Below are 57071 nucleotides of genomic sequence, written 5' to 3' on the forward strand. Positions count from 1 at the left end.
CGGGGTTTTGGTTTTTGCGGCGCGAAAACCCCCGGGTACCAACCCCCCCACCCACCCTGTCCCGCGGAGAAACCCCCCCCCCCCCCCCTCCCCCCCCCCCCCCCCCAGGGCCCCCCCCCCCCCCCCGGCCCCCGCTACGTCAGATCGAACTCGCCCGCGCGGGCGCCGTGGACGAAGGCTCCCCACTCCGCGGGTGTGAAGATCAGGGAAGGGCTCTCGGGGCGGCCGCTGTTGCGCATCGCGATGAAGCCTTCGACGAAGGCGATCTCCACGTCTCCGCGCCCCTCGCTGCTCGATCGCCAGTCCGCCGTGCTGAGGTCGAGCTGCGGCTTGTCCCAGCCCGCGAGCGGGTGTTGCTGAGTGGTGCTTTCGGCCACGTCCGTGCTCCTCCCGAGTGCGTCGTCCGGCGCCAGCCTAGCTTTCGCTCCCGGCGCCGGACAGGCCGCGACGGAAGGACCTCGTCCCCGCCGCGCGCCGAGCGGCCTCAGGTGGTGGGCGGCCGGTCCCCGACGAGCCACATCGAGAAGAACTGGGAACCGCCTCCGTAGGCGTGCCCGAGTGCTCGGCGGGCGCCGTCGACTTGGTGCTCGCCGGCCTGGCCGCGCACCTGAAGTGCCGCCTCGGCGAAGCGGATCATGCCGGAGGCGCCGATGGGGTTGGTCGACAGGACGCCGCCGGACATGTTCACCGGGAGGTCGCCGTCCAGTTCCGTCACGCCGGACTCGGTGAGCTTCCAGCCCTCGCCCTCCGCCGCGAAGCCGAGGTTCTCCAGCCACATCGGCTCGTACCAGGAGAACGGCACGTACATCTCCACGGCGTCGATCTCCCGGCGCGGGTCCGTGATCCCGGCCTGCCGGTAGACGTCGGCCGCACAGTCCTTGCCGGCCTGCGGGGAGACGAAGTCCTTGCCCGCGTGGAGCGTCGGCTCGCTGCGCATCGCGCCGCCGTGCATCCAGGCGGGTGGCCGGGGCGAACGGTCCGCGCCCGCCCGGTCGGTGAGGATCATCGCGCAGGCACCGTCGGAGGACGGGCAGGTCTCCGAGTAGCGGATCGGGTCCCAGAGCATCGGGGAGGCCTGGACCTTCTCCAGGGTGATGTCCTCCTCGTGGAGGTGGGCGTAGGGGTTCTTCAGGGCATTGCGGCGGTCCTTGTACGCGACGAGGGAGCCGACCGTGTCGGGGGCGCCGGTGCGTCGCATGTAGGCGCGCACGTGCGGGGCGAAGAATCCGCCCGCTCCCGCGAGGAGCGGCTGCTGGAAGGGGACGGGCAGGGAGAGCCCCCACATCGCGTTGGATTCCGACTGCTTTTCGAAGGCGAGGGTGAGGACGGTGCCGTGGACGCGGCCCGCGACGAGGTTGGCGGCGACGAGCGCCGTGGACCCGCCGACGGAGCCCGCGGTGTGGACGCGGAGCATGGGTTTGCCGACGGCACCGAGGGCGTCGGCGAGGTACAGCTCCGGCATCATGACGCCCTCGAAGAAGTCGGGAGCCTTGCCGATGACGACTGCGTCGATGTCGGACCAGGTCAACTCCGCGTCCGTCAGTGCGCGTTGCGCGGCCTCGCGGACCAGACCCGCGATCGACACGTCACGCCGGGCGGCCACGTGCTTGGTCTGGCCGATGCCGACGACGGCGACGGGCTCCTTGCCCACCGCCCCCTGGCGCACGGGCCCAGTGCCCACGGAAGTGCTCATCGGGCGTCTCCTTCCAGGACGGCGACCAGGTTCTGCTGCAGGCAGGGCCCGGAGGTGGCGTGGGCGACGGCCCGGTCCGAGGTGCCCCGGTGGATGCGGGCGGCTGCCTCGCCGAGCCGGATGAGTCCGGCGGCCATCACGGGGTTGGCGGCGAGCGCGCCGCCCGACGGGTTGACGGCGACGTCGTCGCCGAGGTCGAGGGCCTTGCGCAGGACGACCTCCTGCGAGGTGAAAGGCGCGTGCAACTCAGCGGTGTCGACGGGACGTTCGAAGACCCCGGCCCGCTCGGCGGCCAGCCGCGTGGACGGCGATTCGGTCAGGTCGCGCACGCCGAGGCCGTGGGCCTCGATGCGGTGGTCGATGCCCCGGATCCACGCCGGCCGCTCGCACAGGTCCCGGGCCCGTTCCCCGGCCGCGAGGATCACCGCCGCGGCCCCGTCGCCGATCGGCGGGCAGTCCCCGGTGCGCAGCGGGCGTACGACGTAGTCGCCCTGCGGGAGCGAACCGGTCAGCTGTGCGTGGGCGTTGGCGGCGCCGTCCGCACGGCTGCGGCTCGCGACCCCGGCGAGCATGGGCTCGTCGGTCTCGCCCGCGTCGATCAGCGCCTGGGCCTGGAGCGCGGCGAGGGCCACGGAGTCGGGCCAGAGCGGGGCGAGGTAGTACGGGTCGAGCTGGCGGGTCAGGACGTCGCGCACGGAGCCGGGCGAGGACTTGCCGTAGGAGTAGACGAGCGCGGTGTCGGCCTCGCCGGTCTGCAGCTTCACCCACGCCTCGTACAGCGCCCAGGCGCCGTCCATCTCGACGTGCGACTCGGAGATCGGCGGCCAGGCGCCCACGCCGTCGAGGGCCATGGTGAAGGAGAAGGCGCGGCCTGCGAGGTAGTCCGACGAGCCGGAGCAGGTGAAGCCGATGTCGCTGGTCTTCAGGCCGGTGGCGGCCAGCACTTCGTGCAGCACCGGCATGAGCATCTCGACCTCGGAGAGCTCGTCGGTGGTGCGCAGGTGGTCGCTCTGCCCGAAGGCGACGATGGCGACGTCGCGGGCGGGGCGCATCACGGACGGCTTGGGGGGCGCCATCTACACCAGCTCCTTGTACGAGTCGTAGTCGGCGTCGGGTTCGCCGGTGGGCCGGTAGTGGTCGGGGAAGCGGCCGCCCTCGGTCCAGACCGGTTCGACGCGCAGTCCCATGCGGACCTGGTCGTAGGGGATGCCCGCGATGCGTGCGTGCAGCGCGAGGTCGGCGCCGTCGAGGGCGATGTGCGCGTAGACGTAGGGGACTTCGATGTCGAGGTTCTTCGCCTTGATGTTGACGATGCAGTACGTCGTGACGGTGCCGCGCGGGCCGACCTCCACGCGCTCCGCCGTGGCGACGCCGCAGGTGGGGCAGGCACCGCGGGGCGGAACGTAGACCTTGCGGCAGGACGGGCAGCGTTCGCCGACCGTCCGCTGCTGGGAGAGGGCGTTGATGTAGGCCGACTGGGCGCGGCCCGGCGAGTAGGTGTAGTCGAGGCGCGCCGCCGCGACGATTCCGGTCACCGCGTCGGCGAACTGCCCGTTGTGCGCGACGGGTTGGGCTGCCTCGCCGTCCCCCTCGTACGCCTCGAAGCAGGCGATGTCCGTGATGGCGCCGCCGCGTTCGGCGGCCCAGCGGATGCGGACCCGCATGCCGGTGCGTACGGCGTCGGGGCCCGGTGCGTCGAGGGCGTGGAGGAGGGCGGTGTCGGCGCCGTCGAGCTTGACCAGGACCCAGGCGAAGGGGGTGTCGAGGGGCTGGCCGCGGCGGGGTTCGTGGTTCCAGGCCCAGGTGGTGACGGTGCCGGTCGCGGCGACCTCCACGAGGTCGCGGATCTCCTCGGCGGTCACGGGGTCGTACTCGACGGGCGGGACGAGGGTGCGGCCGTCGCCGGTCCTCACGCCGAGAACGGTGCGTTCGCGCAGACCGGTGAGGAAGGCGCTCTGCACGGGTCCGAGCGAGCGGGTGAAGGGGAATTCGACGACCAGAGGTGCGCGCAGCACCTCCGGGGAGGGGGCGGATGTCATTCGAGCACTCCGTTTCACGTGACGACGAGGGCGCCCCGGAAGGGGCGCGGGGACCCGTGCGACGGGCCGGGGCGGGCCAAGGGCGGGCTTCGGGCGCGAGGCGGCTACGCGCGCCGGAAGACCGGGGCCCGCTTCTCCGCGAAGGCCTTTGAGCCCTCCTTCGCGTCGGCCGTGTCGAAGACCGGCCACCCCCGCTTCAGCTCGGCCGCCAGACCGTCCGCCTCCGTCATCTCGGCGGTCTCGTACACGGAGGCCTTGACGGCCTCGACGGCGAGCGGCCCGCACGCGTTGATCTGGTCGGCGATGACCAGCGCCTCGTCCAGCGCGGTGCCGTCCGGGACGACGTGGCCCACCAGGCCGATCGCGGCGGCCTCGGACGCCGTGTAGGGGCGTCCGGTGAGGAGCATTTCGAGGGCGTGCGTACGGGGGATCTGGCGCGGCAGGCGGACCGTGGAGCCCCCGATCGGGAACAGTCCGCGCTTGACCTCGAAGAGGCCGAAGGTCGCCGATTGGCCCGCGACGCGGATGTCGGTCCCTTGCAGGATCTCCGTGCCGCCCGCCACGCAGTGACCCTCGACGGCTGCGATCACGGGCTTGCGGGGCCGGTGGTGGCGCAGCATGGCCTTCCAGTGCAGATCCGGGTCCTCCTTGAGCCGGTCCCGGTACTGCTCGCCCTCCATGCCCTTGCCCGCGAGGGCCTTGAGGTCCATGCCCGCACAGAACGAGCCGCCCGACCCGGTCAGCACGATCGAGCGGATCTCCTCGTCCTCGTCGGCCGCGAGCCATCCGTCGTAGAGGCCCACGAGCATCGCCAGCGACAGCGCGTTCTTCGCCTCGGGCCTGTTCAGCGTGAGTATCAGTGTGGCGCCTTCGCGCCGCACGGAGAGGTGTTCGGTCCCACCCATTGCCGTGCTCCCTCCATCGCCGGGCGTCCTGTCGCCGCCGGACCTGGAACAGGTTGCAGTAGCCGGGGAGTCAGTTCAATAGTTTTCTGACACTCAGTCAGTTTTCTTGCGCGGGGCCCCTTCCCACTTGTGGGTGCCTCTGCTCTGATGACCGCCAAGCGAGACGTCACTGGGGACGCCGGGGTCAGGAGGAGTGCGGTGGAGTACAACCTTGCCGACCTGTTCGAGTCGGTCGTCGACGTGGTCCCCGACCGCGAGGCACTGGTCTACATCGATCATCCCGGCACGGGGGCGGAGCAACACCTCACGTACGCCGCGCTCGACGCGGCGGCCAACCGCGTCGCCCACCACCTCATCGACAGCGGCCTGCGGCCGGGCGAGCACCTGGGCCTGCACCTGTACAACGGCGTCGAGTACCTGCAGACGGTGCTCGGCTGCCTCAAGGCGCGCCTGGTGCCCGTCAACGTCAACTACCGCTATGTGGAAGAAGAGTTGGTCTACCTCTACCGCGACGCGGACCTCGCGGCACTCGTCTTCGACGCCGAGTTCACCGAGCGCGTGGCGGCGGCACTGCCCCGCACGGAGAAGCTGCGGCACCTGATACGCGTGGGGGAACCGCCCGCCGGGGCTCCCCCGCTCGACGTGGTGGCCTTCGCCGACGCGGAGGCGGCCGGCTCACCGGAACGCGGTTTCGCGCCGCGCTCGGCCGACGACCTCTTCATCATCTACACGGGCGGCACGACGGGCATGCCCAAGGGCGTCATGTGGCGCCAGGAAGACCTGTTCTTCGCGGGCCTCTTCGGCGGCGAGCCGACGGGCGAGCCGGTCAAGCGGCCCGAGGAGCTGGCCGAGCGCGTCGCGGCGGGCGGCCCCGGCCTCACCTTCTTCCCCACTCCCCCGCTGATGCACGGCACGTCGACGCTGACGTCCTTCATCGCCTTCAACTACGGGCAGCGGGTCGCCCTGCACCGCAAGTACGTCCCCGAAGAGGTGCTGCGCACGATCGAGCGGGAGAAGGTGTCCAGCGTCTCGCTGGTCGGCGACGCGATGCTCAGGCCGCTCATCGACGCGCTGCGCGGCCCGCTCCGGGGCACCGACCTGTCGTCCCTGTTCAGCGTCTCCTCGTCCGGGGCGATCATGTCGGAGACGGTCCGCGCCCAGTTCCAGGACCTCGCCCCGAACGTGCTGCTCCTGAACAACTTCGGCTCCTCCGAGTCGGGCTCCAACGGCAAGGCGACGGACGACTCCGGCCCCGAGAAGGGCTTCCGCCTGGAGGTCAACGAACGCACCCAGGTGGTGGACCTGGCGACGCACGAGCCGGTCCCGGTGGGCGAGGTGGGCCGCCTCGCGCAGCGCGGCCACGTCCCGCTCGGCTACTACAACGACCCGGCGAAGACCGCGGAGACCTTCTTCCAGAAGGGCGGCGAGCGCTGGGTCCTGCTCGGCGACATGGCGACGGTCGACGAGGACGGCATCGTCACCGTGCTCGGACGCGGCTCGCAGTGCATCAACACGGGCGGCGAGAAGGTGTACCCGGAGGAGGTCGAGCAGGCCCTCAAGTCACACCCCGACGTGTACGACGCGCTGGTCGCGGGCGTCCCCGACGAGCGGTGGGGCAGCCGGGTCGCCGCCGTCGTCCAACTCCGCGGCGGAGCACCCGCATTGGACCTTGAGGCGGTACAGACCCACTGCCGGACGCTGCTCGCCGGCTACAAGATCCCGCGGGCCGTGGTCTTCACGGACAGCATCCAGCGCTCGCCGAGCGGGAAGGCCGACTACCGGTGGGCGAAGGCGGTGGCGGCGGGCGGCGGGACGTCCTGACCGGGACACCCTGAGCCCCGCACCCACGGCGAGTTCCGTCCCGGTGCCCCGCCGGAGGACTGTGCCCCGCCGAAGGACTGTGCCCCGCCGGAGGACCGCGCCCCGCCGGAAGGCCGGCCCAGGGCCGGTCTTCACACCCCTGCCGTCACCCGGAGGCCGGGCCCGCGGCGTCCGGTGCGTGCTCGCGTCGTGCCGGGCGGATGTCCTGCTCGACGCCGAGCACCGCGGCGGCCAGGTGGTCGCGGAACCAACGGTGCCCCGGGTCGGACGAGTTGCGGGGGTGCCAGGCCATCCCGAGCTCCGCGCGGTCCAGGTCGAGCGGGATGGGGAAGGACCGCAGCCCCAGTGCGGCGATGGTGCCCGGCAGCCAGCCGTCGGGGGCGAGGGCGACGAAATCGGTCTCGCGGGCGAGCATCATCGCGCTGGGGTGGCTGGGCACGACGACGGCGATGCGGCGCCGCAGGCCGAGCTCCGCCAGCGCGGCGTCGATGGGGCCCTGGCGCTTGCCGAGCCGGGAGATGCCGATGTGGTCGGCCGCGGCGAAGCGCCGGGCATCGATCCGCCCGTCGAAGAGGGGGTGCCCCTCACGGGCGACGCCCACCAGCCGCATCGTCGACAGCGCCCGGGTCCGGATCTCCGGGTCCAGGTGACCGAGCACACCCAACTCGACGTCCACCCAGCCCTGCCGCAGCGCGGGCCCGCCCTCCACGGCCTCGGGCAGGAAGACCACGTCCACGTGCGGGGCCTCGGCGTGGAGCCGGTCCGCCAGGGTCCCCGCGAGTCCGACCAGGAGCACGTCGGCGGCCTGCACGGTGAAGGTGCGCCGCAGGTGGACGGCGTCGAACCCCGCCCCGGGCCGCAGCACGTTGTCGCATCCTCGCAGCAGCGCGCCGACCTCCTCGCGCAGCTCCAGGGCCCGCGGCGTGGGGACCATCCCCTGCCCCGCGCGGACCAGCAGCGGATCGCCGACGGCACGGCGCAGGCGGGCCAGCGTGCGGCTCACCGCGGCGGGGGACGTGCCGAGCCGCTCGGCGGCGCGGGTCACGCTGTTGTCCTGGAGCAGCGCGTCCAGGACGCGCAGCAGGTTGAGGTCCATGGCCACGTGCGCGCTCCTGAACTGTGTTCTTACGCCTGGGTCAACGATCGGGCACTGATCCTTTCATGACTCGTGACTCGTGACTCAGGGCGCAGGGCTCAGTGCTCAGGGCGCAAGGCTCAGTGCTCAGGGATAAGGGATCAGGCCACCCAGTGCGGGCGCCAGGCGGCGGACGACGGCGCGGGCCCCTCGGCCCCGGCTGCGGCCATGCGCCGTACCGCCTCGCGCAGGGTGTCGGGCGCGAGGGTGAAAGGTATGCGGAGCCGCTGCTCGAAGACGCCCGGGTCGGTGGCGAAGCAGGAGCCGCTCTCGATCCGCACGCCGTGGCCGAGGGCCCGCTCCGCAACCGCCGAGGCGACCGGGTCCCCCAGGTCCACCCAGAGCGAGAGACCGCCGGGCGGCAGCCGCCAAGTCCACCTCGGGAAGTGCTCGGTCAGGGCGGCGGCGAGCGCGGCGCGCTGGGCGCGCAGCTGTGCGAGGCGGGGCGGCAGCAGCTCGTCCGCCCGGTCGAGGAGGTCGAGCGCGAGGAGCTGGTCGAGCACCGAGCCGCCCATGTCGGTGGCGACGCGCTGCCCGGCGAGTTCGGTCACCACGCGAGCGGGGGCCCGCAGCCAGCCGATGCGCAGGCCGGCCCAGTGGGTCTTGCTCATGGAGCCGACGGTGATGAGCTGTCCCGCGCCGCCGGGCGCCGCGTGAGAGGCGAAGGGGGGCGGCGCGGGTACGTCGAGGGCGAGTTCGGCGAGGGTCTCGTCGACGACGAGCCAGCCGCCGGACCGCTGGGCCGCGCGCAGCACCCCACCCCGGTCCGCCTCGGGCATCAGACAGCCGGTCGGATTGTGGAAGTCGGGTATCAGATAGGCGAGTTGGGGCACGGTCTGACGGAACGCCGACTCGACGATGCCGATGTCCCAGCCCTGGTCGGTCACCGGCACCGAGACCGTGCGCAGCCGGGCGCGCCGCATGGCCTCCAGGGCGTTCGGGTACGAGGGGTTCTCCGTCAGGACGCGGTCGCCGGGACCGCACAGAAGGCCCAGGACGAGGGTCAGCGCGTGCTGGGCGCCCGAGGTCACCAGGATCTGCTCGGGCACGGTGGCGAGACCGCGCCGGGTGTAGCGCTCCGCGACGGCGGCACGGAGGTCCGGCAGTCCGTAGGGGTGGTAGCCGGGGGTGTCCGCGTGCCCGGCCAGCCGCGGCGCGATCCGGACGAGGGTGTCCGACAGTTCCCGCTCAGGAAGCCCGGGTGCGGCCCTGGCCAGGTCGATCGCGGTGTCCTCGGCCGCGAGGAGCCGACGGACGCCGCTGGGGGCACGGCCCTCGGGCAGCGCCGTCCAGGTACCGGCGCCCTGACGGCTGTGGGCATATCCGCTCTCGCGCAGCAGGTCGTACACGGCGGTGACCGTGGTTCTGCTGGTGCCGAGGGCGGCGGCCAGCTCCCGTTCGGCGGGGAGCCTGACGTGCAGCGCGATGCGCCCGTCGAGGATCAGGTCGCCGATCGCCCGGGCGAGGTGGCGGTAGGCGGGCCGCCTGGCCGCCGGGTCGGGCAGCATCGCGGCGAGCTGCCGGCTGCCCAGCGTCCGCTCCGTGCGCACTGCCGCTTCGCCGACAGGACGCTCCGCTCTCGCTGCGACCACACCATTCTCCTGGGATTGGCTGTGTTTTCCGGGCCAATCACTCTACAGAGTTGCCGCAATGGCCTTGAAGGCGTGGCATCGGCCTTCAAGGAGCGCACGTTCATGAACCGCGTGTACGAGGGCGCGCACACGCATGACGCGCCCTCGTACACGCATTCGCACACCGGCACGGAGGCACCCCGACCATGCGGCAGGACATCTCGTACGTCCCTCTTCGCGAAAGCCCCTGGAGACGACTTCCCCAGCTCCTCATCGGGCTCGCCCTGTACGGCTTCAGCCTCTCCCTCCTGGTCCGGGCCGCCCTGGGCCTGAATCCGTGGAGTGCCCTGAACGAGGGCCTGGAGCGCCGCACACCGCTCAGCTTCGGCATGATCAGTGCCGTCGTCGGGGTGCTCGTCCTGCTGCTCTGGATACCTCTGAAGCAGCGGCCGGCGTTCGGCACCTTCGCCAACATCGCCGTGCTGGCCCTCTCCTGCGACCTCGGCCTGTACGTCGTTCCCGAGAACCTCGGCCTGCCCGCCCGGATCGGGCTGCTCGGCGGCGGCGTGGTGCTCAACGGCCTGTCCGTGGCCGTCTACGTCGGCGCACGCTTCGGCCCCGGCCCCCGCGACGGCCTGATGACCGGTGCGGCCGCACTGACCGGCCACTCGCTGCGAAGGGTCCGTACCGTCATCGAACTGGCCGTGCTCGCGGTCGGCTGGCTGCTCGGCGGGACGGTCGGCGCCGGCACGGTGCTGTACGCCGTGGCGGTCGGCACCGTCACCCAGCACTGCATGCCGTGGTTCGCCTGCCGCGTGCCCCGCGACCGCCCCCGGCTCTCAGCCCGCGCAGACTGACCGCAGCGCCCGGCCCAGGGCGGCGGAGTGCAGGGCGTCGAGCCGGTCCGCGTGCCGCACGCGCAGGGCCGCGGCGGTCAGCACAGGCCCGCAGTACGGCGCCGTTCGGGCGCTCGCGGACGCGGCGATGCCCCGCACCAGCGCGCCGTTGACGCGGTTGATCTCCGCACGGACCTCCGCGAGGTCGGGGCGCTCCGTGGGGGCCTGCGACGGGTCGGCGTCCCAGCGCCGGAACAGCCCGCGCTGGACGACCTTGTTGGCCTCGATCTGGTCGCGGAAGACCCGCACGGTCGCGACCGGGTCGGCGCCGGCCTCCTTCGCCTGCGTGGCCACCGCGTCGAGGACCTGTCGCTCGCGGGCCGGGTCGTCGATGGGGCTGTCGGTGCCGTACTTGGCGGCGGCGACGAGATCGGCGGTGGCCAGGCGCTGTGCGGACAGGCCGGCGAGCGGGTGGAGTTGTGCGTAGGGGCCTGCGGACGGGGTGGCCGCGGCGCGGGGAGCGGTGTCCGCGACGGCCGTGCCGCCTCCTCCCGTGAGCAGAGCGGCGCCCAGGACACCGGCGACGAGCAGGCTGCGGGCGGGAGTGGCGAAGCGCACGGCGGTTCCCCCTGGGGGTCGGTGACGGACGTCGTCGGCCGCGGGTGACGGTGATCGCTCACGGCCGACGGCCATCGTACGAGCGCCTGGCGCGCCCCGCGCCGCATGCGGGGCGGGCGGGCCCTCAGTCCTGTGCGAGGAAACCCGCGACCCGCCGCGCGAACCACTCCGGGTCGTCCAGCCACGGGAAGTGTCCGCCGCGCGGCTGCACTTGGCGTACGCCGTGCGGGAAGAGACCGGCGAACTCCTCGGCGTGCGCGGGGTTCGGGCCGCCGTCCCACTCCCCCGCGAGGACGAGGACCGGCGCGGACAGGGACCGCAGCGCGGCGCGGGTGGCGGGCGGGTCGAAGGCGCCCTCCGCGTAGAAGGCGGCCGCCGCTTCCGCGTTCTTCTCGGTGGCGCTCGCCGCGCGGTGCGCCTGGGCGGCGGCGTCCCAGCGTCCGTAGGCGAGGGGCGCGAGGGCGTCCCACACCTCGGCGGGGCTGCGTCCTGCCGCGATCTCCCGCAACGCCGCGTCGGCCGCCGGGAACCAGGGCTCGTCCGCACGCAGCGCTGCCGCCTCGCGATGGTCCTGGTCGGTGACGGTGAGGCCGACGGCGTGCGTGCCCGGGGCGACCAGGACGAGGGTGCGGATCCGCTGCGGATGGCGGGCCGCGTAGAGCGTGGCGATGTTGCCGGACGCCGAGTGGCCGAGCAAGTCGACCCGTGCGAGTCCCAGGTGTGCGCGCAGGGCCTCGACGTCGTCGACGAGCCGGTCGCAGCGGTACGTCGCCGGATCGTCCGGCACCGCGGAGTCATCGGTGCCGCGCAGGTCGAGCAGGATCAGACGGCGGTTCGCGGTGAGGCCGCCCAGGTCGCCGAGGTAGGCGGCGGCGCGCATGGGACCGCCCGGCAGACACACCAGCGGCTCGCCGTCCCCCTTCTCGTGGTAGGCGAGCTCCGTCCCGTCGTATGCGCTGAATGTCGGCATGGGGATGATCATCACATTCCGCGTCCCGCCCGGGCAACGCCGTCCGGACGCCACCGTCCCGGCCTGGCCCATGACGGTGGCCCATGCCCTCGCGCCGCAGCTCGAAGCAGCGGCGCGCGATCTCTTGACGCCCACCTCAGGGCCTGGATTACTGAGCTCACCAGAAGATCGACGACCGAATGATCGGTCGCCCGTTGACGACGGGAGCATTCCCTATGACGCGTATGCCGCCACTGCTGGACGCGGCGGAACGGCTCGGCCCCCGCGAGCTCCGGGCCCTGCAGTTGGAGCGCCTCCAGGACACCCTGCTGCACGCGTACGAGAACGTCCCGTTCTACCGGGCGGCGTTCGACAAGGCGGGCCTCCGGCCCGACGACTGCCGTTCGCTCGCCGACCTGGCACGGTTCCCGTTCACCACCAAGGACGACCTGCGGGCCAACTACCCGTTCGGGATGTTCGCGGTGGAGCAGTCCGAGGTCCGCCGCCTGCACGCCTCCAGCGGCACGACCGGACTCCCGACGGTCGTCGGCTACACGGAGCAGGACCTCTCCATGTGGGCGGACGTGGTCGCGCGATCGATCCGGGCCGCGGGCGGCCGCCCCGGCGACAAGGTCCATGTGGCGTACGGGTACGGCCTGTTCACCGGCGGCCTGGGCGCGCACTACGGCGCGGAACGGCTGGGGTGCACGGTGATCCCCGCCTCCGGCGGCATGACCGCGCGCCAGGTGCGGCTGATCCAGGACTTCCGCCCCGAGATCATCATGGTGACCCCGTCGTACATGCTCACGCTCCTGGAGGAGTTCGAGCGGCAGGGCGTGGATCCCCGTTCGACATCACTGCGGGTCGGCATCTTCGGCGCGGAGCCGTGGACGGAGGAGATGCGGCGGGAGATCGAGGAGCGCTTCGCGATCGACGCCGTCGACATCTACGGCCTCTCGGAGGTGATCGGCCCGGGAGTCGCGCAGGAGTGCGTGGAGACCAAGGACGGGCTGCACATCTGGGAGGACCACTTCTACCCCGAGGTCGTGGACCCGTTCACGGGCGAGGTCCTGCCGGACGGCGAGCGCGGCGAGCTGGTGTTCACCGGACTGACGAAGGAGGCCATGCCCGTGATCCGTTACCGGACACGGGACCTGACCCGGCTGCTGCCCGGCACGGCGCGGGTCTTCCGGCGGATGGAGAAGGTGACGGGCCGCAGCGACGACATGGTGATCCTGCGGGGCGTCAACCTCTTTCCCACCCAGGTCGAGGAGATCGTTCTGCGCACGGCGGGCGTCGCCCCGCACTTCCAGCTGCGTCTGACGCGCGAGGGCCGCATGGACGCCCTGACGGTACGGGCCGAGGCCCGCCCGGACACACCGCCGGAGCGCCGCGCCGCCGCGGCCCGGGAGATCGCGGCGGCGGTCAAGGACGGCATCGGTGTCTCGGTCGGCGTGGAGATCGTCGACCCGGAGACGCTGGAGCGGTCGGTCGGCAAGTTCAAGCGGATCGTCGACCTGCGGGGCTGAGGAGCCGATCCGCGGCGCCGAGGCGGCTGGCACGCGACGACCTTGAGCGGGAGGGCACCGTTCATGGCACGCCGTCCGGGGGCGGGCAGGGCTCGACCACGGTGGCAACGGGGCCCGGCCCCGCCCCCGGCCCGGCGGGCGCCGAGTTCGCCTTGGTGACCGCGGCCTCCAACTGCCGTCGCACGGCGTCGGGCAGGGCGCCTCCCTGGACGGCGCCCACGACGTCACCGGCCAGCAGGTGCAGCTTGGTGTTCGTGTTCTGCGAGGCGGTGACCAGCACGTCCCAGGCCGCCTCGGGGCTCAGGTTGAAGGAGGACATGAGGATGCCGCGGGCCAGGTCGATGGTCGGCCGCGTCCGCATGGCCCGTCGCAGCTGGGCGACCACGACGCGCAGCTCCTGATCGGACTCCTCCCGGGGCATCTCATGAACGACCGGGCACACTCCGATCCCGGCCGGCTCGTCCACGTCGTCCGCCGTGCCTCCCTCCTCCTCCTTGCCCTTTTCGCCGGCGGGTACGAAAAGGTGGCGGGTGCCGGTCAGTTCGAGCAGCCGGTCCACCATGGGGCTGCTGACGGTGATGACGACGGTCTTGCCCATCTTCAGGGCCTGTTCACGCAGCCTGATCAGGACGTTGAGGCCGGAGCAGTCGCAGAACTCCACATCGCGCAGGTCCAGGTCGATGCCGCCGTCCGCGTGGGTGAGGGCGAGACAGAGATCGGGCCGCAGCCGCTTGACCGTGTGCAGGTCGAGATCGCCCCGCACCATCATGACCCTCCGGACCCCGCCCGGCACGGGAGAGACAGGAGGCGTCGGCCGGGGCGCCACGACGCGGCTCCCCGGGCCATGGACCACGCCCTCGCCTGCGAGGGGATGCCGAGAGCGTGTGGGGTCCGGCATGACCTCTCCCTCTCCTCGTTCCCTGCCACCGCCATCAGGCTGCCCGCCACGGCCCACACCCGTCAACTGATACCTGAAATTGAGTACGTGTTTTTGAAAACGTGCATGCCAAGTCATAGAGTTGACTCATGGATGGAGTGCCTGAGCCACATACCGGATGGACTTTTCTCACCAACCACGCGCGCGTGCTGGCGGTCATCGCCGACGACCACAACGCCCGCATCCGTGACATCGCCGCTCACTGCCGGCTCACCGAACGCGCTGTCCAGAAGATCATCGCGGACCTGGAGCAGGACGGTTATCTCTCCCACACCAAGGAGGGGCGGAGCAACGCCTACCGGATCGACCCCAGCAGGGTGCTGCGCCACCCGGCCGAATCCGACCTCTCCGTAGCCTCCCTGCTCTCCCTGCTCGCCCGGGACGAGGCCGACCGCGCCAACTCGACCGAGGGCGGCGGACGCCACCACGCCACGACCTGACCGCGGTGGGGAACCGCCCGGGCCGGACCGGGTCAGACCTCGCCGAACCGTTCCCGCAGCTCCCTCTTGAGGATCTTCCCGCTCGCGTTGCGCGGCAGCTCGTCCACGAACAGCACCCGCTTGGGCGCCTTGAAATGGGCGAGCTTCTCGCGCGCGTGGGCGATGAGTGAGGCCTCGGTCAGCACGTTGTCGCCGTCACCGCCGTCGCCGCGTACGACGACGGCGGTGACCGCCTCGATCCACCGCTCGTCCGGCAGACCGATCACGGCCGCCTCCGCGACGCCCGGATGCTCGTACAGCGCGTCCTCGACCTGCCGCGACGCGACGAGGACTCCCCCGGAGTTGATGACGTCCTTGACCCGGTCGACGACCGTGAAGTAGCCCTCCGCGTCCCGCACCGCGAGGTCCCCCGAGTGGAACCAGCCGTCGCGGAACGCCTCCGCCGTCTCCGCCGGTCTGTCCCAGTAGCCCTCGCACAACTGCGGTGAGCGGTAGACGACTTCGCCCCGGGTGCCGTCCGGCACCTCCCTGCCGCCCTCGTCGACGACGCGCGCCTCGACGAACAGGACGGGGCGGCCGCAGGAATCCATCCGCCCCTCGTGCTCCTCGGGCCCGAGGACCGTGGCGAGCGGGCCGATCTCGCTCTGCCCGAAGCAGTTGTAGAACGCGAGTCCCGGCAGCCGGGCGCGCAGCCGCTCCAGGACGGGTACCGGCATGATCGACGCCCCGTAGTAGGCCTTGCGCAGCGCCGCGAGGTCGCGGGTGGCGAAGCCGGGGTGGCGGGAGAGACCGATCCACACGGTGGGCGGCGCGAAGAGGCTGTCGGCGCGGCCCGCCTCGACGAGGTCGAAGATCTGCTCGGCGTCGGGCCCGTCGATGACGGTGTTCTCGGCGCCGACCGCGAGGTAGGGCATGAGGAAGACGTGCATCTGCGCCGAGTGGTACAGGGGCAGCGAGTGGACGGGCCGGTCGCTCTCCCTGAGGTCGAGGGCCGTGATCGCGCTGACGTACTCGTGGACCAGGGCCCGGTGGGAGAGCATGGCGCCCTTGGGCAGCGCCGTGGTGCCGGAGGTGTAGAGCAGTTGCGCCAGGTCGTCGACGCGGGGCCCGTCCCCGCCGTACGGCGGCGCTGTGGCGAGCCGTGTGAGCAGGCAGTCGTTGGTGTCGCGCAGGGCCAGTACGGGGGTGGCGGACGGCAGGCGTCCGGCGATGTCGGGGTCGGCGAGGACCAGGGAGCTGCCGGACTGCCGGACGATGTACGCGAGGTCCTCACCGGTCAGGTTCTGGTTGACCGGCACGTGGATCAGACCCGCCCGCGCACAAGCGAGGAAGCCGATCAGATAGGCGTCGGAGTTGTGGGCGTAGGCGCCGACGCGGTCCCCGTGGCCCAGGCCGCTCTCGCGCAGGGCGCCGGCCGCGCGCGACACGGCGTCGTCGAGTTCCCCGTACGTCCAGGACCGTTCGCCGTAGCGCAGTGCCGTGCGCCGCGGTGAGCGGCGCGCGCTGCGCCTGAGGACTCCGTCGACCGTGTTGTCGCGTACACCCGTCATGGCGTGATCCTCCGGGCCGCGCGCCGCCCCGGTCAAGGTCCACCGCACGGGACGTGCCGAGGGACGCCCCACATGACCAACCGCTTGGCACGCTCAACGCTCCCGGCACTTCGGCCCCGACGCCTCTCCCGGCGCCGCGCCGTCCTCGGCGTCCACCAACCTCGGCAGCGACCTGTGCTTCCGCGGCGTGCGGGAGGCCGGGACGGTGGAGAAGCTGCTCGGCCCACCGGCGCCCGCAGGACCGAGCCGCCGGTTCAGGGAGCTCATGCGGGGCTTCGCCGCGGGCTGCCACGCCTGGCTGAAGCGGAACCGCATCACCGACACGGCCTGCGCGAAGGCCGACTGGGTCCGCCCGATCACCGCGCTCGACGTGGCACGGCAGGGCTTCGCCGTGCAGGTGCTCGGCGGGCAGGGGCGCGGGATCGACGGCATCACGTCCGCCACCCCGCCGGGCTCGACGGACAAGGACCGCTCGGCCGATTTTGGCCGCACGGCGAAGGCCGCCCGCGAGATGTTCTCCACGCAGGACGCCGACATGGGCTCCAACGCCGTCGCGTTCACCGGGAAGACCACAGCGAACGGCACGGGCCTGCTGCTGGGCACCCCGCACTGCCCCTGGCAGGGCGGCCGACGCTTCTGGCAGTCGCAGGAGACCATCCCCGGTGAACTCACCGTGTCCGGCGACTCGTTGCTCCTCTTCAACCACGCCCCCGCAGGCAGTCGCCGTCGGCAGGCCCGGGCCCCCGCGTACCATGCCGCTCTCACGAATGACGGCCCCGGCCTGCCGTGCCGCCGCCCAGAGGCCGCAAGATCGACTTTCACGAATCGTCGGTTCTCCGGGACGCCGGCCGCCGTGGCCCGTTCAGGTCCCGGACGTCCGCTTTTCGCGGAAGATGTTCTTGACTCCGAGGGCCCAGCGGTAGGAGTCGTTCTGGGTGTAGTAGTCGATCGGCGCCCAGTTGTAGCGGTTCGCAGTCATCCAGGGGTCGCCCCAGTAGAGGGACTTGGTGGCCGTGTCGTACCCGAAGATCAGGTGGGCGTGGCCGCCGCCATTGGTCCAGTTGATGCCGCTGTAAACCGGTCGGCCCGCGTCGATCTCCGACTTGACCTGGTCGAAGCTGAGCGGCTTGCCGTACTGCTGGCCCGGCTTGATCCCGGCGGCGCGCAGGGCGGTCTGCTCCTGCCTCAAACTGGCCGGCTTGTTCACACAGGGCCAGTTGAGCAGCCACGAGTGTGCATTCTTGCCGTGGCCCATGTTGCAGAACTGGTTCTGGGTGAAATTCCGGCCCCAGAACTGGGCGAGCGTGGAACCGCTGGCCGCCCAGCACCACTCGTCGTGCTCCTGTTTGCGCATGGCGATGGGCAGCAGCTTGGCGGTCCTGGAGCTGTTGCGTGCCTCGTCGAAGGTGGTGCCGCCGCCGAGGCCCTCGGGCAGGGAGGCGGAACGGGGGGCTGACGGATCCGTCCGCTTGGCGGCGGGTTTCTTGCCGGGGCCGACGTTGACCAGGGTGGCAGTCAGCCGGTACTCGGAGTTCTTGAGGACGGTATGGAAGTCGCCCCAGTTGTAGCGGGAGGCGGTGGGCCAGGAGTCGGCCCAGTAGATCCAGTTCTTGGCGGCGTCGTAGCCGTAGGCGACCAGGGTGTGCGAGACGTCGCTGCCCGGTGCCTCCAGGTGGCCGATGACGGGCCGGCCCGCGTCGATCTCGGCACGGAGGCGCTCGAAGGTGAATTTGCGGGCGGACAGCTTGCTGCCGGTGACTCCGGAGGCCTCCAGCGCGTCGCGGATGTCGCGGATGTCACCGCCGCGCCTGCGGCAGTCCTCGCCAGGCGCCTTCTTCTCCGCCACCTTGCGGCACAGGTCCTTCTGGGAGATCGGCTTGCCGTAGTACGCGGCGACGGAGGACGCTACCGCCACCCAGTCCCACGAAGGGGATTCCTGGGCCTGCTGTTCGAGCCGCAGGACGCGCGCGGACGCCCGGTCGGCGGCGGGTGCGTCGGCCCAGGTCTGGCTGTGCTGCACGGGCGGCGGCGTGGGGTCGGCGGCCGGCGGCGCCGCGCTCGCGACTGCCGGGCTCAGAAGTGCGGCGACGGTGACGGCGGCCGCGCATGCGGTGGCCCTTCGAGGGTGCTTCATCTGGGTGCCCTTCGGATGATCCATATCGGACGTGACGAAATGTCATCAGGAAACCCATATCAGCATATGTCCATCACAGGCCCTCTCCCCTTGAGCCATGTGGCCGACTGGAAGGGCCCGTTAACCTCACCGTTTCAGTTGGCGAGGTTGACCCCTATGGCCGATCGCCCTCCTGGAGCCCGATCTCCGGCTGGGCTGTTACCTCTGTGCGCGGGCTGCGGGCTGCGGGCTGCGGGCTGGGGTGCCGTACGCGGCGACGCGGCATGACGACCGAAGTCATCGCGTACGAGAAGCGGACCGGGTGAGGCCTTCGTACCGTCAAACAGCCCGGCACGCGATGCATTCATTCTTATATCTGATTATCTGACACGAGTAAGAGCAGCAGGGAATTTCTTGCGGCGGAGGTTCGCAGGCGACTGGCGCGAATGTCTTCGGTTGGGGCCGCGATGTGTGAACTCGGGCCTCCAAGGTAAAACTTGAAGTATCGATCGCAGTCGCCCTTGTCAGGGGCTGCACGTAAAGTCGAGGGGGTCCAGCCATGGAATCGTTGCCCGAGGCACGTCTGCGAGAAATGATGCAAGACGTCCTAGCCAGGCAAGGGAAAACGCTACCCGACCGGGACGACGCATCACTGCGCGAAGTCGGGTTCCGGTCCCTGGACTTCTCCGAAGTGGCGATCCGCGTGGAGACGGAGATCGGCAGGGAGCTCAACTTCGACGCCCCGGGACTCCGTGACATTGTCACACTGCAGGACGCCCTGGAATACCTGGCCAGGATCCAGACCGCGTGACTGCGCAAGCATTCGGAAACAGCATCGTAGCTCCGGGATTCCGGGGAACGTGGCGTGACCTGCCCGATGTACAGGTCACGGGCCGCGTGGCTCTGGTCAGCGCCTCCACTCGGGAAATGCTGGCGGCGGCGTTCGCACAGAAGAGACGAGGGGCCGGAGAACTCCTCATCATGGCGCGAGAACGCGCGGACGACCGGCTTCTCGACGACCTGCGCCGGGAAGGATTCACCGTACAAGGCATCGGGAGCGCTCCCCTACGTCCGTACGAGCGCGGGCAGCCGCTGTCCCCCGGGCGGATATGGCTCACCACCAGTGGCAGTACCGGGCGACCTAAACTGCTCACCCACACCTACGCCTCGCTGACCACCGTCGCAGCACCGCCGCCCCCGCATCGGTGGCTGTTGCCATTCTCGCCCGGCACCTACGCCTGGTGGCAGCTGGTCACCCTGTCCCTCGCGCACCCGGGCCAGGACCTGGTCGTCGCACCCACCCCAGAGCCGGCCGACTGGCTGCCGCTCGCCGCGGCGGAGCGCGTGAACGCACTGTCCGCGACACCCACCTTCTGGCGGCTGGCACTGACTGCCGGAGGCAAGAGCCTGGGCGCACTCGCGCTGCAGCAGATCACCCTCGGAGGGGAACCCGTCGACCAGACGCTCCTCGACCGGCTGGCGGCCGAGTTCCCCGCCGCACGGATCAGTTGGATATACGCATCGACCGAAGCTGGTATCTGCGTTGTCGTCCATGACGGCAAGGCCGGGTTCCCCGCATCCTGGCTCACCCGCACACCCGTCAAGGGGCGCCCCCAATTGCGTATCGACAACGGCGAATTGCACGTACGCACCCCCCACACCGCCACCGAGCTTACCGGCTGGATCACCACGGGTGACCGCGCCGAGGTACGAGAGGGACGGGTCCTACTGACCGGGCGTCTCGGACGCGACGAGATCAACGTGGGCGGCCTCAAAGTCTGCGCCGACGCGGTACGCGAGGTGCTCGTTGCCCACCCGGCGATCGGCTGGGCCCGGGTACAGGGCCGCACTGCGCCCCTGGTCGGCCAGCTGGTCACCGCCGACATCGTCACCACCGATGACGTCAGCGAGTCGGAGTTGCGGGCCTGGTGCGCCGACCGGCTTCCCGAGCATGCCGTGCCCCGCGTCCTGAACAACCTGGACACCGTCCCCCTCACAGAAACCCTCAAGAGCCGTGACTGATGCCGTGTCCGATACGGAAGTACGTCCCGCCGCCCGCTCGGTGCTCGTCACCGGAGGCTCACGCGGGCTCGGCCTCACCTTGGTCTCCGGTCTGCTTGCCGAAGGTATCCGTGTTGCCACCTGTGCCCGGACCCTTACACCCGGCCTGCGCGCGCTCGCGGATGACCATCCGGACTCCTTTTACTGCGCGGCACTCGACGCCCGGGACGATGCCGCGCTCGCTGCCCTCGTGCAGGCTGCCGACGAGCGCATCGGCCCCCTCGACGGCCTGGTCCACAATGCCGCCATGGGGCAGGACTCGTTGCTCGTCCACACGTCGGCGGAGAGCGCCGAGGAGATCGTCCGCACCAACCTCATGGTCCCGGTCCTGCTCACGCGGCTGTTCCTTCGGCAGCTCTTGCCCACCGGAGTACCCGGCCGGATTGTGTTCATCACGTCGGTCTGCGCCCGGCGCGGCTATGCGGGACTGAGCGTGTACTCCGCCACGAAGGGCGCCCTGGAGGCCATGGCACGCTCCCTGGCCCGCGAGTTGCACGGCCGGGCGCTGGTCAACTGCGTGGCCCCAGGATTCTTCGCCTCCGAGATGTCGTCCGCCCTCGGCCACGGGGAGCTGGATGCGATCGTCCGGCGCACTCCTACACGGCGCATGACCGAGGCGGGGCATCTGCTGCCCGTTGTTCGCGGTCTCCTGCTCGACGACACCAACGTGAACGGACAGGTGCTCACTGTCGACGGCGGCGCGGGGATCTGACGAGGTGACGCCCCTCACGACTCCCTTGCCCTCTCCGGTACTGCGCGAGGCACAGCACTGCACGCGCGTGCTGGGCCCGGGCCGGTCCCTCAGCCGCGCCGGCACCCGAAGCCACCTCCCTGATGGCCGTACCGTCGAGTGGCAGGCCGGACCGCTGACCTCGGGCTTACGCGTTGCCGTCGACGCCGAACTCGCCGACCGGCCCGTGCCGGACGCCTTGGCCACGGCCTTCGGCGTCACGCGGGCGGCGGCGTTCTGGCCTGCCTGGACCCGCGTCGAGACCGGCTGCAAGCTGCTCGACATTCCCCTGCTGCGGTGGTTGCGCCGCAGCGGTCTGCGCCCGCCGATCGCCTCGCTGCTCACCCTCCACCATTGGCACGGTCTGGTCGTCACGTGGGGCGTGCATGCTCAAGGAGCCCAGAAATGATCCCGTACGAAGAGCGCATCGCCCTCATCTTCCGCTGTATGGACGTGGAAGAGAACGGTGTGCTGCAGCGCACCGATTACCTGCGCCGGGCCCTGCACATCGCTACGGCGGCGGGCATCAGTCCCTATGGACCGCTCTCCCTCCGGCTGACCGAGCACTATCTGCGGTTGTGGGACGCGGTGCGGGACAGCACCGGCGGCCTCGACCGGGTCGCCAGGGAAGCCTTCGTCTCCTCTGTGATCGGCTCGATGCACCGTCCGGGCGCCTTCGACTGGGCTATGAGGCCATTGTGTGATGCCATCTTCGATGCCTGCGACACCAACGGCGATGGCCACCTCACCCTGGAGGAGTTCACGGCCTTCACCGAGACGCTCGTCGTGCCACCGGACACAGCTCGCGTCGTGTACGACGGCGCCGACCGCAACTGCGACGGTGTCCTGTCCCGTGCCGAGTTCATCCGCCTCAACAGAGAGCTGTACTGCAGCCCTGATCCTGCCGTGCCCGGTGCTCTGCTTGCCGGAAGCTGAAGGGCCGGGAGGGGACGCCATGTCGGAACGTCCCGCTACTTCCGATTACCACGGCCCTGTCGATTTGATGCGTGATAGCGGGTACGGCGTAGTGCGTGGCCGGTGGCATGATCTGGTTGTGGGGATCATGGTCAATCAGGCGGTACGCGCACATCGACTGTTCACAGGGATCTCTCGGCGTCATCTCGCCTGCCTGGTCACGGATTTGGCAGCGACCTGGCGGGCCGGACTTGAGGGCCGAGGGCATGCTGCGGGGGGCGGGATCCGCAAGCGGGCCGAAGGCGCCGGAGCCCACCATCAGCTGGTGTTCGAGGCCTCTGCGGTCGGAGAGGCAGCCGTGTAACCCGTGCCTCGCCCAACGACTCGGGGCTGCTGACGAGTCGCACATCGTCAGCATCGGCATTGGGTGCGGCTCTTCTGAAGTGACGTTCGGGATCAGGCTGTGAGCTTGTACTTCTGCTGGTCAGGGCCGGGGTAGAGGCATCGATGTTCCCGGGCCATGTGGTAGCTCCAGTAGTCGTCGACGTCGCTGTTCATGATCAGTTCGCGGAGTTGGAGGACGGCTTCGGCTCCGTCGAGTCCCAGCGGGCGCCGGTGATGTCGAGGCGGTCGGCGATCAGGTGGCGGCAGGCTCCTTCGACGGCGCCGGTGGCGATCGGCCAGCCCGCCGTGAGGGCGGTGTCGTAGTGGAGTTGGTCGAGGTGGCTGGTGAGGTAGCGGTGGCAGGTGGTGACGGCCTCCCGGCGGGCTGCGGGAAGCTGTGCGGCTACGGCCTGGGCGGTCATCTCGGCAGCGGCTCGATCGGCTTGTCCGGCGGGGATCGCGGTGAGTTTGTCCGCGGCCCAGGTCTCGGCCTCGCGACTGCCCGGTTGATGGAAGGCGTGCGCGGCCGTCCAGCAATACTCCGCGACATGCACGAAGTCGAGCAGGACGCGCAGGCGGACGCCTCGGCCACCGTCTCCCGCGTGACCCGCAACCGCTCCAGCCCCTCCCGGCCTGCCCCAACTGTGCCGATACGAGAGCGAGTTCTGCCTCAAGCTCTTCCACCCGCACCCGGGCGGCCGCCTCCCGAGCCGCCAACTCCTCGAACAGCGACCCCATCCGGCCCCCTCCACCCTCACGGTAGAGACACGCAGCCCCGGCTACATCCGGATCAGCGAACCGTGCGGCACAAGCTAATGGAGGCGTCTCAACTGGACCAGCGTGAGCAAGGTCCGCGGATTCGGCTCGACGTACGCGGCACGTACCGAGTACTGTCCCGGCTCCAGTTCCACACGCAGATGGTTCTCCGGCTCCAGCTCATCGCCGGGCCAAGCCGAGTCGAACAGGACCACAGGTCCCGGAACATCCCAGAACTGTTCAGGTTCCCAGGCAGCAGCAGCGAGCGCGGCATCCATACTCCCGAGAAGTTCCTCCTCGGATTCCGCAGCACCCCACCGCACGAACACCCTGTGCTCGGGGAGGAACGACGTCGAGGCGGGATCATCGCCAAGGACCAGGGCCCACGACTGTCCGACCGCGATCAAGTCGGCGTAGGCGTCGACGGCACACGCTCTGTCGTAATCGTCCTCCGGCCAGTCGCCGTCCACGCCGGACCACGAAGCCAACGCCACCTCGGGCACCACGATCAACGGCCCGCCACCGGACTCCACCCACTCAACCGCACCTGGATCTGGATATCTCGCCATGCAGGAAAGCTACAGACCACGTACAGGTGGAGTGTAGTTCGCCCTGTTCGATGAACGGCTCCCTTCAGAGGAGCCGCACCCATCGGAGATGGAGGCCCTCACATGCCCGGTACCCGCCGCGTGAGCCAGTACCCCGACCCCGGAACCTTCCAGCTCTGCGTCTTCTGCTCCTCCGCACCTGCCGTGCTACGGCGGTACGCGCGCATCACGGACACCATCGGCCCCGCGATCGCCACGAACGGCTGGGGACTGCTGTGGGGCGGGCAATGCTCCGCCCTGATGGGCGTCCTCGGCCGAGCACCGCGTCACGCCGGTGCACCGACCACCGGCGTGGTGTGCCGTTCCCTGTTGGCCGACGCCGACCAGGAGGCGGGCCAGCTGATCATCACCGACGACCTGAGCGAACGCAGGCAACAGATGGCGCAGTTGGCTGATGCCTTCCTGGTGTTGCCCGGCGGCTTGGGCACCTGCGAGGAGTTCCTCGGCGTGTGGAGCAGCAGGGTCGTGGACGAGCACCGGCACCCCGTCGTCGTCCTCGACCCGGACGGCCACTACGGGCCGCTGCGTGCCTGAACGGCGGGCCTGATATCACCTCGGCCGCCGTCATGAGCCGCACGCAGCACGGCACAGCCCAACTCGTGGCCCACGGCGACGGAACACTGGCCGGGATCCGCATGGCCGAGCTGGTGTTGCACCGCGTATGCGGAACGGACCTGCGGCTGGAGCGACACGTCGTCGACGGGACATGTGTGAGCGACGGCACCGTCGTCCTGACCGCCCACGGGCAGGTACGCGGCCTGCTCACAGCGGAGCGGACCGCACTCCACTTCCTCGGCCACCTGAGCGGGATCGCGACCCTCACCCGGCGCTGGGCCGATGCGATCGCGGGAACCCGAGCGGTGGTACGCGACACCCGCAAGACCACCCCGGGCCTGAGGATGCTGGAGAAGTACGCGGTGCGCTGCGGCGGGGGCGCCAATCATCGGATGAGCCTCTCGGGCATGGTCATGATCAAAGACAACCATGTGGTGGCGGCTGGTGGCGTCGTGGAAGCGTTCCGGGCGGTGCGTTCCCGATGGCCCGACAAACCGGTGGATGCAGAGGCGGACCACCTAGACCAGATGATGCGGCTGATCGACGCCGGAGCCGACCTCATCCTCTTGGACAACATGTCCGTCGCTGACGTCGGTCACGCGGTGCGGATGGTGTCCGGCCAGGCCCGGTTGAAAGCCTCCGGAGGCCTCACCCTCGATACGGCCCGGCCCATGGCCGAGACCGGGGTCGACTACCTGGCTGTGGGGCCCTCACCCACTCAGCACCTGTTCTGGACATGGGAATGGACTTACGGCACGCAAGCACCTGACAACCGGGGTGCCTGTGAGGCGTTGCTGGGCTGTGAGCTCTGTACGAGCCCACGGCCCAGGAACGAAAGGAGCCATCCTTCCCACCGACCTCGCTGTCGGCCCACACCTTCCACTAAGCCCACGCAACCTCCCCACCGCACGGGTCCGCGCCCAAGTTCGTTGCACACTAAGGCCTGTTGCAGGAGGCTGCGAACTGGGCATTCCCGTGTATGGGCGCGGTGTTGCGGACTGATCCGGTGTGGGTTGTGTTGAGCACACCTTCGCCCAAAGAGCTGGAAAATCCTCCGCGACCGCCGCCGGAGGGGCGGCTGGCGGCACCGCACAGGACGGGTGGTTGGGTGGCCCGGGATAGGACATCAGCCTGGCGCTCGTCGCCGAGGAGACCAAGTGGGAAGCGTTCAGGTGAAGCTGGGGTCCTGCCTGGTGAAGCCCGGTCTCGCCGAGGCGGGCGAGAGCGCCGAGAGGGACTGCGGCCCTCCGCGAAATGGCGGGCGCAGGAGATCAAGGCAAGGATGCCGGAGCGTTCCCTGATCGTGGCCCGGGCCGCGTACTGGCGTGGAGTGGTGACGCCGCTTCAGCCCGGCGTCCGGCAACAACCTGAAGCTGGACGATCCGTTGGGCCGGTACGTCAGCGCGACGTTTTGCTCTCCGAGACGTCGAAGGACCGCAGGCCGCACCGGTCCGGCGTGCGTCGGGGATCTGGGGCCGGCATCGGAGGGCCATGTCGAGGCGGGTGACCCTGACGACTGTCCTGCCCCCAGGCGAACTCACCGCTCACGCAGCTCAGAGGGCGGTGAAGCGGAGCGGGGCTTTGACCAATCCCCACGTAAAGTTTGAGGCGTTATAAGCCTCGTCACCGACCTGCTGGATCGACTTCACCCGGCGGCCCACTTCACGCAGCAGCGCCTTGAGTTCGAGGCGCGCCAACCGGGAACCGAGACACATGTGAGTTCCGCCTCCGAAGCTCACGTGTGGATTAGGGTGCCGCGTCACGTCGAAGCGATCCGGGTCGTGAAAGACCTCGTCGTCGCGGTTGGCTGAACCGTTCCAGAGGACGACACGTTCTCCGGGAGAAAGTGAGACGCCGCCGATGGAGGTCTGTTTCAGAACCGTGCGCATGGTATGCATTCCAGGAACCGTCCAACGGAGAAATTCCTCCACTGCGGAATCGATAACTGCCTCACCCTCCGCGCGCAGGAGACGAAACTGTTCAGGGTCTCGAGCAAGTTGCAGGATTCCGCCAGCTGCAGCATATCGAGTGGTTTCGTTTCCGCCAGCTAGTACGCCGTTACAGTTGAACACGATTTCATCATCCGTCAGGGGGCGCTGTTCCCCAGTTTTTGGATCCTTCATCGTGCTGTTGGCTGCACGGCTGACGAAGTCACACCCGTCGCCTTTTCTGCGCTCTTTCACGAGATTCAGAAAATAGAGAAATATCTCACCATGAGCCGCGCTTCGCGCGTTCTCATCCAGCCCTTCGAATGCCTCGGTAGTGATGCCACCGAGCCAGTCCCAGTCAGCCCTCGGAATTCCCATAATCGAGCAGACAACACGATTGGGGATCGCTCTGGCGATATCGACGAAATCGACATCGCCAAGATGAAGTGATTGGGTGACAGATTCGCTTGCAATGCGGCCCGATAGCGCTTCGAGGGCAGGCAGAGAGCCGAAGCACTGCGACAGTGCCCTCTTGAGTTGGGTTTGGTCGGGCGGGTCGGACACGATGAGCATGCGTTGAGCGACATCGTTCACAGCCTCGGTGTTACTTCCCAGCCGCATTCCGAAGCGTGAACTATAGGTTCGGTAGTCTTTCGCAGTCGCGATGACATCCTTGTGCCGCGTAAGGCACCAGAAGCCGTCGCGGCCGTCTCTTCCGGCATGCCAGTATACGGGTGAGTTTGCCCGCAACCACTCGAACTGAGACCAGAAGGCGTTCTCCTTGAACGCCGTCGGGTCGGTGAGATCTATCGGCATGATGCATCTCCGGACTCGCCGTCCCGTTTCGCTACTGATGCCTCTTCGCTCTCGTCGCCCAGACCCTCCATGATTACTGCGAGGGCGGCGGGTGTGATGTCTGGGGTGAGGTGTTTCAGGGTGACGTTGACGCCGGTCGACTCACGAAGTTCCAAAACCGCCCGGGCAGCTAGCAGCGAGTGACCGCCGAGCTCGCTGAAGGTTGCGTGTACATCGCTGGCGGGAAAGGTGAGTAGCTCTCCCCACACCCGACAGATCGACTTCTCCAAATCCGTGCGGGGTGGGGCCCCTTCGGCCCCCTGGAAGGCGGCGCGTGCGAGGGTCTCGCGGTCTAGCTTTCCGGCTGAACTGACCGGAAACCCTTCGACGACGCGCACAGAGGCCGGGCGCATATATTCCGGGAGCCGTTCACAGTGCTGCCGAAGACGGGCGACCTTGTAGTCGTCGCCGGCACCGGTGTCCGAGGTGATGACAGCGAGACCCAGCGCGTCGCCAGAAGGCATCATGAAGGCGGCGGCTGCGACAGTGTCCTCGTGCTCAGCAGCCGTCTCTTCCAGTTCGCCGAGTTCGACTCGGTATCCTCGGATCTTGACTTGGCTGTCTGTCCGGCCGTAGAACTCAATTTGACCGTCAGCACGGCGTCTCGCCATGTCACCAGTCCTGAACATACGGCCGTGACCCACGATGGTGTTGGGAACGAACCGTTGCGCGGTGAGGTCGCCCAGGTTTCGGTAGCGCCGGGCGACACCCGCCCCAGCTATATGCATTTCTCCCAACTCGCCGGGGCTTACCTCCTTCCCGTCGAAGTCGAGGATGTTAATTTCGTATCCCCGAATCTCCCGCCCGATAGTCAGCGGATCGTCTCCGTTCTGGGTGTCCGCGTAGCTGCAAGCGATCGTACTCTCGGTCGGGCCGTAGAGATTTATGATGCGAGGAATACCTTTGAGACGGGGAAGAAGAGCCGCCGGAAAGGGCTCCCCTGCGATAACGTACAGCTCGGCATGAGGTATCCACTCCAAAGCCGAGATGACCGTGGGCGTAGCACAAACGACAGTTGGGTTGGCCGCTTCAATTCGGGTAGCCAACCCGTCAGTGGGGGCCTCACCCCCGCGCGGCTTAAGATCCACAATCACCGTACCCTGCCCATGCAGCAAGTATTGGAAGGTACAGGATAGCCATCCGTCGAATCCGGGCGAAACGAGATTGATACCAGTTCCGCCGGTCGGGAGTCCCATGGCCGCCATACCATCGAGGAATGCGGCGAGATTTCCATAAGTGATTTCAACCCCCTTAGGCCAGCCGGACGTTCCCGATGTGTACACCATGTAGGCACAGGCATCGCTGTCCCGAGGGGGATACTTACTCGCGTCGACGAGCTCAGTGTTGCGATCAAGGATACTCGTGATCACCACATCCGACGGTGTGGAACCAGCGGGTATGTCCTCGCCCAGCACGAAACCTGAGCCACTATCCCTAAGAATGAAATTGATGCGATCTGAGGGGTGCCTCTCATCCACGAGAACTGCGGTGGCCCCGAGCCGCCAGATAGCCAGTAGGCCTGCTAGGCCGAAGCGCGATCGCCCTAGCAGCCAGGCAATTCGTGCACCGGGACGCACCCCTGCATTGCATAGCTGCCCCGCAATCTGCGCTGTCTGTCCTGGGAGTTCCGCGAACCTCGTGGATCCGTCCGCCGCCAACATGGCGATGCCATCGGGGTTGTGCGCTGCCCAATGAGATGCCGCGCTTTCGAGGCGCTCGATTCCGTAGGCCGACATAACTGCACTCCTCCGGGTAAGTGGCGCTGGTTGCCGGGACGCGGCATTACCGGGCCTCCGGGCGCGGTCATCACCCCGCCGCGCCGCCGCGGAACCCCCCGCGCCTATACAGGGCCGCAGTGAGCCGCACCCCTGAGCAGGGTCGGCGCAGCGCGCATAACGCCAGGATCACACGAATGTCCCTAATTGACATGGGCAGCGCCTGGAGCCAGGTACTGAGGTTTGCTCAGAAAGTGTGATGCCCCGCGACCCGTGGTCGAGTACCTCGCCCGTCTGCTCTCCGGGCACCGGGCACCGGATCGGCACCCGTCGCGGGACACGCATGCGGCCCTTCCAGCAAGCGGCGCTCGTAAAGCGCTGGTTCCGTGACCCATATGTGTCCGCTGCCTGGCCAGGGGCGCGGGAGACTCCCAGGCCACCGGCCACCGGCCACCGGCCACCGGCCACCGGTACCTTCACGAAGGCTTCGATGTCCTCACAGTCGAAGCCCCCGGCCTCGCCGAAGTTCTGAACCGGTGCCAGCAGGAGGGCCTGGTGGCAGCGCCAGGGCTGGATCGCATGCGATCCGACGTTCGGCATCGATCGGCGGCCGGCGCCGCCGGACCTCCCCAAGGCCCTGGCGTAGAACCAGATCGCCGCCCTGTGGCGCCTGGACATCGCCCCCTGCGGGAGAAGGCGCAGAGAAGATGTCACGAGCCCGACACGTGGGCCGATGAGGTGCTGCGCGGGAACATGGAGGTCCTGTACCCGCGCCCGGCGGGGAGAGCGACGCCCCCGCCGGGCGCCCGGCATTCCCGGCCCGTGAGTCCCTGCCTCGCCAAGCCAGCCGTTTCCGAAGCCGGGCCGACACGTTGGGCTGACCGAGGGAATGCACGGCAATGGCCCGGCACGATGTAGGCGAATGAGCCCCGGGGGCGCTCGCGTGGGTCGGGATCTGGGACCGGACGGGGGTCGTCGAACACTTCGCCTTGGACCCGGGCGAGCTGGCCCTGTTACGGAAGAAGCCCGGGGCGACGCGCCTGACTTCACCGCGATGCTCAAGTTCCTGCTGTTCAAGGCCCCCCGGCCGGTTCGAGCTGCCCAACGAGGTCGACCACCTGACCGACAGGCGAAGGTCCCGGTCGGCGACATCGCTTCTACGACTTCACCGGCCGTACCGCCAAGGCCCATCGCAAGGAGATCCTCAAGGCCACCGGATTCCGGATCTGCTCCGTCGCCGACCAGAAGGCCCTCGCCGCCCGGCTCGCGCTCCGCATCGCGCAGAAGGAACGCCGCATCGAGGAGGTGGGCGCCCAGCTGCCGGCTCGCTGCCGCACCGAGCTGCCGACGTGGACGCCGGCTGCCCCACCACCGCCATCGAGCACGGCGCCCGCCTGGGCGTCGGCCTCCACCCCGTCCAACGCCCGCCGGGCATCCTCGGGTTCACGATCATTCCGTGCCGCTGGATCATCGAACGCAGCATCGGCTGGCTCATGCAGCACCACAGACTCGCCCGCGACTACGAGCGACACCCCCACCGCTCCGAAGCCATGATCCGCCGCGCCATGATCGACCTCATGGCCCGTCGCCTCACCGGCGAAGCCACCCCCAACTGGCGCGGCCCCCAATGGGCGGTGAAGGGGCGGCACGAATCAATCCCTGCACAGAACCAGTGGCCTTGAGCCCTGATCGGTGGAGCGGGCCTCGTGCCGCCCCGTCCTGGCACAGGGTCGAGACCTTCGCGGAACCCGAGTTCTGAACTCTCCGGTCAGACGGGTCCGGCTCTGTGACCAGTGGTGGTCGTTGGGCTCTCCGCGGCGAACGTCCACGACAGCCTCGCTCTGAAGCTCATGGTCGCCGGTCACCAAACGAGACACGCCCCCACACCCCGATACGAACGCCAACCGGCCAACTACCTGGCCCTTCTTGGAATCGCCGCCGCCTTGTGCTGCAACAACGACTCGTCCGACTCACCACATAGGACACCGTCTTAACTACGGAGTGCGCCCGTAGCCAAAAGATGCGCCCCCAGGCGATGGTGTACCACTCCGGGTTTCGAACCCTCTCCGCCAAAAGGGTTGACTTCTGCTATCCATCCGGTCCGGGAGCTCTGGGTAGAGGTCGGTCGGGACACAGACCCGTGTCCCGGCGGAATACCCGGCGGCCCGCACCCTCGCACAACTCGCTGACTACCTAGCGTATTCACATTTTCGATCATGGAAATTCTGTACCCGATACTGACGCGATGCCGTGAATACGCAGTTCAGGACGCACATACGAGTCGCCGACGGCAAGGCTGGGCGCATTCGTTGCCCGTCATCGATTTCGCGTTCAGTTGCTGTGTGGATTCCGAAACGTGCCAGGGTCGAAAGCCGAACGACTTCCCTGGTCATGCGAGAGCCGCAGTGAATGCGTCCGTTGCCCGACCGGCCGGGAAGCCAGCTCCGGAAACGAAAGGGGTTCTTCCCTGTGCACCATTCAGTGAGTCATCCCGACGGTCCGCTGAAAAAGGACCCCGACACCGGGCCTGTGCCCGAAGATGCTTCGCGCGGCGACCTGACGCACCGCGTGTCCGAATTCGACTCACCGACGACACGTATGACGCTGATCAGCGACGGCCTGACCACACTACTGCTGCAGGCCGCAGTGAACGACACGTTGACCGCCCAGGTGCGCCGCCTGGAGCAGGTGCCCGGGTCTGCGCTCTCCCCTGCAGCCAGGGCCATCCTGCAGGGACGCAAGAGCGACGCGTACCTGGTACGTCGCACCCGCCTGCTGACGTCGGCCGGCGAGCCGGTGTCCGACAACACCGCGGTGGTACGGATCGGGGTCGAGCCACGGATCGATGCGGTGGCTGCCGACCGCTCCAGGCCCATCGGACCCACCCTGGCCGACGCCGGGCTGCTGCCGGAGCGTCGCATCCTGCAGGTGGCGCATGCCACGTGGCCGCTGTCCCAAGACGCCCGGCCCTGCGTGAGCAAGACCTATGTGATGAGCACCCGCGGCACTCCGGTCCTGTGCATCCAAGAACGGTTCAACCCGGTCTTCCTCTCGCCCCAGCCGCTGCCCGAAACCACCGGTCACGTGGTGGCCGGCCACGACGAGCCGCTGTCCCTGCTGACTGGAGATGATTACTGATGTTCCGTCTGGGCCTGCTCAACGCCATCGGCGCCGGTGCACAGCAAGAGGCGGTCGTCGACGACTGGGGACGCTGCTCGTACCAGGACCTGGACCGGTGGTCCGCCCACCTGGCCATGGGCATCGGCGCTCAGAGCACCGCCGGCGAGCCGCATGGCCTCGTACTGCTCGCGCCCAACGGCGCGAGCTGGATCGCCGCCTACCTCGCGGCGTTCAAGGCCGGGGCCACAGTGACCCCGCTGAACATGCTGCTCACCCCCGACGAGATCTCCCGCGCCCTGCGCCTCACCCGCCCGCGCCACCTGTTCACTGTCGCCGAACGGGCCGAGGAGATGCGGGAGTTGTGTGCCGCGCAACGGCTGTGCACCGAAGTCCACGTCATGGAACTCGCGCTTCCCCCAAAGTACGCACTGTTGCCGGAGTCCAATTCCAGTGACGTCGAGCCGACGCCGACCGGGGCGGGACCGGAGCAGCCGCGCCTGGTCATGTTGACCTCCGGCAGCACCGGCACCGCCAGGGGCGTCGTCCAGACCGAGCAGTCCCTGCACCTGGCGACGGAACTCTGGCGCGGCCTGCACCGGGAAGCGGACGACACGGTCGCGGTGACCTCCCCGCTGGCCCACACCTACGGACATCTCGCCGCCATGAGCACCCTGCTGTCCGGTGCGCGCCTGGTACTGAGTGGCTCCAACGACCCCGTCCGCTGGAGCCAGTTGATGCGCGACCACCGGGTGACGGTCATCGAGGGCGTGCCCGCGCTGTACGACTCCCTGTTGCGTGTCCTGGAGGCGGGCCCCGTCGAACTACCCCACGTGCGACGCTGCCTGACGGCAGGTCAGTCAGTAAGTGAAGCGAGCGGGGGGAAATGGAGCCGTCAAACCGGCCTGGACCTGATCCAGAGCTGGGGCATGACCGAGCTCTCCGGAGCCGGACTCTGCGCTCCGGCCGACGGATCCATGGCTGGATCAGCCGGCACTCCGATGCCCGGCATCGAGATCCGTCTCGCCGACCCCACTGCGGAGGGCGAGGACGCGGCGGCGGGCACTCCGGGAGAGATCTGGGTACGCGGCTCGCAGGTCACCGCCGGATACCGGGTCAGTTCCTGGGACACCCAGCGGGCCACCGACTCCGACGGGTGGCTGCACACCGGCGACCTGGCGCTGCAGGACGAGCGGGGCGCCGTCCGCATCGTCGGACGCAGCAAGGACACCATCGTCAGCGCCGGTTACAACATCAATCCGACCGAGGTGGAGAACGCCCTGCGCTGCCACGCCTCGGTCCAGGACGCCGCCGTGCTCGGCCGCCCCGATCCGCACCGGGGCGAGATCCCGCACGCCCTCGTTGTCCCGGCCGACGGCGAACAGCCCGAGACCGACGCCCTCGTCGAGCACTGCAACGGCATGCTCGCCCGCTACAAAGTCCCGCGGACCGTCGACGTCGTCACGAGACTGCCGACCTCGCCGACAGGCAAACTCGACCGTCGGGCCCTGCGCGAGCAGCACGCAGGCACGACTGCTCCTGGCGAAGGGGGCGAGTGAACCGATGACCCCACACGAGCACGCCGTGAGCACCGGACCCGTCGTCCTGCTGACCGGCGCCACCGGCGGTCTGGGCTCTGCCGTCGCCGCCCGGCTGGCAGACCAGGGCTGCCGCACGGGACTGAGCGCGCGCGGTGAAAGCGCCCTGGAGGCGCTGGCCAAGGACCTGCGCTCCGACGGGGCCCAGGTGCTCACCCTGCCTGCGGATGCCACCTGCCCGCAGGCGGCAGCATCCGCGGTGGAACGGCTCGTGGAACACTTCGGACGCATCGACTGCCTGATCGACAACGCCGGGGTCGAAGGGCCAGTCGGCCCCAGCTGGGAGGTCTCTCTCGACGAGTGGTGGCAGACCCTTCGGACCAACGTGATGAGTACGGCCGCCACTGTCCACGCCGTCATGCCCCACCTCGTACGCCAGGGCAGCGGCCGCATCATCAGCATCAGCAGTGAGGCGGGCCGTCACCGCTGGCCAAGCCTGTCGGCGTACTCCGTCTCCAAGGCGGCCGGAATCAAGTACATCGAGAACCTCAGCCACGAGGCGAAGGAACACGGCGTCACGGCGTTCAGCGTGCATCCCGGCATCGTCACGGCCGGCCTCACCTCGACTGCCCTCTCCGAGGACCCGCCCACCGTCTGGCACGCACGCCGCACCCGATGGCTGCGCAGCCAGCTCGAGCAGGGTAAGGGCGTCCCCGCCGCCCGAGCCGCCCGGGCGGTCGTAGCCGTCGCCCTCGGCGCCGCGGACCACCGTTCCGGAGACTTCCTCACCCCCGACGACGTCCTTTCCTGCATTGATTCAGAAACAACGTAGGGACCCTTTTCAGGGGGACCAGTGAGGCGCTCCAGGGGGACGCGGGAGGCGGCTGCCCGTGTCCCGGTGAAGGAACTCGACGAGGCGGAGATAGCCGAGTTGACCTCACGGCTCGTGGGTGAGCGTGAGGTGTGGCCGCGGCTGCGGGTGACGCGAGAGACGGTGGCCCGTGTGCTCACGGGGTTGTCCGGGCAGGACGTCACGATGAGGCCTGGCCGGCTCCGCATGCATGTCACATCGCGCGCTCGCGGCCCTCCCAATAAGGCTCGCGCAACCGCCTCTTGTACAGCTTGCCGTTGGGGTCGCGGGGCATCGTCTCGATGAAGTCGACGCTCTTCGGCCGCTTGTAGCCCGCGAGGCGGTGCTCGCAGTGGGCGAGGATCTCGGCGGCCAGCGCCTCGTCCCCGCCGCGGCCCTCGACGACCTCGACGACGGCCTTGACCTCCTCGCCCCAGTCGTCGTGCGGGATGCCGAACGCGGCGGCGTCCGCCACCGCGGGATGGGTGAGCAGCGCCGACTCGATCTCGGCCGGATAGATGTTGACCCCGCCCGAGATGATCATGTCGATCTTGCGGTCGCGCAGGAAGAGGTAGCCGTCCTCGTCGAGGATGCCGAGATCGCCGACGGTGAAGAAGTCGCCGATGCGGTTCTTCCTCGTCTTCGACTCGTCCTTGTGGTACGAGAAGCCGCCGGTGCTCATCTTCATGTAGACGGTGCCGAGTTCACCGGGGCCGAGGCGGTTCCCGTCGTCGTCAAAGACCGCCAGCTCGCTGATGGGCCAGGCCTTGCCCACCGTCCCCGGCTTCTTGAGCCAGTCCTGTGCGGTGGCGAACGCGCCGCCGCCCTCGCTGGCCGCGTAGTACTCCTCGACGCACTCGCCCCACCACTCGATCATGGCCCGCTTGACGTGGTCGGGGCAGGGCGCGGCGCCGTGGATGGCGTGCCGCATCGAGGACACGTCGTACGCGGCCCGCTTCTTCTCCGGCAGGGCGAGCAGCCGGTGGAACTGGGTCGGCACCATGTGCGTGTGCGTGCACCGGTGGGCGTCGATGAGCCGCAGCATCTCCTCGGGCGTCCACCGGTCCATCAGGACCAGTGGGTGGCCGATGTGCAGGGCCGCTCCCGCGAACTGCAGCACGGCCGTGTGGTAGAGCGGCGAGCAGACGAGATGGACGTTGCCGTCGAAGGGCTTGATCCCGAAGATGCCGAGGAAGCCACCGAGGTAGGACTCCTCGGGGAGCTTGCCCGACAGGGGGCGTCGGATGCCACGAGGGCGGCCCGTGGTGCCCGAGGTGTAGTTCATGACCCAGCCGAGCGTGCGGTCGGCCGGGACCGACTCGGGTCGGCCCTCCAGGAGTTGGGCGTAGGGGCGGAAGCCGGGGACGTCGCCGACGGCGTAGCGGTGGCTCGCCGGGAGGTTCGCCTCGTCGGCCGCGGCGACGGCCGCGTCGGCGAACTTCTCGTGGGCGATCAGCACCTTGGCGCCCGAGTCGGCGACGATCCAGGCGATCTCGGGCCCGACCAGGTGGTGGTTGACGGGCACGAGGTAGAAACCGGCCTGGGAGGCCGCGAGGTAGGCGGCGAAGAACTCCACGCCGTTGGGCAGGACGACGGCGAACGCGTCGCCGCGCTCGAGACCGGCGGCCCGCAGCCCGTGCACCAGCCGGTTGACCGCGCCGTGCAGCCGGCCCGCCGTCCACTCCTCGCCGTCGGGCGCCACGAGGACGGTGCGGCCGGGATCTGCGGCGGCCTGGGCCCAGAAGCCGTTGGGGGGTGTGCTCACGACTGGTTTCCCCTCTCCGCGATGCGGATGACTCGGTCGACGGCCCGCTCGAAGCCGCGCGTCAGATCGTCGAACACCGCCTGGACGCTGCGTTCGCTGTTCATCCGGCCGACGATCTGCCCGACCGGCGTGCCGAGCAGATCCGGCACCTCGTACTTCTGGATGCGCGAGACCGCCTCCGCGACGAGGAGCCCCTGCAACGGCATCGGCAGCGTCCCCGGGCCCGAGGGGTCGTCCCAGGCGTCGGTCCACCGGGTGCGCAGCTGGCGGGCGGGCTTGCCGGTCAGGGCGCGCGAGCGGACCGTGTCCCCGGAACCGGCGGCCAGCAGTTTCCGCGTGAGGGCGGGCGAGTGCAGGTCGGCCTCCGTGGTGGTGAGCCACAGGGACCCCAGCCAGACGCCCTGCGCGCCGAGCGCGAGGGCGGCCGCGATCTGCTGCCCGCTGCCGATGCCCCCGGCGGCGAGCACCGGCAGCGGCGCCACCGCGTCGACGGCCTCGGGGGTGAGCACCATGGAGGCGATCTCGCCGGTGTGACCGCCCGCCTCGTACCCCTGCGCGACCACGATGTCGATGCCCGCGTCGGCGTGTTTGCGGGCGTGCCGGGCGCTGCCCGCGAGGGCGGCGACGAGGACGTCGTGGTCGTGGGCGCGCCGGATGACGTCGGCCGGGGGTGAACCGAGCGCGTTGGCGAGGAGTTTGATCGGGTAGTCGAAGGCGACGTCGAGCTGGTTGCGGGCGACCTGCTCCATCCAGCCGGTGATGCGCCAGCCGGACGCCTCCCCCTCGGCCAGTTCGGGCACGCCGTGTTTGGCGAGGGTGTCCCTGACGAACTGCCGGTGCGTCTCGGGGATCATCGCCTCGATGTCGGCCTCGGTCAGCGCCTTGCCGTCCTGGGCCTCGACCTTCTTCGCGGGCATGACGACGTCGAGCCCGTAGGGCTTCCCGTCGACGTGCTCCTCCATCCAGTCGAGGTCTCTGGCCAGCTCGTCGGGGGCGGTGTAGCGGACCGCGCCGAGCACCCCGAACCCGCCCGCCCTGCTGATAGCGGCGGCCACCGCGGGGAAGGGCGTGAAGCCGAAGATGGCGTGCTCGACTCCCAGTCTCTTGCTCAACTCCGTCTGCATGGGCGCAGGATGCCGCAGCGGCCCGGACGAGGGAAGAGATTTTCTGATGCAGTGTCAGATTCTTGGTGTGCGGTGAGGTCGCGTCTACACGCCCAGCGCCGCCATGGCCGCGTTGTGTCCGGGGATGCCGCTGACTCCGCCGCCGCGCACCGCGCCTGCGCCGCAGAGCAGGACGTTCGCGTGGCGGGTCTCCACTCCCCAACGGCCGGTGTCCTCCTGCGCGTACGGGAAGGCGAGGTCGCGGTGGAAGATGTTACCGCCGGGCAGCCGCAGGTCCCGCTCCAGGTCCAGGGGGGTCTTCGCCTCGATGCAGGGGCGCCCTTCGGCGTCGAGGGCCAGGCAGTCCGCGATCGGCTCGGCGAGGTGCGCGTCGAGCTGCGCGAGGGTGGCCCCGAGGAGTTCGGTGCGTGCGGCGTCGTTGTCGCCCGCGAAGAGCCGGGCGGGCGTGTGGAGCCCGAAGAGGGTGAGGGTCTGGTGGCCGCTCTCGACGAGGTCGGGGCCGAGGATCGTCGGGTCGGTGAGCGAGTGGCAGTAGATCTCGGAGGGCGGCGCGGCGGGCAGGGATCCGGCGTCGGCCTGGGCGTACGCGGCGGCCAACTGCTCGTACCCCTCGGCGATGTGGAAGGTCCCGGCGAACGCCTCGCGCGGGTCGACGGACGTGTCCCGCAGCCTGGGCAGCCGCTTGAGGAGCATGTTGACCTTGAGCTGGGCCCCTTCGGCGGGCGGGGGCGGCTCGTCGCCGAGGAGCGCGGCGAGGGCCTGGGGCGAGGCGTTGACCAGGACGTGGCGGGCGCCGACGGTCCGTTCGCCGTCCTGGGCCCGGTAGGTGACCTCGGCGCGCTCCCCGTCACTGGCGATCCCCGTCACCTCGCACCCCGTGCGCAGCAGCGCCCCCGACATCCGCGCCGAGTCGGCGATGGCCCCGGTGAGGGCACCCATGCCGCCGACGGGCACGTTCCAGTCGCCGGTGCCGCCGCCGATGACGTGGTAGAGGAAGCAGCGGTTCTGCCGCAGGGACGGGTCGTGGGCGTCGGCGAACGTGCCGATGAGGGCGTCGGTGAGGACGACCCCGCGCACCAGGTCGTCGGCGAAGCGCTCCTCGATCGCCGCGCCGAGCGGCTCCTCGAACAGGGTGCGCCATGCGGTGTCGTCGTCGACGCGGGCGCGCATCTCGGCGCGGCTGGGCAGCGGATCGGTGAGGGTGGGAAAGACGCGGCGGGCGACTTCTCCCGTCATGGCGTAGAAGCCGCGCCACGCGTCGTACTCGCGCTGTCCCCCGGTGAGCCGTGCGAACGCCTGCCGGGTGCGGGCCTCGCCGCCGCCGACGAGCAGTCCGGTGGGGCGTCCCTCGCGCTCGGCCGGGGTGTACGACGACACGGTGCGGGTGCGCACCCGGAAGTCCAGGTCGAGGTCCCGGACGATCTTCTTGGGCAGGAGACTGACCAGGTACGAGTAGCGGGAGAGCCGTGCGTCGACCCCGGCGAAGGGGCGGCTGGAGACGGCGGCGCCGCCGGTCGCGGCCAGCCGCTCCAGGAGCAGCACGGACCGTCCGGCGCGGGCGAGATAGGCGGCGGCGACAAGACCGTTGTGGCCACCGCCGACGATGACGGCGTCGTACGCATCACGATCAGGCATGGCTCTTCCTAGCACGGGCGCCTGCCGCCGGGGCCCTCCGTTCCGGACCAGGCGTGGCGATCCGGCGGGGTCGCCTGCCCGCGGTTCGTGGCCGGCACGGACCTGCGAACAGGGGAGTGGGCCCGGCCGTCCCAGGCCGGGCCCACTCCTTCAGGCGCACACGCCACCCGTCGTGGCGTGCCGCCGCCCATGTGCCGCCGTCAGCCGGCGGGGCGCGTCACCACCGGTACCAGCGCCCCTTTCGGCCACCGCTCGCCGCCGGGCGGATCACGAAGCCGAGCAGCCACACCACCAGCACGATGACCGCGATCCACCACAGCGCCTTGAGCGCGAAGCCCGCGCCGAACAGGAGCAGAGCCAGCAGAAGAACCAGAATCAGGGGAAACATTGTTATCGACCTCCTGGCCACCGTGTGCTCCTTCCGCGATCACACAAACACGCGAAAACCACGTTACTTTCACACCGGGAAGGGCATCTGGTCGCACCGCGGGCACACCCGGAACCTCTGCTTCCGAACCGGTCGCGCGGACATGGAGGGGCAGGCGCGGCCAGTTCACCCCTCATCTGGAATAGATCCCTCCGAGGATGTTTGCGCTCGCGCGCAGTGGCCAGACGGAGGGCAGAACCTGATGTCGAAGCCAAGGAGCGTGAGCGGACATGACCGCCGGCGAGAAGGCCAGGGCCAAGACCGAACAGACCATCGGCGCCACCGCGGAAGCGGTCGGACGGGCCGTGGGCAACGAACGCCTGACCGTCGAGGGCCGCGCGAAGCGCATGCAGGGCGACGCCCGCGAGGCGAAGGAAAAGATCAAGGACGCCGGCGAGCACTGACCGGTACACCCACCCACGCCCGAGGGCCGGATCCCCACGAGGGGATCCGGCCCTCGGTGTCGGCTCCCACCGAGGTGCTGGCTCAGACGTCGGCGGTGCCCTTGAGGACGTCGCAGGTGTTCTGGAACTCCTCCATCAGACGGCCGGCCTCGACGACGAGGACGCCGTAGGGCCGCGAGGAGTCGGAGAGCGGCAGCCCGTCGTCCTGGACCGCGCCGAGGACCTTCCGCAGCGCCTCCTGCGCGATGGTCGCCAGCCTGCACATCTCCCCGGCCTGCTCGGCGAGGGTGTCGCTGTCCAGTTCCGCGATGACACGGGCGATGTCACGCAGGCTGACGGCGAAGTCGGCGTACGTCCGCAGGACCGGGGCGTAGGAGTAGGTGCTCTCCGCCTCGCGCCACTGCCCGAGGCTCCGGGGCAGCGAACCGAGCTGGTAGACCGCGCGCTCCAAGGCATCGAGCGTCTGGCGGTAGCCCTCGAAGGTCAGGTAGCCGCGGCGGGCGGGCAGCGGGCGCCGGGGGTTGAAGGGCAGGCCGCTCTCCGCCGCGTTCAGCCCCGAGCGGGCCTGCCCGACCGCACGCTGCGCGCTCTCCCCCGCGCTGCGCCACTGCGCGACCCGTTCCCACCCCGCGTTAAAGCCACTCCACCACGTTGCCCTTGACCTGACCTCCTGCGCCCGGCCCCACGGATCGGGGAGGACACCCCACTGGTAACCACGTCGGGCGGGTTCACCCCGCACACGGCATGAGCGGCCACCGCCGCTTACGCGCCGGCGTCGAACCGGAGTCTTCGACGCCCTCCTCGCCGACCTGAAGTACCCCTCCAGGGCGATGAACAGAGGCTTTTGTCAGGTGTCAGGTGGTGGCCCGTCGCTGCCGCCGTGCCGCCACCCTGCGGTAGAGCTCGACGGCCTCCGTGCCGCGGCCCAGTTGTTCCAGGCAGTGCGCCTCGTCGTTGCGGCTCGCGAGGGCGTCGGGGTGGTCGGGGCCGAGCACCTGTTCGCGGGTCGCGGCGACCCTGCGGTACTCGGTGAGCGCGTCGGCCCAGCGGCCGAGCCAGCCGAGGCCGACGGCGACCTCGCGGCGGCTCACCAGCGTGTCGGGGTGGTCGGCGCCGAGCACCCGCTCGCGCAGGGCGCACACGTCGCGGGCCTCGGCGAGCGCCTCCTCCCAGCGGCTCTGCCGTCCGAGGTTCACGCCGAGCCCGTGGCGGGCCCGGAGCGTCTCGGGGTCGGCGGGGCCGTTCACGCGCGTGCGGTCGTCGATCAAGGCACGGTACAGCTCAAGGGCCTCCCCGCTGCGGCCGAGCCGGCCGAGGCTTATGCCGACCTCGTAGCGGGCGGCGAGCGTGTCGGGGTGGTCGGCGCCGAGCACCCGCAGCCGCGCGTCGGCGACTTCGCGGTAGGTCTGCAGGGCCTCGGGCCAGCGCCCCAACTGCCCCATCGCGTACGCCACTTCGTACCGCGTGACGAGCGTGTCGGGGTGAGTGGGGCCGAGCACCCGCGCCCGGGCCGCGGCGACCTCCTCCGCCAGCCGGTAGGAGTCCTCCAGGCGGCCGAGACGGCTCAGGTTGTACGCGAGGTTGTGGCGGCAGCGCAGCGTGTCGGGATGGTCGGGCCCCGTGGTCCGCTCACGCACGGCGAGCACCGAGGTGTACGTCTGGTGGGCCTCGAAGTGCCGTCCGAGCCGGCCCATGACGTAGGCCATCTCCTGGCGGGCGGCCAGGGTGTCGGGGTGCTCGGGGCCGAGCGCACGCTCCCGCCCCTGCGCGACGCGGCCGTACTCGCGCAGGGCGTCGGCGGCGCGGCCGGTGCGGCTGAGCGTGAAGCCGACCTCGTACCGGCTCGCGAGGGTGTCGGGGTGGTCGGGGCCGAGGGCGTGTTCGCGTTCGGCGGCGACCGCGCGGTGCACTTCGCCGGCCTCCGACCAGCGGCCGAGACGCCCCAGGCTCAGCCCCGCGTTGTGCCGGCTGGTGAGGGTGGCGACCAGCTCCGGCGACGGCGTGGGCCGTTCGGGCTCGCGCGGGGCCGCGGCGCGACGCGCGTCGACACGCGGGATCCACTCGCCGGTCAGGCCCGCCGCCGCGTCGGGCGGGGTGGTGCGCAGGACGGACGCGCCGCTCGCCTTGTGCCCGGTGGTCATGCCGCGCGTCCAGGAGGGCAGGCGCGGTTCGGGCGACGGCAGGTGTCCTGGGCGCCGCGCGGACGGGGTGACGACGGTCGGCACGTAGCCGATCGAGGTGCGGCCCGCGGCGACGCGCCGGCCCAGCTCCCGCGCGTCGTGCGGCCGTGCGGCGGGCTCCTTGGCGAGCAGGTCGAGGACGACCCGGTCGAAGTACTCGGGCAGTTCGCCGCGGTGTTCGCGGGGCGGCCGGGGCACGGTGTCGCGGTGGCCGACCAGGACGGCCCAGGCGTCCTCCATGTCGAACGGCGGGGCGCCGGTGGCGATCTCGTAGAGCACGCACCCGAGCGAGTAGAGGTCGCTGCGCTGGTCGACCGGTTCGCCGCTGATCTGCTCGGGCGACATGTAGTGCGGCGTGCCCATCGCGATGCCCGTGCCGGTCAGGCGCGAGGTGAAGCCGATGTCGGCACCGAGCCGCGCTATGCCGAAGTCGCAGATCTTCACCGTGCCGTCGGCGAGCCGCATGATGTTCGCGGGCTTCAGGTCCCGGTGCACGATGCCCTGTTCATGGGTGTACGCGAGGGCCCCGGAGATCTGTTCGGCGATCTCCACGACGTCGGCGACCGGCAGGGGGTGCTGTTGGTTGTCCTCCAGGAGCTGGCTGAGGTTGCGCCCTTCGAGCAGTTCCATGACCAGGTACAGCACGCCGTCGTGCTCGCCGAAGTCGTGGACGACGGTGACGCCGCGGTGCTGGAGCGCCGCGGCGACGCGCGCCTCGCGCCGGAAGCGTTCGCGCAGCACGCGCGTGAAGGACTGGTCGTGCTGGACCCCCATCGGCTTGAGGCACTTGACGGCGACCTGACGCCCGAGCGACTCGTCGCGCGCCCGCCACACCTCGCCCATGCCGCCGCGACCGATCAGATCCAGAAGCCGGTAACGGCTCTGGATCAGTCTGGTGTCCGCCATCTCCCGCTGTCGCCCCCGTTGCCTCGCTGCGCCCTCCCCGGCCCGTCCAGTATGGCGTCCTGCCTGTCGAGTTTGTACGGGGCCGGGCGGGTGTCGGGGCCGAGCCGGGCCACGGCGCGCAGGATGTGCTTGGGCGGAAGTTGCCAGCGCACACGGGAGGGGACGGCGCGCAGGACGGTGCCGGTGAGGCGGAGGCGGCGGGTGACCGTGGCGGGCGGCGGGGCGGCCCTGCCGTACAACTCGTGGGCGTACGGCGGCAGGGAGGCGTACGCCAGGTTCGCGACGCGCCGCCACAGCAGGGCCCGTGCCGGGACGAGCAAGGGGTGCGTCGGTGGGCGCTGCAGGAAGTCGTCGACGGCGCGGGCGTCCGCTCCGGCGGCGAGCTCGGGCCGCGTCCGCGCGAAGTACGCGGCGAGGTCGGCGGCCGACGCGGGCACGTCCGCCGGGTCGAGGCCCACCAGGCGGGCACTCTGCCGGTGCTCGTCGACGTACCGGTCGGCCAGCGCGTCGGTGAGGCGGAACCCGGAACGGCGTACGACGTGGAGGTAGGAGTCGATCTCCGCGCAGTGCACCCAGAGCAGCAGGTCCGGCTCGTCGACGCCGTACCGCTCCCCGGTCGCCGGGTCGGTGGCCTTCAGCATCGTGTGGATCTTGCGTACGCGGGCGCCCGCCTTCTCGGCCACCTCGGTCGTGCCGTACGTCGTGGTGCCCACGAAGTGGGCGGTGCGCATGAGCCGGCCCCAGGCGTCCTTGCGGAAGTCGGAGTTCTCCATGACGCCGCGGACCGCGCGCGGATGCAGGGCCTGGAGGTACAGGGCCCGTATTCCCGCGATCCACATCATGGGGTCGGAGTGCGCCTGCCAGGTCACCGACGCCGGCCCGAAGAGGCCGGGGTCGGGCGGGGCCGCGGAAGTCTGCTCGGGCATGGTGCGACCAACTCCTGACGCGTGACGGTGTCCGGGACTCAGTGTGACCAGCATGTGCCGCGGACACCAGCAACTTCTCGACCGGCTCCGGCTCGACCGGCGTCGGCTTCGGCTTCGGCGTCGGCGTCGGCGTCGACCGACCAGGTGGACCGCGCCGGGTCAGCGTCCGGTCGCGCCGTCGATCAGTTCGCGGAGGATGTCCGCGTGGCCCGCGTGCCGGCCGGTCTCCTCGATCAGGTGGGTGAGCGCCCAGCGCACGCTCGGGGCGGGCGTGTCCGGGCGGGGCCGGGGCAGCGGCGCGGCGAGGTCGGCGCACCCGTCGAGCACGTCGTTCGCCCGCTCGACCGCTTCGCGGTAGCGGGCGACGACCTCGGCGACGCCGTCCTGTGGCGCGGCCCGGAACGTCCCCTGCCAGTGAGTGACCCGCTCCCCCAGGAACGTCGCGCGTTCGACGCAGGTGAGGTGGTTCAGGAGGCCGAGCAGATTCGTGCCCGAGGGCACTTTGGCCTCGCGGACCTGCGGTTCGGGGGCGTCCTCGACCTTCGCGGCGATCGACGTCCGCAGGTAGTCGAGGAACACGCGCAGGACCTCGGCCTCACTGTCACCGGTCCGGGGCGGCGGGCTGTCGCCGCGCTGTCTGCGGCGAGGGGTGGTGGACATGGTGTCTCCTGGGACGGGCGGACAACTGCGCAACGGCGGCTGACTCGGGCCCGGTTCGGGCGGTGCCCGGGTCAGTTCCCGGGTCAGTTCCCGGGTCAGTTCCCGGGTCAGTTCCCGGGTCAGACGGCTTCCAGGTCAGACGGCTTCCAGGTCAGACGGCTTCCGGGTCAGGCGGTGCGGCGGAAGATCATCACGTGGTCGATGACCTCGGCGGTGCGCCCTTCGGGCCCGTTCGCGACACGCGTGACCGCCTCGGCCCGCTCCACCGTCCAGGCAGCGGAGTCCAGATCCATGCCGTCGACGACTTCCCGCGGGGTCGGGTAGTGGACGTCGGGGTCCTGGTTCCAGGACCACGGCGCGGTCGATCCGTGGTCCACGACCACCAGCCGACCGCCGGCGCGCAGGGCGTGCGCGGCCGTGCGCAGGACGGTGGCCCTGTCCAGTTCGAGGGGCGTCTGCAAGTAGTGGGCACAGATCAGATCGAACACGCCCTGCGGGAACGACTCCGCGAGGTCGTGCCGTACCGCGTGGATCCGGTCGCCCAGGCCCTGTGCGGCGGCGAGGCCGGCGAGCCGCTCGACCGCCACCGCCGAGACGTCGGCAGCGGTGACGTGCCATCCCTGCCGGGCCAGCCACAGCGCGTCGCCGCCGTCGCCGCATCCGAGGTCCAGGGCCTCGCCGGGCGGCAGGTCCGTGACCGTCTCGGTGAGGCGTGCGTTCGGCCGCGGCGCGTGCGCGGCGGGGCGGGCCGCATAGACGTCGTCCCAGAACGTGACCGCGTCGGTGGTGCTCATCGGGGCTCCTCGTGTCGGGCTCTGTCGGGAAACGGGCTTCAGCCTCGCTCCCCTCCCCTGATTTCGCACGAGATGTTGCCGATCCGGCAAAGTGCGCCGGCCCCACTACTCGTCCCCGCGCAACCAGCCCTTCGCGACCGCCCGCGCGCCGGCCTGGAAACGGCTGCGCGCGCCCAGCTTCTCCATCAGGTCGGCGGCGAAGCGGCGCGCGGTGCGCGGGGACACGCCGAGGCGCTTGGCGACGGCCTCGTCGGTCAGGCCGTTGGCCAGCATCCGCAGGACCTCGACCTCTTGCGGGGTGAGGCCGTCCTCGTCGCGGTCGCGGGGGACGGTGCCGAGCGGAGTGGCCCTCTCCCAGAGGGAGTCGAACAGGGCGCAGAGCGCGGTGAGGGTGCCGTCCGCGCCCAGGACGAGGGCGCCCGCGGCGCTGTTCTCGCCGTCGGTGGGCACGATGGCGACGTCGCGGTCCATGATCATGAGGCGTACCGGCAGGGAGGGCGTGGTCCGCACCTCACCGCCGAGTTCCGTGAGCCACTTCGCGTAGGCGACGGTGGCCTGGCTGTTGCGGACGCTGTCGAGGTAGAGCGTGCGCATGCGCACGCCGCGCCCCAGGAGCTCCTCGTCCTGCGGCTTGGCCGCCTCCATGCTGGCGGCGCTCTGCGCACCGCCGGGGGCGAAGGTCATCACCTCGGTCTTGACCTCGCGGACCAGCACGTGGATGCGGTCCCGGATCTCCTCGATGCCTTCGAGCTGTTCGACGTCGGCCACGTTCTTGCGGGGGCGGCTCGCGGCGAAGTCCGCAGCGAGCCGGATGGCGGCGGCGCGGAGCCGCTCGACTCTCTGCTGTTCGGCGACGAGTCGTTCCTGCTGCTGCGCGATGAGGACCTGGATGCCGAGCTCCGGGTCGACGGCGCGGAAGATGTGGGGCTCCTCGAGACACGGGCGGATCAGCGCCAGTTCACTCAACTTGTCCAGCGAGCCGCCCAGTTCGGCCTCGGTGAGGCCGAGCATGGCCCGCAGCTCCGCCAGGTTCGCCTGTGGCTGCGCCAGGAGGGCCTTGTAGACGTTCGCACAGGTGTCGTCCAGTCCGAGCGCGTCCAGCACCCCGCCCCCTCAGTCGACCGATCGGTGCCCATCACATCAGTGCTATCAACTCACAGTAGCCCGGCGGGAGATGCTCGTGTTCTCTGACCGAAACTCGCCCGCGGCACTGGCCGCTTCGGGACCTGGCATAGACCGGCCGCGAGCTCGCCTTGTTGGCTCCGCGTCGCCTTCCGCAAGCTCGGAAGATGCAGCTTGTTCACGCACGGGTCCAGTTGGCGGTCGATCCCCCTGAGCCCGAGCGCCTCAGGGCGATCTTTCGATCCCACGCACGTCGTCACGAAGGGATCCAGCACATCAGCATCCATCCGGACGTGGACCGGAAACTGACGGTCGGGGTGTTCGTGACCGCCGGTTCGCTGTCCGAGGCGGAGGGCACGGCACGCGCCTTCGTGACGCGCGCGCTGGAGGGTGAGTACGTGCTGCGGGGCGCCCGTGTCGCGACCTGCTCGGCGGCGCTCGTGCCGCAGTTCTATGACGGGCTCTGGAACGCCGAGGGCGACGGTGGACGGACTATGCGAGGGCCGGATCAGGACACCGGCAAGACCTAGCGGCGCACCGGAGCGGCAGGCGAATCTTGTTTCACCGGCAACAAGGGACGCCCCGCAGACACGGGGCGGCGGCCGGGTCGGAGCGTCAACCGCGGGACGCTCCGGCTCGGGTGCACGCCACTTCCCTCCCGGTTCAGCGCGATCCACGCCACCCGTCCTTCACAAGAGGAGAGTTCGTCATGTCCACTGGTGCCCGCTTCACGAAGTTCGTCGCGGTTCTCGTCCTCGCCACCGCTCCGGTCCTGGGGGCCGTCACCCTCACCGACGGTCCTGCGGACGGCACCACCTCGCACGTGTCGGCGGCCGGGTCCGCCTCCCTCGCGCAGTCCAAGGACACCACGGGCTGGGACTGAGCACGCCATGCGCACCGCCTCACTCACACCCGTACCCCCCGCACCCCTATCCGCCACACCCGTATCCGCCCTCGACGAACCCATCCCTTCCCGCAAGAGAGATGAGCACCGCCTTGAACGGACGAAAGCCGAGCGGCATACAGGGGCTGCGCATCATGGTCACCAGCCTCGCCTCCGACGCGCACACCTGGAATCTCGTGTACCTCCAGCTGCTGCTGGAGGAGTGGGGGCACGACGTGGTGAACCTGGGCGCCTGTGTCCCCGATGAGCTGCTGCTCGACAACTGCCTGCGCCGCACCCCCGACCTGGTCGTGATCAGCAGTGTCAACGGGCACGGCTTCCACGAGGGCAAGCGGGTCATCGGCAAGCTGCGGGCCCACGAGGAGCTGGCGCGGCTGTCCGTCGTCATCGGCGGCAAGCTCGGCATCGGCGGGTCCGGGGGGCGCGAGCGCGCCGCCGCGCTGACCGACGCCGGATTCGACGGGGTCTTCGAGGACGGCAGCGGGATGGGCGCGTTCCGCACCTTCCTGGCACGCCTGCCGCAGGGCGTCTCGTCATGAGTACCGACGGCGCCGGGACCGCCCTGTCCTTCGGGGACTTCGTCGCCCGGGCCACGGCGTCCGGCCGGCTGGTCGTCCAGCCGAGGATGGGCATCGGTGATCCCGCGGGCATGCGCGCCGGTCTGCGAGCCGTGCGGGAGGCCGGGGTGTGCGCGGTCGGCACGATCACCCTGGACAGCTTCACCCGGGTCGGCAACCACGCCGCCGTCTACGCGGCCCTGGCCGCCGGCGACCCCCTGAACGGCTACCCGATCGTGGCCTACCCGCCCGAGTTCACCCGCGAAGTCCTCAACGGCCTGCACGACGACACCTTCCCGGTGCAGGTGCGGCACGGCTCCGCACGGCCGCAGGACATCTTCGCCGCGCTCGGCGCGTGCGGCCTCCACGCCAGCGAGGGCGGCCCCCTCTCGTACTGCCTGCCCTACAGCCGCGTTCCCGTCGCCGACGCCGTCCGCTACTGGGCCGAGTCCTGCAAACTCCTCGCCGAGCTGCGCGAGAGCGGCGTACGGCCGCACCTTGAGTCCTTCGGCGGCTGCATGATGGGCCAGCTCTGCCCGCCGAGCCTGCTCGTGGCCATCAGCGTGCTGGAGGGGATGTTCTTCCGGCAGCACGGCGTGGAGAGCGTCTCCCTCAGCTACGCGCAGCAGACGCACCCGGAGCAGGACGCCGAGGCGGTCCGCGCGCTGCGGTGCCTTGCCAACCGGTTCCTCGCCGACACCGACTGGCACGTCGTCCTCTACACGTACATGGGCGTGTTCCCCCGGACCGAGGGCGGCGCGACCGAACTGCTCGCGGAGGCCGCCCGGTTGGCGGTGCGCACCGGGGCCGAGCGGCTCATCGTCAAGACGGTCGCCGAGGCCCACCGCATTCCCACCGTCGAGGAGAACGTGACCGCGCTGCGGGTCGCCGGCGCCTCGGCCGACGCAGAACGCGCGATCGTCCGGCCCGAACCGCCGGACACCGGCATCCTCACCGAGGCCACAACCCTGGTCGAGGCCGTCCTGGATCTCGACGCCGACCTGGGCAAAGCCCTGGTGCGGGCCGTCCAGCGGGGCTATCTCGACGTGCCGTACTGCCTGCATCCCGACAACGCGGGCCGCACGCGCTCGACCGTCGACGCGACCGGCCGCCTGCGCTGGTCGCACACCGGGGCCCTCCCGCTCGGCGGCCTCGTGGAGAGGGACGATCGCCACGGGGCGGACGCCGCACAGCTCCTGCGCTCCCTGTCCTACGTAGAACAGACCTTTGACGGCGCCGCTCTGGAACGAGCCGTGAGCGCCGACGACTCGACGCTCGGCGTCGGTTGACCATCCCCCTTCCGACGCCCCGCCACCTCACGAAGGAGAGTCCGGCATGGACATCACCCAGCAGAACCCCACCTCGCCCGGCGACCCGCGCGAGCACCTGACGTCCCCGGTCACCCAGGCCGTGCTGCGCATGCAGCACACGATGCTGAACGCGGCCCGCGAGTATCTGTCCGGGCAGGAGTTCACCGAGCTGCTGCCGCCCGTGATCGGCCCGGTGACCGACCCCGGCGCCCGGGGCGCCAAGCAGGTCGACGTGGACTACTACGGTCACCGCTACAAACTGATGACCAGCGCGATCCTGTACAAGCAGGCGTCGCTGACCGCCTTCGACCGCATCTTCTGCGTCGCTCCCAACGTCCGCCTCGAGCCGTTGGAGACCAGCTCCACCAGCCGCCACCTCGCCGAGTTCCACCAGATAGACGTGGAGATCGCGGGGGCGTCGAGGGAAGACGCGATGGCGGTCGCGGAAGGCGTCGTCAAACACATCGTGCGCCGGGTCGTGGAGCGCGCCCCCGACCAGCTCGCGGTACTCGGCCGGGACGCCGACGCGTTCACGGGACTGCTCTCGCAGGAACCGTTCGGCCGGCGCACCCACGCGTCCGCCGTCGCCGACCTGCACTCCATGGGCCACGACCAGAATCCGGACGCGGAGATCGACTGGACCGGCGAGGCCCTGCTGTCGTCCAAGTCCGACCAGCCCTTCTTCGTCACCGACTACCCCAAGGGATCGCGCGGGTTCTACGACAAGGAGAACCCCGACCGGCCCGGGCACCTGCGCAACTTCGACCTGTTGGCCGCCGAGGGCTACGGCGAGCTGTGCAGCGGCGGCGAGCGCGAGCACGACTACGGCACCATCATCGCCCGGATGCGGGAGACCGGCGAGAACCCCGCCAAGTACGCCTGGTACCTGAAGGTGGTCCGCGAGGGCATCCCCGCCAGCGCCGGTTTCGGGATCGGCCTGGAGCGCCTGACCCGCTACATCGCGGGACTGCACTCGGCGTGGCAGGCCAGCGCCTTCCCCAAGGTCCCCGGGGTGGTGGCCCCGTGAGTGTCCTGCGAGCCGGCCACTTCCCCGACGCGGAGGTGCGCGAACGCGCCCGCGGCGGACCGGCGGCGGCGTTCCCCGAGCTCCACGACTACGGCCGCGCCCTGTTCGGCGCCGGGGACGAGCGCGGCGGTGACCTCCTGGACGAGGCCCGTCTCGTACCCCCGGTGTTCATGCCGCAGCGGCTGGAGAAGCTGATCGACCTCGCACGGGAACCGCTGCACAGCGACGTCGAGTTGGGCACCCGGATAGGCGGCTTCGCCTCCGCGCTGCCGCTCTACCTCTCGGCGTTCGGATCGACGCAGGTCGCGAGCGCCGACCTCGGGCAGGCCGCGAGCCGGCAGGCGGGCGCCCTCGGCATCCCCATGGTGATCGGCGAGAACGTCGCCCCGGTCAACGGGTCCGGCCAGCTCACCGGCGCCGAGGACGCCACGCTGCTGGGGCGGATACGGGCCTACGCGGACGCCGTACCGGACGGGATCGGCGGGGTCGTCGTCCAGCAGAGCACCGAGGACGCCGACGCCGAGGTGTGGAACCTCATCTACAGCGCGCCGGCCGCCCTTCCCCTGCTGGACAGCGGCCGCCTCGCACTGGAGCTGAAGGTCGGCCAGGGCGCCAAGCCGGGCCTCGGCGGGATGACGGTCGTCGACGACGCCCGGGCGGCCGCGCTGGCCGGGCAGTTCGCCGTGGAGCGGGTCTTCGACGGGGCGAGCGGACGGCAACTGCGCTGCGCGAGCCCCGGCACGTTCACCGAGGAGGTGCTGCGCCAGCAGATCCGCCTGATGCGCAACAACTACCCGCGGGCCCGTGTGTGGGTGAAGCTGCCGCCGGGCCGCGACGTGGGCGAGGCCGCCCGGGTGGCGTGGGCCGCCGGCGCCGACTCCGTGACCGTCGACGGCGCGGAGGGCGGGACGGGCTGGGCGCCCAAGGCGTTCCTCGCCGGTGTCGGCCTGCCGCTCGCCGAGTGCCTGCGCCGCATCGGTGTCCCCGACGGCTGTCTGCTGGTGTCCGGGCGCATGTGGGAAGGCACCCGCGCGGTGAAGTCCCTCGCCCTGGGCGCCCGCGCGGTGGGCCTCGGCCGGGCGGCGCTGCTGGCCGTGGACGAGGATCCGCGGGACGGTCTGCGCCGGCTCGTCGAGTGCATCGCCCTGGAGATGCGGCTGCTCATCAGCGCGCTGGGCAAGTACCGGCCGGACGCCCTGTCCGCCGAGGACGTCTGGGCTCCGTCGGCCGTGGCACACCGGGAAGCGGCTCCGCTCCCGTCGGACGTGCGCTGATGTCCGCCGGCACCGTGGAGGCCTCCCCCGTGCGCACCGGTCCGGTGTCCCCCCGCTACCTCTCGTTCGTCGGCGCCACCGGCCTGTCGAGCGTGGGTGACGCGGCGTGGACCATCGCCCTCGCGTCGACGGTGGTCGGGTCGACCAGCGCCTCGACCGCCGGCACGGTGCTCGCGCTGGCCGGGGTGCCGCGGATCGCCGCGCTGCTCGGCGCGGGCGCGGTCGCCGACCGGCACGGTCCCGCCCGGGTGATGGTGTGGTCGGACCTGGCCCGTGGGGTGCTGATGGCCGTCGCGGCGGTTGCCGTGGCGATCACGGGGCCGTCGGTGCCGGTACTGTTCGGCGTCGCCGCGGTGCTGGGTCTGCTCGGCGCGTTCTTCCTGCCCGCGAGCGGCGCCCTGCGCCCCCTGCTGCTGCCGCCGGAGCACCTGGTGCGGGGCAACGCCCTCTACCTGATCGGTCTGCGGGCCGGTCAGGCGGCGGGCGGTCCGGTCGGTGCGTGGCTGCTCGGCCTCGGCGGGATGGTGGCCGTGGCCTCCGCGAACGCGGTGAGCTTCCTGGTGTCGGCGGCGGCGGTGGCGGTCTGCGGGCCGCGCGGGGCGACGGTTTCCGCCGGGCGCGGGCCGGGCGAGGGGGAATCCTCGGTCCCGCAGGACCGGACCCGGCTGATCACCCGGGTCGCCGAGGGGATGCGGTACGCCGCACGGCACCGGCAGTTGCGCCTGTTGCTGGGCGTGGTCGGGCTGGTGGAGCTCGCGGGAGCCGGACCGATCAACGTCGGCCTCGTCCTGCTCGCCGACTCGCTCGACGCGGGCACCACGGGCGCCGGTGTGCTGCTGTCCGCGTTCACGGTCGGCGCCGCCGCCGCGTTCCTGACCAGCCTCGCGCTGCCGGTACGCCGACGGGCCGCCGCCGTCCTCGTGGTGTGCGTGACCGGCGAGGCGCTGGTGCTCGTCCTGCTGGGGCAGGTCCACTCGGTGGCCGCGGCGGCGGGTGGCTACGCCCTGATGGGCGCGGCCACCGCACAGGCCAGCCTGGTGCTGATGTCGCTGATCCAGCGCTGTGCGGCGGAGGAGATGCGCGGCCGCGTGATGGCACTGATGTCGCTGCTCTCGTTCACCGCTCCGCTGCTCGGCAACCTCCTCATGGGAGTGGCCGTCGACTCCTTCGGCTTCGCGGTGACGCTGGGCCTGCACGGAGTCGTCGCGGCCGCGGCGGTCGCGGTGTTCCTGACCTCACGGACGTTGCGGGAGGCCCGCCTTGACTGAGTTCTCGGGCTCCTGGCCCTCGCTGGCCGAGCTGGGCGCACGGTTGCGGCGCCGGGACGTACGGGCCGTCGATCTGGTGGAGTCGTCCCTGAGGCGGATCGCCACCGTCGACGCGCGGATCAACGCGGTGTTCGCGGTCGATCCGACCGCGCTCGCCCAGGCCAGGATCAGCGACCGCCGCCTGGCCGGGGGACGTGCGCGGCCCCTCGAAGGGGTACCGGTCCTGGTCAAGGACAACGTGGACACCTGCGGCCTAGCCACGGCGGCCGGTTCGCCGCTCCTGACGGAGCACCCTCCCGCGTCGGACGCCGACGTGGTGGGGCTGCTGCGGGCCGCGGGCGCCGTGCTGGTCGGCAAGACGAACATGTCCGAGTGGGGCAACTTCCGTTCCGTGCGAGGGATCGAGGGGTGGTCCGGGGCCGGCGGCCAGACGTGGAACCCGCACGCACCCGATCACAGCCCCGCCGGATCGTCGTCCGGCTCGGCCGCCGCGGTGGCCGCGGGCGTGGTCCCGCTGGCGATCGGCACGGAGACCGACGGTTCGGTCGTGTGCCCCGCGTCCGTCAACGGCGTCGTCGGCGTGAAGCCCGAGCACGGCCTGTTGCCGCTGGGTGGCATCGTGCCGATCTCACCGGCGCTGGACACGCCCGGAGTGCTGGCGGGCTGCTGCGCCGACGCGGCGATCTGTCTGGCGGCGCTGACCGGCGAGGAGCCGACCGGTCCCGTCGATGTGGCCGGGCTGCGACTCGGGGTGTGGCCGGGCCGGCTGATGGCCCCGGCCGCCCAACAGGCCCTGGACCGTACCGTCGACGCGCTCGCCGCGGCCGGGGCGACCGTCGTCCCGGTCGAACTCACTGTGGATTCCGGCGTGTTGAACGACGCGCTGGAGGCCCTGGTGGCGGAGTTCCGGCCGAGCCTGGAGCACTACCTCGCCGGTCGCCGGGGCGCGCCGCCCACCTTGGCCGCGCTGGTCGAGGCCACCCGGGCGCTCGACGCACCGTTCGGGCAGGACCTGTTCGAACGGGCTCTCGCGGTCACCGACGAGCAGCGCGCTCTGGCTCCGGCCCGGCGCGCCCGCTCCCGGCAGTGGGCCCGCACCCTGCTGCGCGACGCGTTGCACGGGCACGGCGTGTCCGCTGTCATCGCGCCGACCAGCGATCCGGCGTGGCCGGTGGACCACGTGGGCGGCGACCGTCGCACCCGCAACACCTCCACCGTCCCCGCCCTGGCCGGCTACCCGCACGTCACCGTCCCGAGCGGACCGCACGACGCGCTCCCCGTGGGCATATCGGTGTTCGGCCCGCCCCGCACCCGCGACGCGCTGGCGATCGCCACCGCCGTCGAGTCGGTCTGCGGCCCGCGCCCGATCCCGCACCTCGCCGGTCGGACGACCTCCTCCCACGAAGCACCCACCGAAGACGAAGCACCCACCGAACCCGAAGGAGCCCTGCGATGACCAACCCCTTCGACGCCACCGACGCCGACTTCCTCGTGCTGGTCAACGACGAGAACCAGCACTCCCTGTGGCCCGCCGCCATCGAGGTCCCCTCCGGCTGGGACACCGCGCACGGACCCGCCGACCGGGCCACGTGCCTGGCGTACGTCGAGACGCACTGGACGGACCTGCGGCCCGCGAGCCTCGCCGCGCTGCGCGGCTGACGCCCGCGCCACGGACACGACCGATAACCGAGACGGGTAGGAGTGAGGTGCGGTGATCAGGCCACAGGAAGCCGGCGGGACGCGCGTCCCGCACGAGGTCGGCGCGGCCGCCGACGTCGTGCACGAACAGTTCGAGTGCCGGGCCGCGGGCACCCCCGACGCGACCGCCCTCGTCTGCGGGAGCGCCCGGATCGGCTACCGGGACCTTGACGAGCGCGCCAACCGGCTCGCTCACCACCTGGTCGCGGGCGGAGTGCGCCCGGGTGACGTGGTCGGCGTGTGCCTGCCCCGGGATGTTCCTCTCGTCGTCGCCGTCTTCGCCGTGCTCAAGGCGGGCGCCGCGTACACGATGCTGGATCCGCGGTTCCCGGCCAGGCGCCTGGTGTCGGTGTGCGAGGACGCCGGGGTGCGGACCGTCGTCACGGTGCCGGGTGGCGCGTTCGACGACCCGCGGTGGTCGACGGTGGACCCCGCCGACCCGGCCGTGGCGTCCCGTCCGGCCACGTCGCCGCGTGTCGCCGTGTCGCCCGAGGACTCCGCGTGCGTCATGTTCACCTCCGGCTCCACCGGCAGGCCCAAGGGCGTCGTCACCCCGCACCGGGCGCTGACCACGACGCTGTGCGGCCAGACGTACACGGACTTCGGCGCGGACCGCGTGTGGCTGCAGTGCTCCCCCGTCTCCTGGGACGCCTTCGCCCTGGAGCTCTTCGGGCCGTTGCTGCACGGCGCGACCTGCGTCCTGCAGCCCGGTGACACCACGGACCCGTCCGCCATCACCGAGCTGATCCGCGAGCACGGCGTCACCACCGTCCACGTGTCGGCCGGCCTCCTCAACCACCTGGTCGACACCTACCCGCACGCCTTCGACGACGTCACGCAGGTGATGACGGGCGGCGAGGCCGCCTCGCCCCGGCACGTGCACGCACTGCTGGACCGCCACCCCGGCCTGCACCTGACCAACGGCTACTCCCCCGTCGAGAACACCGTCTTCACCCTGACCCACCGCATCCGGCCCACCGACACCACCATCCCCGTCGGTCGCCCCCTCGCCACCAAGACCGTGCTGCTCCTGGACCCGGACCTGCGCCCGGTCGCGGACGGCGACACCGGCGAGATCTACATGGCGGGCGCGGGCCTGGCCCACGGCTACCTCGGGCAACCGGGCCTGACCGCCCAGCGGTTCGTGGCCGCGCCCGACGGGGGCCGCATGTACCGCACCGGCGACCTGGGCAGGCTCCGCGACGGGGTCGTGGAGTTCCTCGGCCGGGCCGACGACCAGATCAAGATCCGCGGCTTCCGCGTGGAACCCGCCGAGGTCCAGGCCGCCCTGACCACCCATCCGCTCGTACGTCAGGCCGCCGTCACCGTGTGGCAGGCCGCCGAGGGCGACCGGCGCCTGGTGGCCCACGTCGTCGCGGACCGCCCCATGGAGGTGGCCGAGCTCCGCGCGCACGCCGCCGACCTGCTGCCCGAGCACCTCGTACCGTCGATGTACGTACAGCTGGACGCGCTGCCGCTGACCGCCAACGGCAAGCTCGACCGGGCCGCCCTGCCCGAGCCTCAGGTGGTCACGGGCGCGGGCGGCGCCGCCGGGACCGCGGCCGAGAAGGCGCTGTGCGCCCTGTACGCGGAGCTCCTCGGCGTCCGGTCGGTGGGCGTGGACGACGACTTCCTCGCGCTGGGCGGCCATTCGCTGCTCGTCGCGACCCTCATCGGCCGGGTCCGCGCGCTGCTCGGTGTGCGGCTCCGCGTCACCGATGTGTTCGCCGCCCGCACTCCGCGCGAGCTGGCGCTGCGTGTCGGTGAGGCGGCCTCGGCCGGCCCCGCCCTGGTGCGCGGGGGCGAGCGCCCCAACCCGAGCCCTCTGTCCTTCGCCCAGGCGCGGCTGTGGTTCCTCGACCAGGTCGAGGGCGGTGCCACGTACACGATCCCGCTGACCCTCCGGCTGCGTGGCGCGCTGGACGTCCGGGCGCTGCGGGCCGCGCTGGCCGACGTCGTGGACCGGCACGAGGCCCTGCGCACCGTGTTCCCCGTCGTCGGCGACGTACCGGTGCAGCAGGTGCTCGACCGTGCCGACGTGCCCTGGACGGCCGCCGGCAGCACCGAGGGCGCGCTCGGCTCCCGGGTGCGCGAGCTGGCCTCCGAGGCGTTCGACCTCGCGCACGACATCCCGTTGCGGGCCCACTTGTTGCGTCTGGCGGACGACGATCACCTGCTGCTGCTCGTGCTGCACCACATCGCCGGCGACGGCTGGTCGACGGCGCCGCTGCTGCGCGATCTCGCGGCGGCGTACAACGCCAGGGAGCGCGGCGCCGAGCCCGCGGGGGCCGCGCCCGCGGTGCAGTACGCGGACTACTCCCGGTGGGCGCGCGAGGTGCTCGGGTCGCCCGAGGACCCGGCGAGCGCGCTGGCCGGGCAGGCCGCGTACTGGAAGGCCGCCCTCGCGGGGCTCCCCGCGGAGTCGACCCTGCCCACCGACCGCCCCCGGCCCGCGGTGCGCGGCCCGCACGGGGACACGGTGCCGTTCGCCGTGGACGCGCAGACGCACGAGCGCCTGCTGCGCCTGGCCCGGGACACCGGAAGCACCCTGTTCATAGTCCTGCACGCCGCGGTGGCCGCCGTGCTCACCCGGCTCGGCGCGGGCACCGACATCTGCCTCGGCTCCCCGGTCGCGGGCCGGGGCGAGGCCGCACTGGACGATCTCGTCGGCTTCTTCGTCAACACCCTGGTGCTGCGCACGGACACCGGCGGCGATCCCACCTTCACCGATCTGCTGGGCCGGGTGCGCGAGACCGACCTCGCCGCGTACGACCACCAGGACCTGCCCTTCGACCAGCTCGTCCAGGACCTCAACCCCGAGCGCTCGCTCTCCCGCCACCCGCTCTTCCAGATCATGCTGGTCCTGCAGAACACCCCTGCGCTCACCGCGGAGTTCACCGGTCTGCACGCGGAGCACGAGGTCGTCGACCTGGATGTGGCGA

The 57071-nt window shown here is 70.7% G+C and carries 50 protein-coding genes and 3 pseudogenes (1 of these 53 only partly in view); 27 read left to right on the top strand and 26 right to left on the bottom strand.

Annotation, left to right across the window (positions count from 1 at the left end):
* Nucleotides 1–134 precede the first annotated feature (134 nt).
* From ACZ592_RS24180 to ACZ592_RS24200, 5 genes are all read right to left on the bottom strand, one after another.
* Entirely contained in the window at nt 135–377 is a 243-nt protein-coding gene (locus ACZ592_RS24180) for a DUF397 domain-containing protein (RefSeq protein ID WP_471583699.1), read from the bottom strand.
* A gap of 107 nt (nt 378–484) precedes the next feature.
* Nucleotides 485–1651 carry a thiolase domain-containing protein gene (locus ACZ592_RS24185; protein ID WP_471583978.1) on the bottom strand — a complete coding sequence of 389 codons (1167 nt, stop codon included), beginning with the start codon at nt 1649–1651 and terminating at the stop codon, nt 485–487.
* A gap of 38 nt (nt 1652–1689) precedes the next feature.
* Nucleotides 1690–2769 carry a thiolase domain-containing protein gene (locus ACZ592_RS24190; RefSeq protein WP_471583700.1) on the bottom strand — a complete coding sequence of 360 codons (1080 nt, stop codon included), beginning with the start codon at nt 2767–2769 and terminating at the stop codon, nt 1690–1692.
* The gene (locus tag ACZ592_RS24195) at nt 2770–3732 is read right to left on the bottom strand and encodes a Zn-ribbon domain-containing OB-fold protein (protein WP_471583701.1); all 963 of its coding nucleotides are present in this window, start codon (nt 3730–3732) and stop codon (nt 2770–2772) included. It lies immediately after the preceding gene.
* A gap of 104 nt (nt 3733–3836) precedes the next feature.
* A complete protein-coding gene (locus ACZ592_RS24200; RefSeq protein WP_471583702.1) occupies nt 3837–4637 on the bottom strand; it encodes a crotonase/enoyl-CoA hydratase family protein in 801 nt (266 codons plus the stop codon).
* Nucleotides 4638–4835: 198 nt separating this feature from the next.
* On the opposite strand from ACZ592_RS24200, the gene ACZ592_RS24205 reads away from it, so the two are divergent.
* Complete coding sequence (locus ACZ592_RS24205) at nt 4836–6458, top strand: acyl-CoA synthetase (protein ID WP_471583703.1); 1623 nt, start codon at nt 4836–4838, stop codon at nt 6456–6458.
* 145 nt (nt 6459–6603) lie between these two features.
* Here ACZ592_RS24205 and ACZ592_RS24210 read toward each other — a convergent pair whose 3' ends face one another.
* Nucleotides 6604–7554 carry a LysR family transcriptional regulator gene (locus tag ACZ592_RS24210; RefSeq protein WP_471583979.1) on the bottom strand — a complete coding sequence of 317 codons (951 nt, stop codon included), beginning with the start codon at nt 7552–7554 and terminating at the stop codon, nt 6604–6606.
* Between the two features lie 140 nt (nt 7555–7694).
* Complete coding sequence (yczR, locus tag ACZ592_RS24215) at nt 7695–9185, bottom strand: MocR-like transcription factor YczR (RefSeq protein ID WP_471583704.1); 1491 nt, start codon at nt 9183–9185, stop codon at nt 7695–7697.
* Between the two features lie 185 nt (nt 9186–9370).
* Here yczR and yczE point away from each other — a divergent pair, with 185 nt between their 5' ends.
* Entirely contained in the window at nt 9371–10021 is a 651-nt protein-coding gene (gene yczE, locus ACZ592_RS24220; RefSeq protein WP_471583705.1) for a membrane protein YczE, read from the top strand.
* Here yczE and ACZ592_RS24225 read toward each other — a convergent pair.
* Both ACZ592_RS24225 and ACZ592_RS24230 read right to left on the bottom strand, forming a co-directional pair.
* Nucleotides 10004–10618 (bottom strand): chorismate mutase, encoded by a 615-nt coding sequence (locus ACZ592_RS24225; protein WP_471583706.1) that lies wholly within the window; start codon nt 10616–10618, stop codon nt 10004–10006. The genes yczE and ACZ592_RS24225 overlap by 18 nt on opposite strands.
* Before the next feature lie 124 nt (nt 10619–10742).
* Nucleotides 10743–11588: an alpha/beta fold hydrolase gene (locus ACZ592_RS24230; RefSeq protein WP_471583707.1), complete on the bottom strand. Its 846-nt coding sequence runs from the start codon at nt 11586–11588 to the stop codon at nt 10743–10745.
* Between the two features lie 224 nt (nt 11589–11812).
* Between ACZ592_RS24230 and paaK the strand changes: the two genes are divergently transcribed.
* Nucleotides 11813–13096, top strand: coding sequence for a phenylacetate--CoA ligase PaaK (paaK, locus tag ACZ592_RS24235; RefSeq protein ID WP_471583980.1), 1284 nt, complete (start codon nt 11813–11815; stop codon nt 13094–13096).
* 61 nt (nt 13097–13157) lie between these two features.
* Here paaK and ACZ592_RS24240 read toward each other — a convergent pair whose 3' ends face one another.
* Nucleotides 13158–13865, bottom strand: coding sequence for an anti-sigma factor antagonist (locus ACZ592_RS24240; protein ID WP_471583708.1), 708 nt, complete (start codon nt 13863–13865; stop codon nt 13158–13160).
* 257 nt (nt 13866–14122) lie between these two features.
* On the opposite strand from ACZ592_RS24240, the gene ACZ592_RS24245 reads away from it, so the two are divergent.
* Nucleotides 14123–14473, top strand: a complete 351-nt coding sequence (locus tag ACZ592_RS24245) for a helix-turn-helix transcriptional regulator (RefSeq protein ID WP_471583709.1) — start codon at nt 14123–14125, stop codon at nt 14471–14473.
* 32 nt (nt 14474–14505) lie between these two features.
* Here ACZ592_RS24245 and ACZ592_RS24250 read toward each other — a convergent pair whose 3' ends face one another.
* The gene (locus ACZ592_RS24250; protein WP_471583710.1) at nt 14506–16023 is read right to left on the bottom strand and encodes an acyl-CoA synthetase; all 1518 of its coding nucleotides are present in this window, start codon (nt 16021–16023) and stop codon (nt 14506–14508) included.
* Nucleotides 16024–16117: 94 nt separating this feature from the next.
* On the opposite strand from ACZ592_RS24250, the pseudogene ACZ592_RS24255 reads away from it, so the two are divergent.
* Nucleotides 16118–16717: pseudogene (locus tag ACZ592_RS24255) on the top strand (penicillin acylase family protein); the annotation flags it as partial.
* 168 nt (nt 16718–16885) lie between these two features.
* Here the strand turns inward: ACZ592_RS24255 and ACZ592_RS24260 are convergent.
* Nucleotides 16886–18157 (bottom strand): papain-like cysteine protease family protein, encoded by a 1272-nt coding sequence (locus tag ACZ592_RS24260; RefSeq protein ID WP_471583711.1) that lies wholly within the window; start codon nt 18155–18157, stop codon nt 16886–16888.
* A 538-nt stretch (nt 18158–18695) separates the two neighbouring features.
* Here ACZ592_RS24260 and ACZ592_RS24265 point away from each other — a divergent pair.
* Genes ACZ592_RS24265 through ACZ592_RS24285 form a run of 5 tightly spaced genes read left to right on the top strand, consistent with a single transcriptional unit; the run spans nt 18696 to nt 21863 of the window.
* Nucleotides 18696–18947, top strand: a complete 252-nt coding sequence (locus ACZ592_RS24265) for a phosphopantetheine-binding protein (protein ID WP_471583712.1) — start codon at nt 18696–18698, stop codon at nt 18945–18947.
* Nucleotides 18944–20158, top strand: coding sequence for an AMP-binding protein (locus ACZ592_RS24270; protein WP_471583713.1), 1215 nt, complete (start codon nt 18944–18946; stop codon nt 20156–20158). Before ACZ592_RS24265 ends, ACZ592_RS24270 begins: the two co-directional genes overlap by 4 nt.
* A complete protein-coding gene (locus ACZ592_RS24275; RefSeq protein ID WP_471583714.1) occupies nt 20151–20909 on the top strand; it encodes an SDR family NAD(P)-dependent oxidoreductase in 759 nt (252 codons plus the stop codon). The genes ACZ592_RS24270 and ACZ592_RS24275 overlap by 8 nt, the downstream gene beginning before the upstream one ends.
* A gap of 25 nt (nt 20910–20934) precedes the next feature.
* The gene (locus tag ACZ592_RS24280) at nt 20935–21336 is read left to right on the top strand and encodes a hypothetical protein (protein ID WP_471583715.1); all 402 of its coding nucleotides are present in this window, start codon (nt 20935–20937) and stop codon (nt 21334–21336) included.
* Nucleotides 21333–21863: an EF-hand domain-containing protein gene (locus ACZ592_RS24285; RefSeq protein WP_471583716.1), complete on the top strand. Its 531-nt coding sequence runs from the start codon at nt 21333–21335 to the stop codon at nt 21861–21863. Before ACZ592_RS24280 ends, ACZ592_RS24285 begins: the two co-directional genes overlap by 4 nt.
* Nucleotides 21864–22298: 435 nt before the next feature.
* Here ACZ592_RS24285 and ACZ592_RS24290 read toward each other — a convergent pair.
* Together ACZ592_RS24290 and ACZ592_RS24295 are read right to left on the bottom strand one after the other, a co-directional pair.
* Nucleotides 22299–22813, bottom strand: a pseudogene (locus ACZ592_RS24290) (ISKra4 family transposase); the annotation flags it as partial.
* A 225-nt stretch (nt 22814–23038) separates the two neighbouring features.
* Complete coding sequence (locus ACZ592_RS24295) at nt 23039–23551, bottom strand: Imm21 family immunity protein (protein ID WP_471583717.1); 513 nt, start codon at nt 23549–23551, stop codon at nt 23039–23041.
* Between the two features lie 102 nt (nt 23552–23653).
* On the opposite strand from ACZ592_RS24295, the gene ACZ592_RS24300 reads away from it, so the two are divergent.
* Entirely contained in the window at nt 23654–24124 is a 471-nt protein-coding gene (locus tag ACZ592_RS24300) for a TIGR00730 family Rossman fold protein (protein ID WP_471583718.1), read from the top strand.
* 32 nt (nt 24125–24156) lie between these two features.
* A complete protein-coding gene (nadC, locus tag ACZ592_RS24305) occupies nt 24157–25167 on the top strand; it encodes a carboxylating nicotinate-nucleotide diphosphorylase (RefSeq protein ID WP_471583719.1) in 1011 nt (336 codons plus the stop codon).
* A gap of 531 nt (nt 25168–25698) precedes the next feature.
* Here the strand turns inward: nadC and ACZ592_RS24310 are convergent.
* On the bottom strand, nt 25699–26889 hold the full coding sequence (locus ACZ592_RS24310) for a cytochrome P450 (protein ID WP_471583720.1): 1191 nt from the start codon (nt 26887–26889) through the stop codon (nt 25699–25701).
* Nucleotides 26880–28664: a non-ribosomal peptide synthetase gene (locus ACZ592_RS24315; protein WP_471583721.1), complete on the bottom strand. Its 1785-nt coding sequence runs from the start codon at nt 28662–28664 to the stop codon at nt 26880–26882. Before ACZ592_RS24315 ends, ACZ592_RS24310 begins: the two co-directional genes overlap by 10 nt.
* Nucleotides 28665–29995: 1331 nt before the next feature.
* On the opposite strand from ACZ592_RS24315, the pseudogene ACZ592_RS24320 reads away from it, so the two are divergent.
* The 4 genes and pseudogenes from ACZ592_RS24320 to ACZ592_RS24335 form a co-directional block, all read left to right on the top strand.
* A pseudogene (locus ACZ592_RS24320) lies at nt 29996–30325 on the top strand (hypothetical protein); the annotation flags it as partial.
* 799 nt (nt 30326–31124) lie between these two features.
* Nucleotides 31125–31781: a hypothetical protein gene (locus ACZ592_RS24325; protein WP_471583722.1), complete on the top strand. Its 657-nt coding sequence runs from the start codon at nt 31125–31127 to the stop codon at nt 31779–31781.
* Complete coding sequence (locus ACZ592_RS24330; RefSeq protein ID WP_471583723.1) at nt 31781–33319, top strand: class I adenylate-forming enzyme family protein; 1539 nt, start codon at nt 31781–31783, stop codon at nt 33317–33319. The genes ACZ592_RS24325 and ACZ592_RS24330 overlap by 1 nt, the downstream gene beginning before the upstream one ends.
* 4 nt (nt 33320–33323) lie before the next feature.
* Nucleotides 33324–34130: an SDR family NAD(P)-dependent oxidoreductase gene (locus tag ACZ592_RS24335; RefSeq protein WP_471583724.1), complete on the top strand. Its 807-nt coding sequence runs from the start codon at nt 33324–33326 to the stop codon at nt 34128–34130.
* Nucleotides 34131–34362: 232 nt separating this feature from the next.
* Here ACZ592_RS24335 and ACZ592_RS24340 read toward each other — a convergent pair whose 3' ends face one another.
* The 4 genes from ACZ592_RS24340 to ACZ592_RS24355 form a co-directional block, all read right to left on the bottom strand.
* Nucleotides 34363–35913, bottom strand: a complete 1551-nt coding sequence (locus ACZ592_RS24340) for an acyl-CoA synthetase (RefSeq protein ID WP_471583725.1) — start codon at nt 35911–35913, stop codon at nt 34363–34365.
* A complete protein-coding gene (locus ACZ592_RS24345) occupies nt 35910–37037 on the bottom strand; it encodes a nitronate monooxygenase (RefSeq protein WP_471583726.1) in 1128 nt (375 codons plus the stop codon). Before ACZ592_RS24345 ends, ACZ592_RS24340 begins: the two co-directional genes overlap by 4 nt.
* 84 nt (nt 37038–37121) lie before the next feature.
* The gene (locus ACZ592_RS24350) at nt 37122–38672 is read right to left on the bottom strand and encodes a phytoene desaturase family protein (RefSeq protein ID WP_471583727.1); all 1551 of its coding nucleotides are present in this window, start codon (nt 38670–38672) and stop codon (nt 37122–37124) included.
* A 217-nt stretch (nt 38673–38889) separates the two neighbouring features.
* Nucleotides 38890–39060, bottom strand: coding sequence for a hydrophobic protein (locus ACZ592_RS24355; protein WP_361174109.1), 171 nt, complete (start codon nt 39058–39060; stop codon nt 38890–38892).
* 269 nt (nt 39061–39329) lie between these two features.
* Here ACZ592_RS24355 and ACZ592_RS24360 point away from each other — a divergent pair, with 269 nt between their 5' ends.
* Nucleotides 39330–39503: a CsbD family protein gene (locus ACZ592_RS24360; RefSeq protein WP_471583728.1), complete on the top strand. Its 174-nt coding sequence runs from the start codon at nt 39330–39332 to the stop codon at nt 39501–39503.
* A gap of 82 nt (nt 39504–39585) precedes the next feature.
* Here the strand turns inward: ACZ592_RS24360 and ACZ592_RS24365 are convergent, their stop codons facing one another.
* The 6 genes from ACZ592_RS24365 to ACZ592_RS24390 form a co-directional block, all read right to left on the bottom strand.
* Nucleotides 39586–40242, bottom strand: coding sequence for a hypothetical protein (locus tag ACZ592_RS24365; protein WP_471583729.1), 657 nt, complete (start codon nt 40240–40242; stop codon nt 39586–39588).
* Nucleotides 40243–40357: 115 nt separating this feature from the next.
* The gene (locus tag ACZ592_RS24370; RefSeq protein ID WP_471583730.1) at nt 40358–42589 is read right to left on the bottom strand and encodes a serine/threonine-protein kinase; all 2232 of its coding nucleotides are present in this window, start codon (nt 42587–42589) and stop codon (nt 40358–40360) included.
* Complete coding sequence (locus tag ACZ592_RS24375) at nt 42571–43515, bottom strand: oxygenase MpaB family protein (RefSeq protein WP_471583731.1); 945 nt, start codon at nt 43513–43515, stop codon at nt 42571–42573. The genes ACZ592_RS24370 and ACZ592_RS24375 overlap by 19 nt, the downstream gene beginning before the upstream one ends.
* A gap of 159 nt (nt 43516–43674) precedes the next feature.
* A complete protein-coding gene (locus tag ACZ592_RS24380; RefSeq protein WP_471583732.1) occupies nt 43675–44175 on the bottom strand; it encodes a DinB family protein in 501 nt (166 codons plus the stop codon).
* A 167-nt stretch (nt 44176–44342) separates the two neighbouring features.
* On the bottom strand, nt 44343–44969 hold the full coding sequence (locus ACZ592_RS24385) for an SAM-dependent methyltransferase (RefSeq protein ID WP_471583733.1): 627 nt from the start codon (nt 44967–44969) through the stop codon (nt 44343–44345).
* Between the two features lie 105 nt (nt 44970–45074).
* The gene (locus ACZ592_RS24390; RefSeq protein WP_471583734.1) at nt 45075–46073 is read right to left on the bottom strand and encodes a LuxR C-terminal-related transcriptional regulator; all 999 of its coding nucleotides are present in this window, start codon (nt 46071–46073) and stop codon (nt 45075–45077) included.
* 185 nt (nt 46074–46258) lie between these two features.
* On the opposite strand from ACZ592_RS24390, the gene ACZ592_RS24395 reads away from it, so the two are divergent.
* The 10 genes from ACZ592_RS24395 to ACZ592_RS24440 form a co-directional block, all read left to right on the top strand.
* Nucleotides 46259–46621 (top strand): hypothetical protein, encoded by a 363-nt coding sequence (locus ACZ592_RS24395; RefSeq protein WP_471583735.1) that lies wholly within the window; start codon nt 46259–46261, stop codon nt 46619–46621.
* Between the two features lie 179 nt (nt 46622–46800).
* Nucleotides 46801–46974 (top strand): hypothetical protein, encoded by a 174-nt coding sequence (locus ACZ592_RS24400; RefSeq protein ID WP_471583736.1) that lies wholly within the window; start codon nt 46801–46803, stop codon nt 46972–46974.
* Between the two features lie 155 nt (nt 46975–47129).
* Nucleotides 47130–47534 (top strand): cobalamin B12-binding domain-containing protein, encoded by a 405-nt coding sequence (locus ACZ592_RS24405; RefSeq protein WP_471583981.1) that lies wholly within the window; start codon nt 47130–47132, stop codon nt 47532–47534.
* Entirely contained in the window at nt 47531–48841 is a 1311-nt protein-coding gene (locus ACZ592_RS24410; protein WP_471583737.1) for a methylaspartate mutase, read from the top strand. Before ACZ592_RS24405 ends, ACZ592_RS24410 begins: the two co-directional genes overlap by 4 nt.
* A 46-nt stretch (nt 48842–48887) precedes the next feature.
* Entirely contained in the window at nt 48888–49889 is a 1002-nt protein-coding gene (locus ACZ592_RS24415; RefSeq protein ID WP_471583738.1) for an asparagine synthetase A, read from the top strand.
* Nucleotides 49886–51163, top strand: a complete 1278-nt coding sequence (locus ACZ592_RS24420; RefSeq protein WP_471583739.1) for a glutamate synthase-related protein — start codon at nt 49886–49888, stop codon at nt 51161–51163. Before ACZ592_RS24415 ends, ACZ592_RS24420 begins: the two co-directional genes overlap by 4 nt.
* The gene (locus ACZ592_RS24425) at nt 51163–52431 is read left to right on the top strand and encodes an MFS transporter (protein WP_471583740.1); all 1269 of its coding nucleotides are present in this window, start codon (nt 51163–51165) and stop codon (nt 52429–52431) included. The genes ACZ592_RS24420 and ACZ592_RS24425 overlap by 1 nt, the downstream gene beginning before the upstream one ends.
* The gene (locus ACZ592_RS24430; RefSeq protein WP_471583741.1) at nt 52424–53887 is read left to right on the top strand and encodes an amidase family protein; all 1464 of its coding nucleotides are present in this window, start codon (nt 52424–52426) and stop codon (nt 53885–53887) included. The genes ACZ592_RS24425 and ACZ592_RS24430 overlap by 8 nt, the downstream gene beginning before the upstream one ends.
* Nucleotides 53884–54090: an MbtH family protein gene (locus tag ACZ592_RS24435; protein ID WP_471583742.1), complete on the top strand. Its 207-nt coding sequence runs from the start codon at nt 53884–53886 to the stop codon at nt 54088–54090. The genes ACZ592_RS24430 and ACZ592_RS24435 overlap by 4 nt, the downstream gene beginning before the upstream one ends.
* A gap of 52 nt (nt 54091–54142) precedes the next feature.
* Nucleotides 54143–57071: the start of an amino acid adenylation domain-containing protein gene (locus tag ACZ592_RS24440; protein ID WP_471583743.1), read on the top strand. It continues 8285 nt past the right edge of the window; only the first 2929 of its 11214 coding nucleotides appear in the window; it begins with the start codon at nt 54143–54145; its stop codon lies beyond the right edge, outside the window.

It is taken from the genome of Streptomyces sp. NPDC040622 (assembly GCF_055593965.1).

Bases quoted from the DNA above. Each gene is read 5' to 3' on its own strand.
- ACZ592_RS24190 (WP_471583700.1), bottom strand. From the start codon at position 2,769: ATGGCGCCCCCCAAGCCGTCCGTGATGCGCCCCGCCCGCGACGTCGCC.
- ACZ592_RS24195 (WP_471583701.1), bottom strand. From the start codon at position 3,732: ATGACATCCGCCCCCTCCCCGGAGGTGCTGCGCGCACCTCTGGTCGTC.
- ACZ592_RS24200 (WP_471583702.1), bottom strand. From the start codon at position 4,637: ATGGGTGGGACCGAACACCTCTCCGTGCGGCGCGAAGGCGCCACACTG.
- ACZ592_RS24210 (WP_471583979.1), bottom strand. From the start codon at position 7,554: ATGGACCTCAACCTGCTGCGCGTCCTGGACGCGCTGCTCCAGGACAAC.
- yczE (WP_471583705.1), top strand. From the start codon at position 9,371: ATGCGGCAGGACATCTCGTACGTCCCTCTTCGCGAAAGCCCCTGGAGA.
- ACZ592_RS24230 (WP_471583707.1), bottom strand. From the start codon at position 11,588: ATGCCGACATTCAGCGCATACGACGGGACGGAGCTCGCCTACCACGAG.
- paaK (WP_471583980.1), top strand. From the start codon at position 11,813: ATGCCGCCACTGCTGGACGCGGCGGAACGGCTCGGCCCCCGCGAGCTC.
- ACZ592_RS24240 (WP_471583708.1), bottom strand. From the start codon at position 13,865: ATGATGGTGCGGGGCGATCTCGACCTGCACACGGTCAAGCGGCTGCGG.
- ACZ592_RS24245 (WP_471583709.1), top strand. From the start codon at position 14,123: ATGGATGGAGTGCCTGAGCCACATACCGGATGGACTTTTCTCACCAAC.
- ACZ592_RS24250 (WP_471583710.1), bottom strand. From the start codon at position 16,023: ATGACGGGTGTACGCGACAACACGGTCGACGGAGTCCTCAGGCGCAGC.
- ACZ592_RS24260 (WP_471583711.1), bottom strand. From the start codon at position 18,157: ATGAAGCACCCTCGAAGGGCCACCGCATGCGCGGCCGCCGTCACCGTC.
- ACZ592_RS24265 (WP_471583712.1), top strand. From the start codon at position 18,696: ATGGAATCGTTGCCCGAGGCACGTCTGCGAGAAATGATGCAAGACGTC.
- ACZ592_RS24285 (WP_471583716.1), top strand. From the start codon at position 21,333: ATGATCCCGTACGAAGAGCGCATCGCCCTCATCTTCCGCTGTATGGAC.
- ACZ592_RS24295 (WP_471583717.1), bottom strand. From the start codon at position 23,551: ATGGCGAGATATCCAGATCCAGGTGCGGTTGAGTGGGTGGAGTCCGGT.
- ACZ592_RS24300 (WP_471583718.1), top strand. From the start codon at position 23,654: ATGCCCGGTACCCGCCGCGTGAGCCAGTACCCCGACCCCGGAACCTTC.
- nadC (WP_471583719.1), top strand. From the start codon at position 24,157: ATGAGCCGCACGCAGCACGGCACAGCCCAACTCGTGGCCCACGGCGAC.
- ACZ592_RS24310 (WP_471583720.1), bottom strand. From the start codon at position 26,889: ATGCCGATAGATCTCACCGACCCGACGGCGTTCAAGGAGAACGCCTTC.
- ACZ592_RS24315 (WP_471583721.1), bottom strand. From the start codon at position 28,664: ATGTCGGCCTACGGAATCGAGCGCCTCGAAAGCGCGGCATCTCATTGG.
- ACZ592_RS24330 (WP_471583723.1), top strand. From the start codon at position 31,781: ATGTTCCGTCTGGGCCTGCTCAACGCCATCGGCGCCGGTGCACAGCAA.
- ACZ592_RS24335 (WP_471583724.1), top strand. From the start codon at position 33,324: ATGACCCCACACGAGCACGCCGTGAGCACCGGACCCGTCGTCCTGCTG.
- ACZ592_RS24345 (WP_471583726.1), bottom strand. From the start codon at position 37,037: ATGCAGACGGAGTTGAGCAAGAGACTGGGAGTCGAGCACGCCATCTTC.
- ACZ592_RS24350 (WP_471583727.1), bottom strand. From the start codon at position 38,672: ATGCCTGATCGTGATGCGTACGACGCCGTCATCGTCGGCGGTGGCCAC.
- ACZ592_RS24355 (WP_361174109.1), bottom strand. From the start codon at position 39,060: ATGTTTCCCCTGATTCTGGTTCTTCTGCTGGCTCTGCTCCTGTTCGGC.
- ACZ592_RS24360 (WP_471583728.1), top strand. From the start codon at position 39,330: ATGACCGCCGGCGAGAAGGCCAGGGCCAAGACCGAACAGACCATCGGC.
- ACZ592_RS24370 (WP_471583730.1), bottom strand. From the start codon at position 42,589: ATGGCGGACACCAGACTGATCCAGAGCCGTTACCGGCTTCTGGATCTG.
- ACZ592_RS24375 (WP_471583731.1), bottom strand. From the start codon at position 43,515: ATGCCCGAGCAGACTTCCGCGGCCCCGCCCGACCCCGGCCTCTTCGGG.
- ACZ592_RS24380 (WP_471583732.1), bottom strand. From the start codon at position 44,175: ATGTCCACCACCCCTCGCCGCAGACAGCGCGGCGACAGCCCGCCGCCC.
- ACZ592_RS24385 (WP_471583733.1), bottom strand. From the start codon at position 44,969: ATGAGCACCACCGACGCGGTCACGTTCTGGGACGACGTCTATGCGGCC.
- ACZ592_RS24395 (WP_471583735.1), top strand. From the start codon at position 46,259: ATGCAGCTTGTTCACGCACGGGTCCAGTTGGCGGTCGATCCCCCTGAG.
- ACZ592_RS24400 (WP_471583736.1), top strand. From the start codon at position 46,801: ATGTCCACTGGTGCCCGCTTCACGAAGTTCGTCGCGGTTCTCGTCCTC.
- ACZ592_RS24405 (WP_471583981.1), top strand. From the start codon at position 47,130: ATGGTCACCAGCCTCGCCTCCGACGCGCACACCTGGAATCTCGTGTAC.
- ACZ592_RS24410 (WP_471583737.1), top strand. From the start codon at position 47,531: ATGAGTACCGACGGCGCCGGGACCGCCCTGTCCTTCGGGGACTTCGTC.
- ACZ592_RS24415 (WP_471583738.1), top strand. From the start codon at position 48,888: ATGGACATCACCCAGCAGAACCCCACCTCGCCCGGCGACCCGCGCGAG.
- ACZ592_RS24425 (WP_471583740.1), top strand. From the start codon at position 51,163: ATGTCCGCCGGCACCGTGGAGGCCTCCCCCGTGCGCACCGGTCCGGTG.
- ACZ592_RS24435 (WP_471583742.1), top strand. From the start codon at position 53,884: ATGACCAACCCCTTCGACGCCACCGACGCCGACTTCCTCGTGCTGGTC.